We start from the raw sequence: 53,272 nt of genomic DNA on the forward strand, positions 1-53,272 counted from the left end.
GCCGCAGCGGGACGCGCCCGCTGCGGCCTTCGGGTTTACCCCGGCGCCATCCAGTCCAGTGGTGATGCTGCGAGAAATGCCTGCACTGTGCTGTACAGCGCGTCCGACTGCGCAGCGCTCCCATCCAGCCGGAACTCACCCAGCACGTGCAGGGTGCCGGCGCCGTCGTCATCGTTGCGATGCCCGGCAAGCAGCACCGGCACACGCGCCAGTCGCGCAAGCCGCAACGGTGCGGTGTGACGATGGCCCGGCAGCGCGGAACGTACCATCAGCAGCGGATCCAGCAGCGCGATGATCGTGGCGCCACGTCGCAGCTGCCGCCAGCCCTGGCCGGGCATGGACGATGATCCGATGTCCAGGCGATGGCCCTGGCCCTGCAGTGCCGCCAGGATTCGATGCTCGGCCGACCCTGGAGCGTGCGGGCTGCGGATGAAATAGTGCGCAGGCGCACCGGGTCGATCCAGTACTGCTGCGATGGCCAGCTCCACATCACCGGTGGGCAGCAGGCAGACGACACGGCGCCGGCCCGCGCCGGACGCCCAAAGTGCCTGAGGGTCCTTCCAGGCGATCAGGCGCGCATGCCGCTTCACCGCGTGGAAGGGGAGTGTGCGCAGGTGGCGCAGGCGCATTCGTCGCAGCCACGCGTGCGCCAGCACGATGCTGCCCAGCCTGCTCGCCGTGCCGGCGGGCAGGCCGAGCCGTTGCAGGGCGCTACAGGCGCTCTGGTAGCGACGGGGCTGCAGGCTGGGCCCCAGCGCAGCAGAAATGCGACAGGCGACGCGCCGTTGTTGCGACGGTGACAGCAGGCGCGCGGCGAAGCCGCCCAGGCGCAGGCTGGCCTGATCGAGTGCATGCCGGCTGAGCAGCCGCAGCAGCCACCAGCGTTCGCCCATGCGTCGTGCCCACATCGCGGTCTCTCCGTGTCCTGGGGTTCGGGACGGACAGGGTCGCGGCGGGTGGGACGGGCAGAAACCGGACAAGTACGAATTGTGAGGGGCGTGAAGATTTGGGCGGAATACGACACATCAAGCGTCGAATTTGGACATCGTCCTACATCGATAGGGGGGGCGCGACTGCATGCTGAGCGTCCCCGATCTGTCTGCGAGCCTCCAACGCCGCCTCCTGCCATGCCGTCGTCCCCTACCACCGTCGCAGCGTCCCCGTACCGCCTGCACGCCCGTGCTGGCGCGGGTCCGGCTGATGGCGGCGAGCTGCAGGCACTGCGACGCTACCCGCGGCGGCTGATGCTGGCGTGCGGGGCGGTACTCAGCCTGCTTTCGATCAGCGTGCTGATCACCCTCATCGTGGTCCAGGTGAACGCCTACGAAGCCCGGCGCATCGCCGATTTCCGGCGTGCTCACAATGCATTGCAGATCCAGCTGGCGCGGCAGGATGCCAGCTACGCCCGCCTGGCCAACATGGCCGAGTACGCCTGGGGCCACGACGCGCGATTGGGCCAGGCCAGTTCCGATGCGATGTACCAGGCGTATCTGCAGGGCGGCCAGCGGCTGCTGGTGGTGGCCGACGACAGCAGCCGGCCGCAGATGGCGCTGGGCCTGCAGACACTGCAGTGGCAGCCGCAGGAGCTGAAGCGTTACCTGCAGCTGAGTGCCGCCCTCTCGTTGATCCAGCGCCTGACCCGCACCTCCGATGAAGGCGAGCCGGTGGGGGCTTCGTACTTCTTCGACCCCAGCGGACAGTACCTGTCGCTGGACAACGGCCTGACCGAGCGCAGCCTGGCGGACGCGCTGGGCATGCGCTCGCGCGAGGAGATCTTCGAGCACCTGCGGGCTCCTGCGCAGCTGCTGGCCCCCGCCTCGCTGCATGACCAGGTGCCGCTGCTGGAGAGCCTGGCACGCAGCGACGCACCGCAGCGCACCTTCGGCCGCCATCCGATCACCGGCCAAGCCTCGCTGGTGTCAGTGTTCCAGGCCAGCGCCGGAGATGCACCCATTGCCACGTTCGTCGCGTACGAGCCCTTGGCCCGCTTGCAGGACCTGCTTCGCCGCAACAGCCAGGGCCACCTGATGTTGCTGGACCGTGACGGCCTGCGCGTGCTCTCCAGCCACGAGGATGCACGTGATGTCAGCGGCGCCGACGCCGACTGGGTTCTGCTCGGCAATGCCACCCGCGCACGCTTCCACAACGGGCGCTTCACCCTGGCGCTGGCGGTGAATGGCACGCCCTGGACGCTGGTGGAAACCTACCGCTGGCGCGACATCCTGCGCGGCATAGCGCCGATGTTGCTGTCGGGCGTCGCCTCGCTGATCGCCGCGCTGGCCGTGCTGTGGATCTTCCTGCTGTGGCTGCACAAGCGCATGTACATGCCGGCGCTGCGCCAGGTCAAGGCGATCTACGCGCGCGACCAGCGCCTGCGCCTGCTGCTGGACTATGTTCCAGTCGGGGTTGCCCTGCTGGATGCCCGCAGTGGTGAGGTACAGGACCTCAACAGTCCCCTGCAGCGGATGGACCGCGCCAGCGGTGGCCGCTTGATTCCACAGCTGCGCGCCGCGGTCGAACAGGCTGATCTGGCCGATGGCCCGGTCATCCTCGGCGGCGAGCTGCCGCTGGCCAGCGATCCGCAGCAGCGACTGTTCCACCGTACTCACGTCCACTGCGGCGGGCAAGCGTGGCCGGGAGGCGTGCTGCTGATGGTGGAAGACATCAGCGACGACATGCGCGCCCTGCTGGCCGAGCAGGAACTGACCGCTGCCGCAGAATCGTGCAGCCGCGCCAAATCGCATTTCGTGGCGGCGATGAGCCATGAGATCCGCACGCCGCTGCACGGTATCATCGGCCACCTGGAACTGCTGGCGCGCGCGCCCCTGCCCGCAGAGTCGATGGAACGGGTGCTGCGCCTGCGCCAGTCCGCCGATTCACTCATGGACATCATCACCGACGTGCTGGACCTGTCGCGCATCGAGTCCGGCCAGTGGACACTGACGCCCGAACGCTTCTCGCCTGCGGCGATGCTTGAACGGGTGGCGCTGCTGTTCGCACCGATGGCCAATGCCAAGGGCCTGCAGCTCGATTGCGTGGTGGGTGCCAACGTGCCGGAAGGCGCGGTGGCGCCGATGGCGGCGATCGAGCGGGTGTTGCGCAACCTGGCCAGCAACGCGTTGAAGTTCACTGCGTCCGGGCGCGTGCAGCTGGGCGTAACCTGCCGTCGCGAGGACGCGCTGGCGTGGCTGCGCTTCGAGGCGACCGACTCCGGCATCGGCCTGAGCCAGGCCGAGTGCGATCGGCTGTTCAAGCCGTTCGTGCAGGCCGACACCACCATCCTGTCGCGGTTTGGTGGTTCGGGCCTGGGGTTGGCACTGTGCCAGCAGCTCTGCGAGCGCATGGGCGGCCGCATATGGGTGGAAAGCACCCCCGGGGTCGGCAGCCGTTTCGTGTTCGAAACCCCGCTGGCGACCTCGGTCACACAGGCGGCGGCGGTGCCCCTGGCGGGCCGGGTGGTGGGCCTGCTGGCTGCGGCCGGCCCGTGGCGCGCGGAACTTGAACGGCGCATCCGCGGTTGGGGAGCCCAGGTCGTCACTCCGCAGCTGCTGGCGACGGCGCCGTGGCTGGATATTCCCGAAGGGGCGGTGGTGGTGATGTTTGAGCCTGCTCCAAGCGAGTGGGAGGGCGTGCAGCGCTCGGGCCGTGCGTGGGTCCGGGTCTGCCGTGAAGGCCCGCTGCGTCCGCAGTGGCAAGGGGAGGGGCAGGTGGTGTCCTGCTATGCCAGCGAATCGCTGTATCAGGCTCTGGTTCAAAGCGAGCCAGAACCGCCAGTGAATGTCGCAATCGGATAAATTGCATGGGCACCCACGTCAGGATCAATGTCATGGCAGGTTCCGGAACCGCGCCCACCGCAGGAAGCTCGGCTGCCGCAGCGCGCCTGGACGACCTGCGCCGCCTGCGCAAGCGCCTCCTCATCGGCGGCGGCGCCCTGATCACCGTGCTGGTGTTGCTGGCGGCCATCGTCAGCTCCATCGCCGACGTGGAAGAGTTCCATGGCCGCGAACGCCAGTCGTTCATGGAAGCCCGTGCCGCGCTGGACTACTTCCTGTTCCAGCGTGACCGCGCGTATGCCACGGTGGTCAACGGCAACGACGTGCTCTGGCGCGACCAGCGGGCGGTCCTGCAGCACGCCGGCGGACCGTTGGCCGAGCGCTTCCAGGCGCAGGACCAGAAACTCCTGGTGCGGGCCGAAGGCCGCACGGCGGTGCCGTGGCTGGTGCTCGGGCTGCACGACAACCCGCTGCCGGCGGATGAGCTCAGTGCCTATCTGGGCATGATCGAGGTCTACTCCGCCTACACCGCCGATTCGATCACCTCGCAGGAGGCTCCCGGCGCGGTGATGGTCTACGCCTACGAGCCACAGGGACGGTTGCTGGCTGTGTCCAACGTGCGTGATGAGGCGCAGCTGCTGCAGACGCTTGGGGTGGCGACGCGGCAACAGGCCTTCGCACGGCTGCTGCGCGACGAGCCCGACGTACGGCGGTTGGCAGCGCGCCCCGGCCCGATCCGCTCGGCGTCGCGTGAAGGACGCCTGCGCTCACATTTCGCCGTGAATCCGTTCAATGGCCAGGCATCCCTGGTGGGAACCGTGACCATGGCCGAAGGCACCACCCCGTATTTCAGGCGGGTCGTGTTCGAGTCCATCGATACCATCCGTGCACGCCTGGAAGCGCGCGAGGAGGGCCGCTACCTGGTGGCCACCGGCGATCATCGCGTGGTGCTCAGCAGTGGTGGGCTCACCGCTGACGAGCAGGCGCTGGCACTGGCTGCCGTCGCCAGCGGGCTGGGCACCAAGCCGGTGCGCGACTATGCGAACGGCCGTTTCATCCTGGCCTGCGCGCTGCCCGGCGTGGACTGGACGCTCAGCCACGTCTATGACTGGTCCGACATCTGGCAGGCGCAGGGCAACTATCTGCTGGTACGCTGGATCAGCGCGCTGTTGATCATCGTCCTGCTGTGGTGGTTGCTGCGCCGCATCGACCGGCGGGTGTTTGCGCCGGCGCTGGCCGATGCGTCGCGTGTCTACGAAAGCGAGGCCCTCAGCCGCGCCATCATCGGTACTGCACCGATTGGGCTGGCGCTGCTTGCCCGCGACAATGGCCGCCCACTGCTTGAGAACGAAACCGCGCGGCAACTGGTGCGGGCCGTTGAGGAGGAGGATGCCGAGGAAGGTGAAGTGCCGCCGTTGTACGCGCGCCTGGCCGAAGCCGGGCGGGGCGTGCAGGGTGACGAATCATTGGACCTGCACTGGTCGGCCGAAGAAGGCAATGCCACCCAGCTGCAGATCAGCCTGGCGCTGGCCAGGTACCACGATCAGGCGGTGTGGGTGTGTGCACTGCGCGACGTCACCGCGCAGGTCGAGCTGGAAGAAAACCTGCGCCGCGCGCGAGAGGACTCCGAGACCGCGCGGCAGTCCGCCGAAGCCGCCACCCGGGCCAAGTCGGCCTTCGTGGCCACCATGAGCCACGAGATCCGCACGCCGCTCAACGGCGTGCTGGGCCATCTGGAGCTGCTCGGCCGGTCGCCGCTGCAGCCGAGCCAGCGCGAGCGCCTGGACCGCATCCGGTTCTCCGCAGACGCGCTGATGCGGATCATCAGCGACGTGCTGGATTTCTCCAAGATCGAGGCCGGGCAGCTGGATGTCGAGCTGGCCCCGTTCCCGCTGCGGCCGCTGATCGAGAGCGTGGCCCTGCTGTACGCACCCGATGCGCTGCGCAAGGGTGTGCGCCTGCACTTCGCGGTTGAAGCACCGGCCGGCCAGGACTGCATCGGCGATGTGCACCGGCTGCGCCAGATACTCAACAACCTGGTCAGCAACGCGGTGAAGTTCACCGCCTCCGGCCGCATCCTGCTGCGTGCGGAACTGCTGGTCGACGGCAGCGCATCGCAGCTCCGGGTGCAGGTGGTGGATTCCGGCATCGGCATGACCGCCGAACAGGCCGAGCAGTTGTTCCAGCCTTTCCAGCAGGCCGACGCCAGCGTCTCGCGCCGCTACGGCGGAAGTGGCCTGGGCCTGGCCCTGTGCCAGCAGTTGGCGCACGCCATGGGCGGCCAGGTGTCGGTGCAGAGCACGGTGGGGGTGGGCAGCAGTTTCACCCTGTGGCTGCCAGTGCGCACGCAGGCAGCGACGACGGCGCGGCCGCAGCCACTGCGTGGGCGTCGCATCACCGTACTGTCGTCGTCACCGGAATGGCGCGGCGAGTTCGAGCGCCTGCTGGCGCAGTGGGGTGCGGCTGTCACCGTGCTGGATCATCCGCAGGCCGAAGCCGCTGGCGATGTGCTGCTGGTCGTCGGCGATCACCGCCCGTGGGACCGCGAGGAGGAACGGCAGCTGGCCGCCGCCCATCGCCATGCCGTGCTGGCCTACGCACAGGGGCCGTTGAATCCCGAACTGCGCGGCGGCTATACCGAAGTCACCTGCTATGCCAGCGATGCGCTGTTGGCGGCGATCGGGGCCGACGAAGGCGCCGCGCCTGCGCCACAGGCGAACCCGGTGCCAGCGGTGAACGCACGTGGACGGGTGCTGCTGGTGGAAGACAATGCAGTGAACCGGGAACTGATCCAGCAGCAGCTGGAGGAGCTGGGCTTTGCCGTCGATGCCGCCGAGGACGGCCAGGCGGCCTTGGCGTTGTGGCAGGACGGCGTTTACCTGGCGGTGCTGACCGACATCAACATGCCGGTGATGGACGGCTACGCGCTGGCGCGTGAACTGCGCAGCCGTGGCCACTCGCTTCCGATCCTGGCCATCACCGCCACCGCGCTGGCCAGCGAGCGTGAGCGCTGCCTGGCGGCCGGCATCGACGATCTGCTGCTGAAACCCTTGAACCTGGACCGCCTGGAAGCCGGGCTGACCCGGGTGCGTGTGGATGCAACGCCCGCCATGGACGCGGCTCCGCCGACAGCAACCGTGTCGCCCGCGATCCGCCGCATCTTCGTTGAAACCGGCGACAAGGACCTGCAGGCGATTGCACAGGCCCGTGCAGACGGCGACGCGCAGCGCCTGCTGGAACGCGTGCATGCCTTCAAGGGCGCACTGCAGATGCTGGGCGAGAAGACGCTGGCCGAGCAGTGCGGCGTCATCGAACGTACGTTGCGTGACGGCGAGACGGTCGATGCCGAAGCACTGGATGCCCTGCAGCAGGCGTTGCAGGTGCGCCTGGACCAGTACCGGCAGACGCTGGAGGCGGCCCCGTGATCCCCGCAGCGCGCCAGACTGCCTCAGCTGCCGAGCAGGTTCAGGCCCAGGTCAACGGCAAACTTGTGCAGTTCGGCGTCATTGGTGGCGTTGAGCTTGCGCATGGCATTCATTTTCTGCGTGCTGACGGTCTGCTTCCTGCGGTCCAGCCGGGCAGCGATCTCGGCAACGGTCAGCCCATTGACGAACAGGGCGACGACTTCCTTCTCGCGCGGCGACAGTTCGGTCACGCGCCGGGCCTCCTTGCGCTGCAGCAGCTCGGCCACGCTGGGCGAAAAGTAGCGGCGGTGGGCATACACGGCCATCACCGCGGCCTGCACGTGATGCAGGTCGTCGCCCTTGCTGAGGATGCCGGACACGCCCAGCACGTCCAGCCGGTTGAGCAGGCTGGGCTGGTCCAGGCCGGTCATCACCACAATGCGCAGCTGTGCGAAATGCTGCTGCAGGTACGCCAGCAGCTCCAGGCCATCGCCATACGCACCGCCCGGCATCGCGTAGTCGGTCACCACCACATCGCAGTTCTCCCGTTCCAGCAGTGCCACCAGCGCCGTGGAGTCTTCCACCGCACCGATGCAGTGGATGGCCGGCGCCTGGTCCAGCGCGCTCTGCACGCCCAGTCGTATGACCGGATGATCGTCGGCGAGCGCAACACGGATGGCGAGCTGGATCATGAGGGGAACTGTCCGGTCGTAAACGGGATGGCTGGCAGCGCAGCAGGAAACACGAACCGCTTCAAGGAGAACGCACCATGAGTATCCGCATCGTTATTGCCGATGACCATCCTGTCATCCTTGCTGGCGTACGCGAAGCATTGGACAGGGTAGCCGACATCAAGGTTGTAGCGAGCGTAGAGGATTCTACGGCATTGGTCGAGGTGATGGACCGCTTTCCCGTGGATGTAGCGGTCACCGACTTCTCGATGCCCGGGGGCCAGTACGGCGACGGCGTCGCCCTGGTCGGCTTCCTGCGCCGCCGCTTCGCCGCCGTCCCGCTGGTGGTGCTTACCGCCGTCGGCGGCCGGCAGGTCCTGAGCAGCATACGCAGGGCAGGGGTGAACTGCATCGTGGCCAAGACCGACCCCATCGACGAATTGGCCGAGGCGATCCGCTGCGCCAAGCAGGGTGTGCGCTACCTCTCTCGCGACGTGCGCCACCAGCTGGGCGATGATGATGCGCCGCCGGCGGTGCTGACCAAGCGCGAGGCCGAAGTGGTGCGGTTGATCGCCGAAGGCAAGTCGCAGAAGGAAATCGCCGCACAGCTGCAGCGCAGCCGCCAGACCATCAGCACGCAGAAGCACTCGGCCATGGTCAAGTTGAAGCTTGATCGCACGGCAGACATCTTCGAGTACGCCGTGAGCGAAGGCATGGTTTCTGCATCACAGGGTGCACGGCTGGCCCGCGGAACCGGCAGCAAAGAAGATGACTGACGCCGTGCAAATCAGACGTCGTCCGATAGAACTGGCCGCTGCGCTGGATAGGGTGATGGGGACCCCTCACTCTCATTCCGGAGCCGCCGTGTCGCGTCTGCTCGATGTTCGCATCGCCGCATTGATGTCCAGCTTCTCCCGCTTGTCGCCGCAAGGGCAGAAGCGATTCCTGGATCTTCTGAATGTGTATCTGTATGCCTCGCCCGCACAGCGCAGGCAGCTGCGCAGCACATGGCCGGACGTGGTGATCGAACCCTGTGGCTGCCATGAGGACACGCCCGCAGCCCAGGTGCGTACTGGCACCCGCTAGCCGCATGCACTTCGGCCTGGTCACTGCCAACGGATTTCGGCCCAGCGGCGCAGGTCGCTCTCGTACACGCCAGACAGGCAGCACCCGGTGAGGTTCCAGCCCTTCCTTGCACCATGTGAAATCGACGTGAAAATCGTACACGTCAGACAGATGTCATGGCGCCTCGCAGGCATCGTTGGGGCACCACGCTACTGCCGCAGGCTTGGGCAGTGGCGTGGTTTCCCTCAACTGAAACCGCGAGAGACCATGATTTCACGCAAGCTCCTGTGTGCCGCCACCCTGCTGTGCCTGGCCCCGCTGGCCGCCAGCGCCGCCGAAGCCCACCTGACCCCGAAGTCCAACGGCGACAGCGGCGCCATGCCGTCGGGCTACAGCAAGCTGTTCTTCGAAATTTCCGACAGCGACTTTGCCGCAGAGCTGAAGCTGCCAGCCAACCCGCGCGATGGTGACCAGGTTGCGCTGACGTCCATGGCAGGACGCCGCGTCGCAATGCTGGACGCCGCAGGCACCAGCGCGGCCGATCTGGTGTACATCCCGGTGCAGCGCCTGAGCAACCTCGTGTTGGCGAAGAGTGACAGCCTTGGGCGTTGGTATGTCGGACGCGGCCTGGATGACGACCGCATTGTATTGAGGGACGGTCCGCATGCCCAGGCACCGGCTACCGAGAAGACGTTCATCGACCTGCACGTCACCCGCACCGTGTCGAGCGTAAGCCTGCCGCCGCAGGCGCCGGCGCGTGCCGTGCTGGGCCTGGTGAACTACACCCAGAATGACGTGACCATCCAAGGCCCGGAAGTGGCTGGTGGCGTGCAGACCTGCGGTGTAGCCCAGAGCTGTGGTTTTGTCTTCGATGGCGCTGATGGCCAGTGGCACGCGCGTCGTGGCCGCGCCCATTTCCAGCCGACCACCGCGCAGCTGCCGAAGATGCAGCAGCGCTGGACCGATATCGTGCTCTCCGGCCCGGCCGAAGACGTGACCACCCCGCGCAACATGACGCTGCCGGTCGAGGCCGTGGATGGCGACATCATCCAGATCACCGATCTGTCCAACTCGCGCTACTACAGCGTCAACGGCCACCCGATCAACAAGGCGACGTACCGCTATAACGCCAGCGAAGGCCGCTGGGGCTACAGCGTCTACTGATCTGCGCACACGGCGCTGGGTTCCTTGGACCCGCGCCGTCTTCCCTCCGCTTGCCGAGAGAGTTTTTCCATGAAGCCTTCCCTGTTGGCGCTGTGCGCCATCACTGCGTGTGCGCTGCCGTCGGTGGCCACCGCTGAAACCGAAGCCGGCTACTACGCTTCCGTCCGCGTCATCGACGCCCACCACCAGGCCCGCAGCATGGACGCCAGCGCCCGCCCGGGCATCGGCCAGTTCGTTGCCGGCGACCAGAAGCAGAGCTTCACCACCGGTTCGCTGGCCTTCGGCCGTGCCTATGGCAATGGCTGGCGCACCGAGGGCGAGTACATGGCCCGCCGCAACGACACTTACACCAGCGGCTCCAGCATCTTTGCCACCAGCTTCAACCACCATGAGGTGCGTTCGCAGCGGCTGATGCTCAACGCCTACCGCGATGTCACCTTCAACGAGGCCTGGTCGGCGTACGGCAGTGCCGGCCTGGGCCTGTCGCGGATCGAGTCCGGCGGCTGGCAGGGCAACGAAGGCCGCCAGTACGCCAAGGCCACCCGCACCGGCCTGGCCTGGTCGCTGGGTGCAGGTGTTTCGTTTGCCGCCAGCGATGCACTCACTGTGGACCTGGGCTATCGCTATGCGGACCTGGGCAGCACCGAAAGTGGCTGGAACACCTTCGGCAATGCGCGCGGCCTGCAGGACGAAAAGATGCAGCTGGACCTGGTGTCGCGCGAGGTGACGCTGGGCCTGCGCTACGCGTTCTGAACCGATTTCGTCGCGGCACGGCCAGTCAGCACTTCTCGTCGTGGTCCTATGCCTTGCCAGTCGCGACGTCTCTAGCATTTCCCCTCGAAGGGAATGCCCTTCGCTCAGGCCGGGCGCAACGCGGCTTGAAGGCAAACAACCAAAACCCATCAGGAAACTCAACATCGTGAACAAGCTTGCAATTGCTCTGACCGCCGCGCTCTCGCTGGGCGCTGCCGCCTCGGCCTCGGCGGCTGATGGCACCATTACCTTCAATGGCAAAGTCGTCGCTGCTACCTGCAAGGTGGAAATCGGCGACGGCGGCTCGTCGGCCACCATTGCGCTGCCGGACATCAGTACGGGCGCTGCCGATGGTCCCGATGCGGGCCGGCGCACCTTCAGGATCAGGCTGTCGGCTGACACCGCTACTGGCGCGGCCTGCGACAAGGACACGGCAAAGCTCTACGTCTACAAGAGCACCGTCAACGCAAGTGGTCACCTTGCGAATCAGCACACCGCTACCGCGGACGACCCGGCGTCCAACGTCTCGCTGAAGCTGTCGCGAATCGTATCCGGCGTCGAAACGGACCTCAATCTGCAGACTGCCGAGCTGACCGCGAGCAAGGATTCGGCTGCATTCGATTACGAGTTCGCCACCCGCTATCAGAGAACCGGTGCAGCAGGTACCACCACCGCAGGTAGCTTCACCTCGCAGCTGATGTTCGACGTCGAGAACTACTGATCTGATTCGCAGAAGGGTTGGGGCAGGGCCGTGGGCTTGAAATCCCACGACCCTGCCAACCGGGTCCAGGAGATAGTGATATGACCACATTCTTCCGCAATGCCGTTCGCTGCGCTGCAGTCGTGCCGCTGCTTGCCGCTTCGCTGCTGGCTCAGGCCAACGTGGTAGTGGAAGGGACGCGTGTCATCTACACGGCCGATATGAAAGAAGCGTCCGTTCGGATTCAGAATGCCGGTCAGGTCCCGAGCCTGGTACAGGTCTGGGTGGATGAGGTCGGTGTGAAGGCCGACCCCAGCACCACGCGTGCCCCGTTCGTCGCATTGCCTCCATTGCTGCGTGTGGACTCCGGAAAGAGCCAGGTGCTGCGGCTGCGCAAGATCGGCGGTGAGCTGCCGCAGGATCGCGAGTCCGTGTTCTGGCTCAACATCCTCGACGTTCCGGCTGCCGAGAAGCGTGGGCCGGGCTCTGCACAGCTGCAGATTTCAGTGCGGAACCGAATCAAGCTCTTCTACCGCCCGCAATCGCTGGCCAAGCAACCGGTAGGCGGCACCGTCGAGAAGTTGGAATGGGCGGTTGTGCCGCACGAAGGCGGCTGGGCCTTGCAGGTACGCAACCCCAGTGCCTACCACGTCAGCCTGATTCGTGCCGAAGTCATCAATGGCAAGGACAGCGTGGAAGCACAGGGCATCGCCATGATGGCTCCGTTGACCACGCAGTACTTCGCCTTGCCGCGCCATCCCGGCGCATCCTCCGGCAGCGTGAAATTCAGGTTCGCCAGCGAGCATGGAGCGCTGATCGAGCACACCGCTCCGCTGCGCGCCCCCTGATCCGTCAACTCCTATTCCCATACTTTTGAGTGGCGCCTGTCCGGCGAGGGACGGGACAGGTGTCCTCTCGCCCAAGGAAGTCCGACATGAAGCGTCATCATCGGCAAAATCTCATGCGGCGCCGACCGTTGGTCGCCGCTGTCGTGGCGGCGCTGTTGCCGATGCCTGTGCTGGCCGCCCCGAAGGTTGAGTTCAATGCGGACATGCTGTTCGGCAATGCGAGCGGCATTGATCTGGAGCGCTTCGAGCGTGGCAGCCTGCTGCCGGGTACGTACAACGCCGACATCCTGCTCAATGGCGAACTGCTTGGGCGAATGGATCTGACGGCACGGCTTGCGGAAGACGATGGCGTGCGCATCTGTCTGTCCCCGGCGATATTTGAGATGCTCAGCCTGAACGAGGCGCGCTTGGCCGCAGCGCGCAATGAATCCGAAGAAGGCGCTTCCAGACCTTTGCCGCTACCGACCGAGGAGGCCTGCCGGCCACTGTCGGACTATGTGCCTGGTGCGTCTGAGGCGTTCGATTCAGGCGAGCAGCGTCTAGATATTTCGGTCCCCCAGATCTACCTGCTGCGCACACCGCGTGGGTGGGTTGACCCCGCACTGTGGGAAAGCGGGATTAATGCCGCCACTCTTGGATACAGCATCAGCCACGAACGGCAGCGCTATGGCGATCGGCAGTCCAACCATACCGGCATGACCGTCGACGCCGGCTTGAACGTGGGTGAATGGCGCCTGCGCCACAGTGGCTATCTGAGGCACGCCGGCGCCGCCGGCACCGACTACACCGCCGGCCGCAGCTATCTGCAGCGCAACCTGCCTTCGCTGGGGGCGCAGTTGACCGTAGGCGAGTCTTCAACCAGCGGCGATATGCTGCAGGGCGTGAACTACCGTGGTGTGAACATCACCACTGATGCGCGGATGCTGCCGGATGGTGCCAACAACTTCGCGCCGGTGGTGCGTGGCGTGGCACAGACCAATGCACGAGTGACCATTCGGCAGCGTGGGTTTGTGATTCACGAGACCAGCGTCGCGCCAGGCCCGTTCGAGATTGACGATCTGCAGATCTACGGCGCCAGTGGCGACATCGAGGTGGAAGTCACCGAGGCCGACGGTCGTGTCGAGCGCTTTGTCGTGCCGTTCACCGCCATGCCGCAGCTGCTGCGTCCTGGCCAGCAGCGCTACAGCATCACGGCCGGCGAACTGCGTGACGATCAGTTCGTGCAGAAGCCTCGCTTCATCGAGGCGACGCTGCGCAAGGGATTGAGCAATCAGTTCACCGGCTACGGCGCTGCTACCGCAGCATCGGGCTACCGGGGCATGGTGCTGGGTGGCGCGTGGTCGACGCCCGTCGGTGCGTTCTCTGGCGACATCACCTTCAGCGATGCGCGTATTCCCAGTGTCGTCGGCGGCGTCGAGCGGCGCCGCGGCCAGTCCTATCGATTGGCGTACAACAAGGCGTTGTTTGACGACAATACCAACGTCACCATGGCGGCCTACCGCTACTCCACCAGCGACTTCCTGACCCTGGCCGACACCATGCGCCTTCGTGGCAAATTGGACCAGGCATCGGGCTATGACATCGTGGGGCGTCAACGCAGTCGGCTGGACCTGACGGTCAATCAGCGCCTGCAGGAAGGCAGGGGGCAGTTGACGTTCACCGGCAGCACCAGTGACTACTGGGACCAGAACCGCCGCCAGACCAGCTTCTCATTTGCCTATGGCAGCCGTATCGGCCGCGCGAGCTATTCGATCAGCGCGCGGCGTACATTGGAGACCTCCTTGTTCTCCGGTGGCGCGGCGAAAACCACCAACAGTGTGTATGTCAGTGTGAGTGTGCCGTTGGGGGTGCCATCGAGTGCGCCGCGCCTGGATGTGAACGCAAGCCGCGATAGCGCTGGCCGCAGCGCCCTGGGTATGGGTATTGCTGGGTCCATTGGTGATGGTTGGCGGGGCAACTACAACGCCTCGCTCAGCCGTGATGGTGACCGCACCAGCTATGGGGCCAGTGCCAACTACCAGCTGCCCGTGGCCTATCTGAACGGATCCTACAATCGTTCTGCCCAGAGCAGCCGGTTGTCGCTGGGCGCCAGTGGCGGCCTTGTCATACACAGCGGCGGGCTCACCTTGGGGCAACGGTTGGGTGAAACCGTTGGCCTGCTGCATGTGCCTGGCGCCGCCGGCGCGAAGGTTGACAATGCGACAGGCGTGAAGACCGATTCGCGCGGTTATGCGGTCATTCCCTACATGAGTCCATTCCGGCGGAACGAGGTGCGGGTGGACCCCAGCGAGCTGTCGCTGGATGTCGAGCTGAGTGCTGGCGCCGTGTCTGCCATCCCGAACGCGGGCGCAGTGGTGAAGATGGTGTTGCCGACGGCCGTGGGCCGCAATGCACTGATCGAAGCGCGGCTGCCCGATGGCACTGCGCTGCCGTTTGGCACTGATGTGCTCAATGAGCACGGTGACGTGGTAGGCGTGGTCGGGCAGGGCAGCCGGCTCTGGGTGCGTGGTCTGGACCAGAAAGGCGAGCTCTTCATCATGGTGGGGCCGGACCAAGCCACCCAATGCCGCATCGCATACGACCTCGGCGTGGCGCAGACGGGTGAAATGCTGATCGAACCGTGCATCCAGAATACCCCGGAACTCCTTGTTGAACGAGGCACGCGAACTTCTCACGACAGCACACAGGAACTGTAGAGATGCTAACGAACTGGCTATCCCGTCGATATTCCCTGGCCGCGCTGGCTTTCCCGTGCATGCTGGTGCTCTCTGGTGCGGCCAACGCAGCCTGCAATGATTACAGTGGCGACTACTCGTTTTCAATCGGCAGCAGAATCACACTTGTAGCGAACGCGGTCGACGTCGGCGAGGCACTAAGCCCATGGCTGTCATCCAATCAGGTGACCACGACAGTTTGCGGCTACGGAGGGTCCTTATCCCAGGTGAATGCATTCAATGCGAGCTCGCCGGAAGTCGGCACCTTTGTTGAAGGTGGCAGCACATACAGCGTATTTGCAACCGGAGTCACTGGCATCGGAGTTGCCATCAGCGTTCGTCCGTCAATCCTGTACGAGACCACTTCATGGCCAATCAGGGCGGGCGTTGAACTGCGGCGGATTGTTGCATCTCCGCCATGGGGCGAGGGTCTGGATGTAATCCAGGACATACGTGTGCGCTTCATCAAAACAGGCAACGCGCCGGTTCAGACTGTGGCCTTGGAGAAGCTAAAGCTGCTCGATATGGAGCATCATCAGAGGACATATCGATGGTCACAGAGCCAATACCTGGGAGATGTCACGATCGAGGTTCAGCACCGGCCGCTGTGCCATGTCATGCCCAAGACGGTACCCCTTGGATTTGTCGCGCTTGCTGCGTTTCCCAATCGGTGGTCATTCGGACCGACGCGTCGGTTCACAGTTGACCTGAACTGTGAGGTGGGCGCGGGTCGGGTCAACTATTATGTGGAAGCCACGGGAGCGACGGCTGAAGTCGATTCGGGTCGCGGGGTCGTGGATGTGCAGGGAACGGCGAAGGGCGTGGGTGTACAGTTGCTGCAGCCGGGTGGGGACAACATCATTCTGGGACGCAGCTATCCATTCGGTTCCAGTGGCGCGGACGGAGCGCGTAGCGAAACATTTGGTGCGCGCTTCATTCGCACAGCGGCCGATGCGGCGGACATTGAGCCGGGCGATGCAAGCGCAACGGTGCGCTTCCGGATCGATTACCCATGAGCAGCCAGGACGCTTCATTGGAGGTGAGAGGGGGGGCTGCGCGCGCGTCGGGGCGTCCACGCTTGCGTCGACGCTTGTTTGCAGCAGGGGCGTCGGTTTGCCTTGCGCTGCTGCAGGTGGGATCAGCGTGGGGGCAAGTGGCAATTCCAACCACGCGTGTGGTGTTTCCCGCTGCGCAGAAGAGTGTTTCGGTCCCGATCCACAATCTGGGCGGATTTCCAGTGCTTGTTCAGTCCTGGATTTCCGATGGCGACCCGGACCAGTCTCCAGAAGCCTCCACCGCTCCATTCGTCCTGGCACCGCCCATGGTGAGGCTTGAACCTGGACAGTCCAAGTACATCCGGGTACAGCAGCTGGCGGCACAGGCGCCGAGTGATGAGGTGGAACACCTCTACTGGCTCAACGTTCTCGCACTTGCCCCCAAACAACACCACGCTGATCAAGGCCAGCTCGAACTGAGTGTGCGCAGTCGCTACAAGCTGCTGTTTCGCCCGGCGGGGTTGTCAAGCCGGCCGGTGAATCAGGCGGTAAGTGTGACATGGAGCGTCGACCGCGTGGATGGCGCGCGCGTCCTGGTAGCTCGCAACGCATCGGCCTACGTCCTCAACCTGGGCAGCGTGGATATCGTGTCAGGTAGAAACAGGAGCGCACTGGATAATCCACACGTCCTGCCGCATTCGACGTCCTCCATTGTGCTGCCCGATGACGTTGATGCATCGGGCGCCATCCTGGAGTTCACATGGATCGACGACGAGGGCCGCCTACACCCAGCGCGCCACCTGTTACCCTGAGTCGGCTTCCCGCCTGGATCGAGCGCACGGTCCGTCAAAAATTATGGCTTGTGTTGGGTGGGCGTGCCAATACGTATGTGCGTCCGCCCAGTTCCGCTGCGATTCTAGCGCGCCTATCGACTTCCGCAAGGAGACGCACGGCGGGTTCATCCGCGAGCGTTACCATGAAGGTGGTGCATCGTATGTCGTGTACGAGACCGGCGTGGTGGGTCGCGGCATGGCGCTTCTGGCTGAGTATAAGGGCGGTCGCCGCGCCCGCCGGTCCGCGATGGACTACGATGAAGTCGTCCTGCACGCAGGTGACAGCGGCATCGGGCCGGTGGGGCGCGATTGATGATCAATTACATGCGCACCGGCAGCATTGCCTGCGGCAGCAGCACCATCAATCGGGAGATGGTGTTCGAGTCGCGCCTGACGAAGGGCGCGCGGGGTTATTGCAGCAAAAGCTCTTGGTGGGCGCAACGACCCTGAAGGTCAAGAATCGTCCCTGCTGCCCATGCGCACGCGGGAGATCAACATGGGGGGGGGGCGTGCCGGTGACCGCCTTCAAGGGAGTACGGCAGTCTTCAGCAGACCCCGGAAGCATCGAAGGCGCCCTTCGTTCTTGACCGTCCCCTGCTGCGATTGGATCCCGGGGCATCGCATGCATTGCGGATAAGGGGCATCGCCGCGCAGCTTCCGGCGAGCGAACAGGAGCAGCTCTACTGGGTGAACGTGGTGGATGTGCCCGCACGCGAGGCCAAGGCGGATGACAATGTGGTGCAGGTGGCTATCCGCTTCCGCATGAAGCTGCTGTACCGCCCGCAGGGGCTCGGGACGCCACTGAACCCCGACGGCCAGGTGGGCATGGCAGCAGGCGTGGGCGGCCTGGCGCTGCGCAACACGGGGCGCCACTACTTCAACCTCGCCAGCATGACGCTGCTCTCCGCATCCGGCGAGCGCAGCGTGGATGCCTTCTATCTGGCGCCCGGCGAAGCCCGCACGCTGGCATTACCCGAAGGGTTTGCCGGCCCGCTGACCGAGGTTCGCTACGAATGGGTGGACGACGACGGCGTGTTGCACGCGGAGCAGCGTTTGCTCTGAGTGCCGGCATCGCGGCACCCAACGCGTCTTCTGACCTCAACACCGCCCACCGGGCGGTGTTTTTGTTTCCGGGATCGCTATCGGAAGGACGCATTCCATGTGGCGTTGAAGAGCCTCCAACTGCGTGATTGGCCGGGCTGGGCGTTCCTTTCTGGAGCGAGTCCTACGCTGCCTGTCGGGTGCGCGGTATGCCGATGAGCCCTTATCGCCCGGCGCTTTCAGCCTGAACGGCCCTCGCTTCGCCCAAGTCCGGGCTTCGCTTTGGTACTTGTCCTATGCCTGCCAATCCCTGTCGCTTCTAGCATCTCTTCTCGAAGGCAGATGCCCTTCGCTCAAGCCCCAGCACAGTGCGGCTTGAACACACAAACCCAATACCAAACACAGGAAATTCATCATCATGAACAAGCTTGCACTTGCACTGTCCGCCGCCCTTTCGCTGGGCGCGGTTGCCTCGGCTTCGGCGGCCGATGCCACCATCAACTTCAAGGGCGACATCAAGGCGTTGCCGTGCGCCATCAGCGTTGGCGCCGGTGGTACCAGCGTCGCCATGCCGACGATCACCCCGGATCAGATCACCAGTGGCGCCAGCCGTAACGTCGACTTCGACCTCAAGATGGGCACCGATGCGGGAAAGTGCCCGGCCAATACTTACACGCTGGCCTTCAAGGACAGCGCGCTGACCGACGGCATGCTGAGCAACAGCGCCACCACCGGTGCGGCAAAGAACGTGGCGCTGACGATTGTGAAAGATGGCTCCGAATTGGATCTGTCGACTGACGTGATCAATCACACGCTGGCCGCCGAGGGAGTCGTCACCATTCCGCTGCAGGCCCGCTTGGACCGGGCCGGCGTGGGCACCGTCGAGGCAGGCACTTATTCCGGCGATCTGCTGATCAACGTCACTTATTGAACGCGTGAGCGGGCCCTTCAGCACCTTGACGGGTTGAAGGGCCTGCCGGCCCTCTTTGGAGTACGAACCATGTTGAGCCATTCCCGCACCCGATTGATGGCGCCCGTGCTGGCGGCGCTTGCGGCAATCTGTGCACCCGCGCATGCGGCGGTCGTGCCCAACGCAACGCATTTCCACTTCTCTGCAAAGGAGCAGGAGTTGACCGTCCGCCTCTCCAATCAGGGCGGTTCGCCCGCGCTGATCCAGGCGTGGATCGACGACGGTGATGCCGACAGCACGCCGGAGACGGCAGCGGCGGTGCCGTTCGTCATCCGTCCGCCGGTAGCGCGCGTCAACGCTGGCGCCGAAAAGGTCCTGCGTATTGTGGCCGCAGGCGCGCCAGCCGCCAGCGACCGCGAGACGATGTACTTCTTCAATCTCCTGGATGTGCCCGCCACCACGCAGGGCGCCGATGCCGTACTGAACCTGATCGTGCGTTCACGCTTCAGCCTGACCTATCGCCCCGAGGGGCTGACGGCGGCCGGTGCCTTCAAGGCCGCCGAGCAGTTGCGCTGGTCGCTGGCCCGGGATGGACAGGGCTGGACGTTGCACGCGGAGAACCCGACGCCGTACTACGTGCATCTGGGTGGCATCGGCGACAAGGAGCGCATTGCCGCGAGCCGCGTCGCACCGTTTTCCTCCGCCACTTACCGCCTCAGCCATGCCCAGCAGGCTGCGCTCGGTACCCAGGTGACCTACCAGTTCCGCAACGAGCAGGGTGGTTTCCATACGCTGACCGTGCCGCTGCAGCGGCCCTGATTTTGCCCCGCTAATCCCCAGACCCGCTCGCCGCCAGGCTCCCTTCACGGGGGCCCTGGTTCCCCTTTGCCCAACGCCAGGACTTCGCCATGAACCGCTTCCCGACGACAACGCTGCTGCGCCAGCATCGCCTTGCCGCGGCCGTGCTCGTCGCGCTGCTGCCCGCAGCCGCGATGGCGGCGCCGACGGTGGCGTTCAACCCGAGCCTGCTGCACGGCAATATCGATGTCAGCCGCTTCGAGCGCGATGGCAACCTGCCGGGCATCTACAACGTGGACGTGCAGGTGAACGGTCGCAGCGTGGGCAAGCAGGAAGTGGAGGTGCGCGAGACCGATGGCGAGGAGCGCCTGTGCCTGCCAGCGCCGTTGTTCGACCTGCTGGGACTGGATATCAAGAAGCTGGAAGCGATGCGGGACAAGGGCGAGCAGGCCGATCTGTTGCCGTTGCCGACGGCCTCGACCTGCGAGGACCTGGGCCGCTTCATTCCCTCGGCCCAGGCGAGCCTGAATGCTGACGAGCAGATTCTGGAGATCAGCATGCCGCAGGCCTTCCTGGCCTCGCGTTCCAGCGGCTGGGTGGACCCTTCGCAGTGGGACAACGGCATCAACGCTTTCCTGCTGAATTACAGTGTGAATCACACCCGCTCCCAGTTTGGCGGGGAAAGCGCCAGCCGCACCAGTGGCAGCCTTGATGCCGGCCTGAACCTGGGCGCCTGGCGCTTTCGCCACAGCGGCTACTTTTCGCAGGTCAACGGTGACGCGCCGATGTACTCGGCCGGCACCAGCTATGCCCAGCGCGAAATCCGCCGCTGGAACGCGCAGTTGACTCTGGGCGAGGCCAGCACCGATGGCGACCTGTTCAACTCGGTCGGCTACCTGGGGGCCAACCTGCGGACCGACCCGCGCATGCTGCCGGAGACGGCCAACAACTATGCCCCGGTGGTGCGTGGCGTGGCGCAGACCAACGCGCGCGTGACCATCCGCCAGGCGGGCCACGTAGTGTTCGAAACCACCGTGGCACCGGGCCCCTTCGAGATCGACGACCTGCGCAACACCTCGCGCGGTGGTGATCTGGAAGTGGAAGTGACCGAGGCGGATGGCCGCGTCGAGTCGTTTGTGGTGCCGTATGCCGCCGTGCCGGGGCTGCTGCGCCAGGGGCAGCAGCGCAGCAGCGTGACCGTGGGCCAGCTGCGCAACGAGCAGACCGATGCGCCGATGTTCGCGCAGGCGACCGTGCGCCGCGGCGTCGGCAGCGCGGTCACCGCTTATGGCGGCGCGCTGGTAGCCGACGGCTATGCAGCGCTGCTGCTGGGGGCGGCGGTGAACACCCGCCTGGGTGCGTTCTCCGGCGACGTCACCTTCGCCGATACACGGCTGCCGGGCGAGGTGGCCGGCTTCGGCACGCGCATGCAGGGGCAATCCTATCGGCTGGCCTACAGCCGCAGTTTCAGTGCGGCCACCAGCTTTACCCTGGCGGCCTACCGGTACTCGACGGACGGCTACCTGGACTTTTCCGACGCAGCGCGCCTGCAGCGCGCACTGGCGGACGGTGAGAGTGGCGCCGGCCTTTCGCGCCAGCGCAGCCGGCTCGACCTGACCGTGAACCATCGCCTGCCCAAGGGATCGTTGTACCTGCAGGGCAGTTCAATCGACTACTGGACGGACAACCGTCGCAGCACCAACTTTTCGCTGGGCTATGCCGGCCAACTGGGGCGCGCGACGTTCAACATCAGTGCGCGTCGTTCGCTGGAATCCTCGCTGTCGGGTGGCCCGAAGAAGGCCAGCAACAGCGCGAACCTGAGCGTACACGTGCCGCTGGGGCGTGCGCCTGCCGCGCCGCGCCTGAGTGCTTCGGCCAATGGCATCGGCCGCGACACCGGGTACAACGCCAATCTGAGCGGACAGTTCGGTGCGGACCAGCAGGGGTCCTACAACCTGTCTTACGGCCAGTCGAGCCAGCAGCGGGACTTCGGTGCCAGCGTGAACTACCTGGGTCCCAAGGCAAGCGTGGGGGCGTCGTGGAACAGCAGCGACAGCGGGCACCAGCTCGGCTTGTCGGCCACCGGCAGTGTGGTGGTCCACGGTGGCGGTGCGACCTTCTCGCAGCGAACTGGCGATACCGTCGGCCTGCTGCATGTGCCGGGGGCCGCGAAGGCGATGGTGGGCAACCGCCAGGGTATCCGCACCGACAAGAACGGCTATGCGGTGGTTCCCTACCTGAGCGCGTACCGCCAGAACGAGGTCTCGGTGGATTCAAAGGGACTGTCGATGGACGTGGAACTGAAAGCCGGCTCGGTGTCGGCGGTTCCGACCGCTGGCGCGGTAGTGAAGATGATGATTCCGACGGCGGTTGGCCGCAGTGCGTTGATCGAAGCCCGGGACAGCCATGGCAAGGCCTTGCCGTTCGGCCTGGATGTCTTCGACGAGCAGGGCGTGGCGGTAGGCATCGTGGGCCAGGGCAGCCGTCTGTGGGTCCGCGGCATCAATGACAAGGGCGTGCTGCGGGTTGATACCGGCAGTGGTCCGCTGGACAGCTGCACGATTGCCTATGACCTGACCACGGCCGGCGATGAGCCGATTCACATGAGCAGCTGCCAGCGTGAAACCCGACTGGCGGACGAGTCCGGTTTGGGCACGGGCGTAGGTGCCCCCAACTGATCAAGACAGAGGTGAACAATGAACATGACGACGAAACCGGGAAGCCACGCGCGCCTACTGCTGGCGATGATCCTGGCTGGCGGTGCCCTGGCGGCCGGCGAAGCCAGGGCAGGGTGCAGCGCGGGCGACGACACCTGGGTGCCGATGAGTAATGTGTACTTCGATGATGGGTTCAAGGCCGGTGACGAGGTCAAAGGCTCTACCGGAAACACAATCCACTACAAGGTGAACTGTGATCCGTCAGAGCGGGTGGATATTACCCTCCTCTCGAGGGCGCCCTACTACGGTGAGGTCGAAGGTGTACCCACATTCAGTACGTCTGATCGGGATATCGGCCTGCAGATCGAATATCGTCATCCGACAGTTTCCGGGGGAATGTCCGACTGGAAGCGACTGGATGATATGGGAGGCGTGGCAGCCGGCGTAGCCATCCCCAACGCGGCAGACGGGACCTGGCATTTCCCGGTGCAGTACGATTTTCGCTACGTTGCAATCAATGATTTTACGGGCAACGGAACTGTGAATGGTCAAGCTCTGGCAATGGCCAACAGCCGTTCCCACTCCGGACTTTCGCTGCCCGAACCCGATGTGGAGGGATTCGGGGTGACGCGCCGCCTGTATTCCTATTGCAATTTCTCGAGTACGCCGCCGAGCACCGTGACGGTACCGACCACGGCGCCAGGCACCCTCGCGCGCGAGGGCGACACCGGGCGTGCTTCAGAATTCTCATTTGGCTGGTATTGCGTTGATGGGAATGATGGGGACTATGCCGGTGGTGGCGATTTCAGGTTCAAGTATACGAAGGCATCATCCGGCAAAACGGGGCATATCCAGAGTACCGGGACGGCCAAGGGGGCGGATCTGCTGGTCAGCATGACCGACCCTGGTACCAAGGAAGAAAAGCCGATCGAGCATGAAGTCTGGTACAGCAAGGGAAAGCCACTGCCCTACACGGGCCGGCGTGATCTTCAGGTACGATTTGTCCGCAATGGCGAAGCCACGTTGGTCCCCGGCGATGTGCAGGGGACGTTGACGATCGAGGTACTCAAATATTGAACCGCTTGGCCCAGAAACTGCTGTTGCTTGTGCTTGCCGCTGGCACAGCGCCGCCGGCGGCGGCCGACCTGCGGGTGGACGCCACGCGGGTGGTGCATGTGACAGGCGCTGACGCGCCCTCCATCCGCCTGCGCAACCAGGGGGATCGGCCCTCGCTGGTCCAGACCTGGGTAGGCGAGAGTCCAGGCGACGTTCCGCTGGAAGAGCAGCGCCAACCGTTCGTCGTCACGCCACCCGTGTTCAAGCTGGAGGCTGGCAAGCGGCGCGACATCACCATACGCCCCGCCGACACGCGTGCGCTGCCGACCGATCGCGAATCGATGTTCTGGCTGAACGTGCTGGATGTGATGGGCAGCAAGGCGGATGGCACCACCCAACCGCTGGACGTGGCCGTGCACTGGAAGCTGAAACTGTTCCATCGTCCCCAAGGTTTGCCCGGCAGCCCACGCGATGCGGCCGATGGCCTGCACTGGCAGGTGGAACATTCCGCTGCCGGAGCGATAACCCTGCGTGCGCGCAATTCCGGCCCGTATCACGTCAGCCTGGCGGGTGTGCAGCTGGGCGGCGCAGCGGTGGCGGTGACGCCCGATACGTCCACCATCGCCCCGTTCGCGGAATGGGAAAGTTCGCTTCATTCGGGGGCAACTCCGGTGGGCAACCGGCTTGAGTACCGTTGGATCGACGACGAAGGGCTGGAACACGTGGCAACCAAGGACCTGCCTGCCGGCGGCAGCTGACGTGTTGCGGCGCAGCCGTCGGACACTCAGAACGGTACGACCTGGATGGTGAGGGTGCTGCTGGCACTGCCGGCCCGCAATGCGTCGGCATTGCGGATGAAGCGCACCTGCATGCTCTGGCTGCCGGCGCTGGGCAACCCGCCGGCGCCGGGCGCCAGGATATTGGCATACCAGCGGTCAAAGAGGATGGGGTCCTGGCTGCCGTCCGCACGCTGCAGGGTGACCAGCATATCGACACCGCGTGCGGTACCGCTGGCGGTCAGGTGCCCGGGCACGCCGCTGACGGCGGCAGCCGACAGGAAGCGGAAGTCGCCCCGCCCACTGTGGCCCTGGTTGCCTGCGCGGCAGCGCCAGGCGAACGAGAAATTCGCCGGAGGCCCCACGTCGCCCAGTTCGCGCAGCATGCCCAGATGCGCGCTGGGAACGGTGAGCGTGGACGGGGGCGCAGAACTGAACACGCAGCTGGCATGCTCGCGCGGGCGCCGCCGCACGCCCTCCACCGACAACTGCTGTAGCGATAGCCCATAGCTCATGTCACGGACGGCCAACGGTTCCAGGTCGCCCATCAGGATGTCTTCGCCGGCGAAGTCCCGCAGTGCCACGAAGCGGTAGTCCACTTCGATGGGCAACGAGGCGGTGGGGTCACCCTTGACGTAGTTCGCGTAGGCGGTGACGACCGTGCCGGCAGAACCTACGGCCTGCCACTCGGAATACTCCGGCTCACCCGATCCGGAAACGGCCCGGATGTAACGGAACTCGACCTGCACGCCGATGCCGTCGTGATCGGTGCTGAAGATGGCTCGGCCATCGGTGAAGCCCACCATCTTGCCCTGTGCACGCACGTAAACGCGGGCACTGGCTGTTGGGTCGCAGTCCACGTAGTAGTTCACCACCGCACGGGTCCAGCCGACCACAATGTCGTTCTCGGCGTACGAGTCGTAGTAGCCTGGCGCGGCGGACATCCATTTCGCCGGGCCAGCACTGCAGGCATGAACAGCCGGGCAGGCGACGGCGAGCACGCCCAGCAGCAGCCATGCCAGCCAGCGGCCGGTTGAACGATATCCTGCCTGCACCTGCTCGCCCACGCGATGATCTCCTGCGCTGCCAAGCCGGACGGTAGCGCAAAGGACACACGACGACCAGCCGGGCAGGGGCGCATCCCGTTGTCGCCATAGACGCGGTGATGGTTGCGGCGGCTGTGGCTGAAGCTGGGAGGCCAGAGAAGACAAGACTGTCGCGTCGGGACCGGTAGTCCACGCCAAGGCCCGGAACACGGGGAATGGCCGGTATGCGACAATGCCGCCCGCTGCATGAATGTCTCCGTCTGTGCACCGCAGCGCTTGCTGATGGCAAGCCGGTTGTGCGCATGATGGGTTGCCACCGAAAAAGGGTGGCCGGGGCCTGGAAACCCCGTTGAGGATGTGCTGTTAACGCTTGCCAGCCGGCGTCGCCTTGTGCGGCGCCGGCTGGCATTCCGTCTGCGCGTTATGGCGGGGCGGTGCGTGGAGGTGCGCGCAAGCGCACCTGCCCGGGTATAGCACAGCCTCGCGGGTTTCCAGCCACGTACCGTCCCGCCGCCTTTGTTAAGGGCGGTGGCACCGTAGCCTTGTACGGAGACCTGCCATGAATGCATCGGATGTTCCCCCTCTGCGCGCCCAGCATGCCCTGGCCAACGCCGATGGGGGCGAGGAAGCGAGCGCGACGCCGGATCCCAACAACCTGATCGCGTTGCTGCACCAGATTGGTCGTGGCGTTGCCGCCGACGGTCAGCCCTGGCCCGAGCGCCATCAATTGCCCGGCCGCTGCCTGGCCCTGGCCGACAGCGACGGCGCATTGGCTGGCCTGCGCATCGTCAACGAGATCCTGCTGGCCGCCGAGCGCGCGCGCCAGAACGGTGGCCCGGAACACTACGTGGGCGATCGCGTGATGGAAGGGCTGAAGCTGGCCGCGCTGGCGCTGACCAACCACGCCATCTATCGCCTGCACCCCGATTAGAGCCACGCCATGCGTGGACGCTACCGCTGGTGCCTCATCGGCCGCCACGCGGCAACCGCGCCCGCACCCCACGCCACCCACGCGCCCAGCCCCATGTAGACCAGCGCCTGCAGGCTGGCCGCAAGCACGAACGGTTCGGCGCGCTGGGTCATCGGCAGGCCCACGCCACCCAGCACCAGCAGGCCGGCCAGCAGCCATGCTGCCGAGCCCATCGACGAACGTTCCGGGGCGACACGGGGCACCATTGCGCACGCGGCCGCCACGCAGAACGGCAACAGCAGCGGCATGGCCTGCCAGGTCACGCCCACGGCCAGGCTGGCAACGGCGATGACACCCCAGCAGATTCGCTCGCGCGCAGCCGGATGGCTGGCGCGTGCCAGCGACTTACCCAGGGCATGGATTGCAACCGCGATCGCACTGCCCAGCAACAACCCCGCAGCGACGTCGCTCCAATAGTGAACCCCCAACCAGACCCGGGCCATTCCGGCGATTACCCCGGCCATCAGCGCGATGCCCAGCACTGCCGCAGTCTTGAACTTGCCCGTGATGTTCTGGCGTGCCAACAACCACAGCGCGGCCAGCACGAAAAAGCAGGTAGCGCTGGTGGTGTGCCCGCTGGGCAGGGAAGGGCCGGCGGCACCGGCCAGGCTGAGCGTGGCATCGAAGCTGAAGGGGCGTGGCACGGGAATGACGACTTTGATGCTCTGCACGGCCAGCGTGACCACCATCAGCGCCATCAACATCAGGCGGGATGCCTGCGCGCCGAACGCCACCCACAACACAGGCATCGCCAGCAGATAGAACCAGAATTCGCCCAGGGCGTTACCCACCACCGCCAGCCCGCGCACCGGCCACTGCTGGGTACGTTGCACGCGATCCAGCTCCGCCTGTCGGAAGGCAGAGGCGGGCCCGAAGCGCGCGACGGGACGTACTTCGCTCTCGGCTACTGCGTGCAGGCGCTGATAGGCGTGCTCCAGCTGCTGCGGGAAGCGCGTGCGCAGCTGGCGGGCTTCGTCGCGGGTGACCCAGCGCGCCTGGATGAGCTCGCGCCCGAGATGCGGGGCGTCCAGGACATCTATTGCAGCCCCCTGCACCTGTATGGGCTGGGTCGCGCGGCAGGCGAACACATGGACACCGGCGTCGTCTTCCAGCAGGTCGGTGGTGGCGACCTGCAGGCCGGTTTCTTCCCACGTTTCGCGCAGGGCTGTCTGCGGCGGGAGCTCACCGTGCAATGCGGTACCACCAGGAAGCTGCCAGCGCGAGGTGACATCCTGCACCAGCAGCATGCGCTCGCCTGAACGCATGACGCAGACCGATGCAGCGCTGGCCAGCTGGGGCACGAGCAGGAGTGTTGCGAGCAGCACACTTCGCAATGAGGCGGCGAAGGAAGGGAGGGCTGGAAGGGGCATGGCACCGCCGCGTGAGGAGGAGGGTCACGTCGATGGTGGAGCCCCGCTGGGAAGGACACTATCGGATTCGTACGAATCCGATAGTGTGCTTCAGCGGATCCGCGTCGTGCCTGACCGGGCGCCGATGTCCCGGCACCTCGCGGGCGTCATGCCAGCGAACGGGGCTGAGGGCGTGCATGCAGGTAGTTGTCCAACCGGTCCAGCAGGAACCAGTTGGAAGGGTCGTGTGTGATGAAGTCGCTGGCAGATTGCAGGACTGCCTGCACGGCATCGGGCGTGGTCAGGCTCCCGGCGCGATGCAGCAGTTCCAGATGCCCGGTGCCGTGCCGGCTGATCCAGCTGGCCGCCAGCAGCACCGGGCAACCGGCCTTGGCGGCCAGTTGCAGCGGCGCCAACGCCAGGCGTGCGTCGCGCCCGAGGAAGCGACAGCGCACCGGGTCGCCGAAGCGCTGTGGGCCAATCGCAGCGGGAAGATCAATGAAGGCGACGGCGGTACCGCCCCGGCGGAGATGGCGGAACAGCGCCGTGGCCAGGCCTGGCTCGCCCGGATGCACCACGTCCACCCGATGCCCGAAGGCTTCCAGGCTCTTCAACGCCTGGAACATGGCGTCGCCCTCCCGGCACAGGGCGGGCACAAGCACGTGCGCAGGCTGTGGATGGGCCTCGATGACCCGCGCGACGGCCAGGCGATATTCCCCGGTGTGCAACAGCGCAATCAGGCCGCCGCTGCCCGCCATCTCTTGCCAATAGTGGTGCGGGTCGTTCCATTGCATGTCATGGATCCGACGGCGCCATTGCGCCGGTCGCCTGATTTCGTAACGACGGAAGCGGACGTCGCGCAGCAGTTCGATGGCAACGTGCAGCGCCGCCTGCTCGATGGCGTCGGCGTGGTCCAGACCCAAGGCCTGGAGATGACAGAGCGCAGCTGCATACCGTGATTGGCGCAACGGCCACGCGATTGCCTGCGAGCTCATCGCAGCGCGCATGAGTGGCGCATCCCATCGACCGGGCAAGGGCGCGGCGGCCATCACCAATAGATGGCGCAGCAGTTGGCCGCTGATGTGGCCCATGGCCTGGCGGGCGATCCAAGCCTGGCTCATGCAGGCACGACGCGGGCCTGCGGCGCAGCCATCGACCGAAGTTGGCCTTCCTGCATGCGATAGCGCTGATCGCAGGCGGCGACCAGTTCTGCATCATGGCTGGCGATCAGGCAGGTGACCGGCAACGACTTAAGCGTTTGGATGACGGCGTCGCGCGCGTCGCGGTCCAGATGCGCCGTCGGTTCATCTAGGATCAGCAGGTCTGGCTGCATGTACAGCGCGCGAGCGATCAGCAGGCGCTGGCGCTGGCCGCTGGACAGCTCAACCCCGGCAAACCCCAGCTGCGTGTTGTAGCCGGCGGGCAGGGCCAGGGCTGCCTGATGCAGGTCAGCCTGCTCCAGCGCCTGCTGCAGGCGGCGTTCGTCGCGCACGGGGCAGTCGGCGTAGATGTTGTCCACCAGGCTGGCCGGCATCACTTCATCACGATCGCCGACCAGTGCGATGCGCCGGCGGTACTGGTCCAGGCCGAAGCGCTGCAACGGCACGCCATTGACCCGGACCGCGCCCTCGTCCAGTGCGTGAAAGCCGGCCGCCACCTTCAGCAGGGTGCTCTTGCCGCAGCCGGAAGGGCCGGTGACAACGGTCTTGCTGCCCATGGCCACCTCCAGATGAAGGTCACGGAAGGTCGGGTTGTCGAAGCTGCCATAGCGGTGCGTGGCACCACAGATCGCGAGACTGCGCACCGGCTCGTCGCCGGCCGCTGCGCTGGAGCGGTAGCCGGCGTCGCAGGGCAGTTCGGGAAGTTCATCGGTGATGTCGGTGGTCCGTGCCAGTTCCACCTGCGCCAGGCGCAGGCCGGCATAGCGTTCCATCATGCGCTGGGTGCAGCCCATGAACATGTCCTTGTACAGGACGAATGAGAACAGGTCGCCGATGGTATTGTCGCCACGCAGCACGGCCAGCGCGCCCAGCGCACTGATCACCAGCGTATTGGCATGCGAGATGGCTTCGTGCGCCGTGCCGGTCATGGCCTGGATGCGGTCCACGCGCGCCCGTGTGCGCTGTACATCGGCCTGCTGGTTGGCCCATTCGGCCAGCCGCACGCCTTCCTGCCCGCGCAGCTTCACCGTCTCCATCGCAGTAACGGCCCGCAGCAGCGTGTGGTTGCGCGCGGTCTCTGCATCGATGGATTGCCGCTGTGCCTTGGCCATCGCTGGCAGGCTGATGGCGCGGATGGCGAAGAACAACAGGCTGAGGCCCACCGCTACTCCTGCCAGTTTCATGTTGATCAGCGCGATCAGTACCAGGAAGACGACCGCGAACAGAGCGTCGATGGTGATATCGACCCAACCCTGGGTGTACGCCACATGCGCCAGATCGGTGGCTTCCAGCCGACGCAGGATGTCAACCGGGCGCCGGCGCTCGAAGTATCGCGTTGGCAGGCGCAGCACGCGCGACATCAGGCCAGCCGATAGATCGGTGTTGATCGAGGCCCGAAGCCGCTCATTCACCAGTGTGCGCAGCCAGGAGGCAGCAACGCTGATGGCGAAGATCAGGCCGAAGACATACAGCAGCAGGTAGAGCAGTTCCTGGTCGTCCTTGACCACCACTTCGTCGATCACCAGCGAGAACAGCTTGGGCGATGCGATGGCCACCAGCTGTGCAAGCACCGCCAGCACCGCCAGTGTGGCAAGGTGATTGAGCAGGCGTGGATTGCTGGCCAGCACGCTGCGCACGGAAAGGGGCGAGGCGGTGCCTGCCTCGCCTTCGTGCGTGAAGGTCGCGGTTGGAATCAGTTCCAGTGCGGCACCGCTGAACAATGGCATGGCCTCGGCCCAACGGAACTGCCGGCGTCCGACGGCCGGATCGATGATGGAAAGACCGCGTTGGCTGACTGCTTCGACCACGACAAAGTGGTGCTGGTCCCAGAACAGGATGGCGGGCAGGCGCAGTTCGCCGATTTCCTGCAGCGAGAGCTGGAGAGGTCGCCCGGCAAAACCAAGTTCTTCGCCGATGCGCAATGCCTGGAACAGCGACAGGCCATCGCGTGAGACGCGGTAGCGTTGCCGAAGCTGCTGCAGGCCGACCTGCTTGCCATGGTGTTGGGCGACCATGGACAGGCAGGCGAGGCCACATTCGGCTACTTCGCCCTGCAGTACCGGGGTTATCCGACGGCGGCCGAGCAGGGAACGGAGAAGGGAGGTGAAGGGCTTGCGCATCACGGGTGCTCGTTGTTCAGCAGGACGTCGCCGCTGTTGCGGGTCCATCCCCTGAGGACGGGAAGAAACAGCCACTCAAGCAGGTTCACCTCCTGCAGGCGCACCGAACCCTGCAGATCCATGCCGTCCTTCAGCCATTCCGGACGGATACGCACGCTTGCCGGCGACATGTCCAGTGCTACGTCGGCGAGAAACGCTGGGGCGTCCTTCTGATCGGGCAGGCCTGGAATGGAGAGCGTGCCCGAGGTCAGGCGCAGGACCTTTCCCGGCACCAGCCCATGACGCTCATACGGGAATGCATCGATGCGCACGTTGACGGTGTCCCCGACCTGGACGAGCCCTGCCGTTCGCTGGGGAAGACTCAGCCGCGCCATGGGTTGGCGCGCGTCGGCATCGGTCCGTATCAGCGCCAGCGGAGCCCCGGGGACCAGGTTGTCTCCGACGGCCGGCGACACCATGTCGACAACGCCGGCGACCGGGGCAAACACCGTGTAGCCGCGCTCGCGGCGCTGGGCATGGATGCGCTCCTGAAGGTCGTTGCCGCGCAACATCAGGCTGTTGAGGCGCGTGGTCAGTTCCTCTTCGGTGCGTTTGCGTTCGTGCTGCAGTTGGGTACGGCGCTGGCGCGCGGCCAGGATGGAGGCCTGCATGTTGGCGTGTTCGGCGCGCAACTGCTGCTGCCGGGCCTGGGCGTCTTCAAGTTCGAGCTGGGTGACAAAGCGTTGCTCGGCCAACGCCTGGTAACGCTTCCGCGCACTGTCGGCCAAGCGTTGTCGGGCCGTAGTGGCTTCCAGCGCGGCATTGAGCGCGCGCAGTTCTTGGTCCACCTGCTGGACCTGCTCATCGATGCTGCGCAGGCGGAGCGTGTGAAGCGCCTGCGCCTGCCTGGTTTCGTGCTGCACGCTGGAATGCACTTCGTGCAGGCTCTGCAGGCCGAGTGTGCCGGCACTGAGACCGTGTTCGGAGACAGCGTCGAGTTCTGGAATAGTGACGCTCGCCAGCGGCTGGCCTGCTTCGACTTTCTCCCCAGGCGCAACCCGCAGCGCCTGTAATACGCCGGCACGTTCGACAGTTACCCGGGTGATGTTGCCCAGTGCGATGTATCCACGTACTTCTTCGGTGCGCGCGTAACGCCCCTTCAACAGCACCACAAGCACGAGTGCGGAAACCACCGCCAAGGCCCACGACAGTGCGATGCAGGATATTCCGGTGCGTGGAAGAACCTGGCCCAGTTTCTCGATCATCAACAGCTACCCACAGCAGAGCGAGGCGGAGGGCCGCCTCGCGGGTTCACGCATGGCTCAGTGGATCAGCACCACTTCCACGGGCGCCATTCCCACTTGATCAGCGCGATCGCACCGTAGAGCGACAGGCCGGCGCCGATAATGACAAGACCGCCACCACCGCCACGAATGGACTGGGCCTGGCTTTCAGACAGGGTCTGCATCGTTTCTCTCCTAGCGTTGAAGCGTCGTCGAAGCTGACGACGCACGAATGATGTAGGCCGTGTGAAGGCGTTGATATCGGACACGTTCTAGAGCGAACGAGGGCGGGCGCAGATCGCGTGACGGAACGAAACAGAGCCGAGCATGGGCTCGGCTCTACAGGAGTTCCATGCCTGCTCAGAAATCCATGGTTGCCGAGAGCAGCACCGTCCTCGGTGCGCCCAGCGCCAGGCTCGACAGCAACGGCATGCCCCAGTATGCCTTGTTGGTCACGTTGTTCACGCTGGCTCTCAGCGCAAGCGGTCGACCCGCCACAGCGGTGCTGTAGCGCGCGCCCACGTCAAACAACGTCCGTCCCGGCACCGACAGGCGGTTGTCGGCACTGATGTACTGCTTCGACATCGCCGTGGCATTACCTGTCAGAGTCAGGCCTTCCAGCGCGGGCACATCCCACTCCACGCCCAGCTTGGCCTGACGCTGCGCAACCGCTGTGGCCATGCGGCCTTCATTCACGCCGCCAGCCGTGCGGGTCAGTTTCGGCTGCACATAGGCCACGCCACCGAGCAGGCGCACGCCGTCCAGTGGTGCTCCGAAGAAGCCCCATTCCACGCCCCGGTTCCACTGTTCGCCGCCAAACGAGAAGATATTCGTGACCGGGTCGGTGTAGCTGCTGGGCCGCTTGATTTCATACAGGCTGAAAGTGTGCGCGAAGCGGCCCAGGTCCAGCTTCAGGCCCAGCTCCTTCTGCTTGGTGCGGAACGGTGCGAACACTTCACCGGCATTGGCAGCGGTCATCGGCGCGGTGGCGCCCTGGCTGAGGCCTTCGATGTAGTTGGTGTAGAGGGAGATCGTGTCGGTCGCCTTCACCAGCAGCGCCGCTGCCGGGGTAGTGGCGCTCTCGTCGTAGCGTGAGGTGCGTGCACCCGTGGCCACGTTGAAGGTCTCGCTGACCACCTGCTGGCGGCGCACGCCCAGCGTCAGCTGCACACGTTCATCGGCAAAGGACAAGGTGTCGGCGAAGCCGATGCTGTCCAGCCGCAGTTCGGTATGCGAGATGTGCGGCGCTACGAACGGCGCGGCCGGGCCCCACACCGGGTTGTACAGGTTGGTGGTCCAGTCCCAGCCCGGCACGCTGCGGCGGCCGTAGTCGTTCTGGGTGTGCTGATAGTGGGTCACGTTGGCGGCCCATTGGTGGCCCACGCTGCCGGTACGGAAGCTGCCGCGCAGGCCGGCGTCACCGGATTGCTTCTTGATGTCGAACGCGAGCTGGCCGATCACGGTGGTGAAGTCACCCGCCGGGTTGAGGATCTGCGCGCTGATCGAGCCGTTGTAGCGGTAGTCGGTCCTGCTGGTGCCGTACGCGAGGTAGGCCATCAGGCTATCGTTGATGTCCAGTTCGCCGCGCAGCATCGCGCCCTTGTCCTGGCTGTCCACGTAGGCCCAGTCCGGGTTGATCAGCGTATCGCCACGCGGCGGCCGCGGAATGGCCACACCCGGCGCCAGGCCGACGCCACGTGCCGGGCCGTCAACACGGTCATCGGCGCTGTACAGATCGGCCGACAGCCGCATACGTTCGCCGCGCCAGTCCAGTGCCAGCGAACCGAGCTGTACCTTCTTGCTCTGCTTGCCGACTGCGCCGTCACCATCACGGTAGGCACCGTTGAAGCGGATGCCGAACTGCCTGTCGGCGCCCAGGCGACGGCCCATATCCAGGTGGGTGCCGAACTGCGCGTCGGAGGCGAAGTTGGCACTGACCCGCAGCAGCGGTTGATCGCCGGCACGCTTCGGGACCAGGTTGACGCTGCCACCGACCGAGCCGCCCGGCGGCATGCCGTTGAGCAGCGCGGACGGGCCTTTCAGCACCTCGATGCGTTCGAACATTTCCGGCGAGGTACGGTAGTACGGCGCCATGCCGCTGAGGCCGTTGAAGGTGGTGTCGCTGGTGTTGGAGGCGAAGCCGCGGATCGCGTAGTTCTCGCTCCATGCGCCGGTGACGCCGTTGCTGAAGACGGTGGGGTCGGTGGCGGCGATGACGTCGGTCAGGTCCTTGGCCTGGCGGTCGCGGATGAAGGACTCGGTATAGCTGACCGTACTGAACGGCGTGTCCATGAAATCCTTGTCGCCGAGCAGGCCGACGCGGCTGCCGGCAGCCACTTGCCCGCCCGCATAGTCTGCGGTGACCCGGCGCTGTTCCTGCACCTGCACCGAGGGCAGTGTGGACGGCGCGGTGTCGGCCAGCGCGGCGCACGATGCCATCAGGCCAAGCGCGAGCGCCGATGCGCGGTAGCGCCGCGCCAGGCCGTGTGGGAGTGGCTGGCTGCAGGACGCGGCGGCAGCTCGGTTCTGCGGGGAAGAGGAGGGGTACGTGGTCATGCCAGGGTCCTGTGAATCTTGGGCGCGAGCGCGCCTGGCGCGCTGCCATCGGCAAGCACGGGAAGAGCGCGCAGCGCAGGGTTGTCGGCTGGGTGGGGACCTGGCGGGAAGTGAGCCTGGGGCTCGGTTCGGGCGGCGCCATGAGTGCGAACCAGACGCATTCCGAATTAGTTGATTAAATTAAACTAAATAGACCGAAGCGGACAAGAGGGTCCCTTTGCTGGCACCCTCGGCAGGGTATGAACACGCACCGTATGAGCCCGCACCCCGATCCAACGGCGCCGACCCGTGGCCGCCCGCCCACCATCACCCCCGAGCGCCTGGCCGACATCGGCATCCGCCTGGGCCTGCCCAACCTGACCATGGCCAACGTGGCCGCCGAACTGGCGGTGACCCAGGCCGCGCTGTACAAGCGCGTGGCCAACCTGGAGGCGCTGAAGCGCCTGGTGGCCGAGGCGGTGTTCCAGCGCTGGCAGATTCCGCGCGCCTCGGCCGATGCGGCGGGCGGCCTGCAGGGCTATCTGATGGTGTTCGTGGAATCGTTGTGCGAGGTGGTGAAGGCGCACCCCGGGCTGCCGCCGTACCTGCTGCGGCGCACGGTGGCGACCGCGCCGATGCTGGAGAAGATCGCCTCCCACCAGGCGCACGTGGCCGAAGTCTTCGGCCTGCCGATGGACAAGGCACGCTGGCTGCTGGCCACAATCGCGTTCTACTGCATCGCCGGCGCCGACACCATCTACGCGATTGCGGATGACGAAGAGGGCCAGGTGATCACCGAGTTCAAGCAGGGCATGCGGGCGCTGGTGATTGGGTCGTTGCAGATGCTGGATGCGGACGGCGCGCTGTAACGTCGAGCCAGGCCGGACAGCCCTCCGGATGGGCACTTCATGCGCCCAGGGAGGACATCTGGAATTTGTCCTATGCATGGCCCAGAGCCGTACGTCTAGGCTGGGGGCTGGACCCTTCCATCATCTTCCGGAGCCCTCAATGCATGCCCCTTCCCGCGCGCCGTTGCCCCAGCGAGCGCTGCTGTGGCTGAAGAAGGAGGCCTTGCCGCTGCTGATGCTGCTGAGCCTGTTCCTGGCTGCACGCGACACCTTGGCCAATCACTACGTGGTGCCAACCGGTTCAATGCAGCCGACCCTGCAGCCGGGTGATCGTGTGGTTGTCGACATGCGGGCGCACGGCCTGCGCCTGCCTTTCACCGGGCTGAAGCTGATGGGCGACAACGTGCCGCAACGCGGGGAGGTGGTGGTGTTCGCTTCCCCGGCCGATGGCGTGCGCATGATCAAGCGCGTGGTCGCAGTAGCCGGGGACCGCGTGCGCTTGCAGGAGGGACGATTGACCATCAATGGCCAGCCTTTGCAGATGACTGCCATGACTGACGTGGAACGGTTCGGCAAGCGGCAGGCCCGACTGGATCTAACGCATGGCGGAGGCCCGGACATTGCCGATCTGCGGGTACCTGCCGGCAAGGTGCTGGTGCTGGGCGATCACCGTGGCAACAGCCTGGACGGCCGCTTCTTCGGCTGGGTCGATGCGGACCGGATCTACGGCCGCGCCGTGGCGGTGTACTTTCGCCGCGGTGAAGGCGTGGTCTGGCAGCGCCTGTAGTTGGGCCCGGTGAAGTGTCCGGGTGCGATGAGCGCTAGCCCTCGGGGGAATTGCCGTGATCCCATCCACGCATGGCGTGGATCTACAATGCGGCCATGCCAGCTACGCCCACCCTCGATGACCTTCGCCGCTATGCAGTGGCGCGCACCCTGTTCAGGCCGACCACGCTGCTGACCGCGATCCGGCGGTTGGGCTTCGTGCAGGCCGACCCGATCCGGGCACCGGCACGCGCGCAGGACCTGACCCTGCGGCACCGTGTGAAGGACTACCGCTCAGGCGATCTTGAGCGGCGCTACAGCCGCTTGCCGGTGGAAGAGGACTGCCTGGTGAACTACGGCTTCCTGCCGCGCGAGCATCTGGCGCTGATGCACCCACGCGCGGCCAAGCGCGAGTGGGACGCCGAGACCCATCGCCGCGCTGCCGAGGTGCTGGCGTTCGTGCGCGAGCGCGGCAGTGTGCACCCCCGCGAGGTTGACCAGGCGTTTGCGCATGGCCGGGTGACCAACTACTGGGGCGGCACCAGCAATGCCAGCACGCACCTGCTGGACGGCATGCACTACCGCGGCCTGCTGCGCGTACAGCGGCGCGACAGTGGCACCCGCATCTATGCAGTGGCCGCGCATGCCGAGCCAGATGCCAGCGAACAAGCGCAGGTCGAGCGCGCGGCCGCGCTGATCGACCTGGTGGTGCGCAAGTACGCGCCGCTGCCATCGGCCAGCCTGACCTATCTGGTGCGCCTGCTGGGCTATGGTGCACCGCATCTGGCCGAGCAGACCCGCAAGGCACTGGCGCTGGCCAAGCAGCAGCTGGCCAGCTGCACGCTGGAGGGCACCACCTGGTACTGGCCGGCGGACGAGAATCCGCGTTCGCGCCGCTATGCACCGGACGAACAGGTGCGCCTGCTGGCGCCGTTCGACCCGGTGGTGTGGGACCGCCGTCGCTTCGAGCTGCTGTGGGGATGGGTGTACAAGTTCGAGGCCTACACGCCTGCACCGAAGCGCCAGTATGGCTACTACGCACTGCCGGTGTTGTGGCACGACCAGGTGGTGGGCTGGGCCAATCTCAGCGTGCGCGAGGGTGAGTTGGTGTCGAACGTGGGTTATGCCGGCAAGTCGCTGGCCCGCGACAAGGTGTTTCGTGGCGCGCTTGAAGACGAACTGCAGCGCATGGCGGAGTTCCTGTAGCGCCAAGCGGCGCATGGGCGCCTATCGCTCCTGTCAGCCGCCAACCTTGGTTGGCGCTGGCTTCCACCGGTATCCACCAAGGTGGGCATCTACCGGTCAAGCGGCGTCCTTGCGCTCCGCATCCTCCATGCCGGGGCTGACGCGGCGGCCGATGTCCTTCAACCGTGCCAGCTGATCCACCATCGACGGTGCATCATCCAGGCTGCCGACGAACGTCCACAGGTAGGTCATCACCGCGTACACATGGCCCGGGGTAACTCCGTCGGTGGTGGCAAGGCGGCCGATGGTCAGCGCGAACAATGCCGCAGCAGCCAGCCCGATCACCACATAGGCGCCGGCTTCGCGATCGGACAGCAGGATGCGCAGGCGCGACAGCGTGGTGTAGTGGCGGCGCAGTACCGAGGGGCTGACCCGGTCGACCAGGCGGATCTCGTGTTCCAGGCGGTTGTTCAGCCGGCCATGCAATTGCTCGTTGCGGCGTGCGAACGACGGCAGTACCAGCAGGGCCCCGAGCAGGGTGACCAGGCCAGCGGCACCGACCATCGGTTCGATCGCCAGCAGCATGGCCACCGCACCGAACATGGATGCCAGCGCGGTGGCGATGATCGGGACGTGCTTTTCAAAGAAGTCGACGAACTCGCGGGCCAGCACCACGCGTGCCGCCGAGGTGGACGTGGCCTGGCCCAGGCGGCGCTGTGCCTGCACCACGCTCACTGCCAGATCGGCATAGATGCGGGTGAAGGTGCGGGTATCGACCGCTCGACGGGCGGCGCCGACCAACCAGAACAACAGCACCACGCCGGCATAGGAAACGGCATGGCCGATGTTGCCGCTGATGATCGCGTCCACCGCGAAGCCGGCGAACAACGGATAGGCCAGCAGCAGGGTGTTCTCCAGCGCCACCAGCGAAAACGTGCCGGTGAGCTGCCAGGGATAGGTGCGCAGGATCGCCTTCAGAGTGGCGGCCGCATTCTGCTGCCCGATGCTGCCGGCGGCTGCCGCTGGATCGTTGGGGTGTTTCATGGGATGCCTGGGTGGGTCGGGGACAGGGCAGGGGACGGATGCCTGCCATCTCCCGGGTTGCGCCCAGTATCTGCGGCCCTTTGGAGCGGGCATGGAGGATCGATGGAGATTGCGTGGAGAAACCGGCGCCGTTCAGCGAAGCGAATGCCCATCAAAGGTGGGCCGCTACCAGGGCAGCGTCTGCCGCGTCCTCAACGACGCGCATGCACCGGCCAACGGAGCTCGAACGCGCTGCCGCCGCGTTCGGTCGGGCGGCACTGCGCCGTTCCGTGATGGGCCACGGCAATCGCCCGCACCACGGCCAGGCCTAGGCCGGAGCCTCCGCTCTGTCGCGATCGCGAGACATCGGTGCGCTGGAACGCCTCGAAGATGCTGTCGCGAAGCTCGTCGGGCACGCCGGGGCCGCCGTCTTCCACTGTCACGGTGCAATGGCCTTCGGCCAGCGTGACACGAACCCGCAGTGGGCAGGGGACGGCATGGCGTCGTGCGTTTTCCAGCAGCGCCAGCACCGCCTGGCGGATGCGGGCCGGATCGCAGTCCGCCAGTGACGGCCGTGCCTCCAGGGTCACCGAAAACCCGCTTTCCGCCAGTGCGTTGGACATTGCTTCCACCACCGCGGCCACCTGCACGCTGACGTCGCTGCGCTGCAGGCGCAGATCGAGGTGACCGCTCTCGGCCAGGCTGACCACGCGCAGGTCTTCGATGATGCGGGTGAGTCCTTCGAGCTGGGTGAGCATGCTGTTGAACTGCTCGGGGCCCGGCTCGAACACACCCTCGGCAATACCCTGCAGGCGGCCGCGCAGGATGGTCATCGGCGTGCGCAGTTCGTGCGCGATCGCCGCGTTCCAGAACACACGGTTCTCGGACATCCGGCTGAGCCGTTCGGCCATCGAGTTGAAATCACTGACCAGCGTGGCCGCTTCGGCCATCGTGGTGTTGCCGCCACGTGCACGCGCTTCCAGATCCCCGCTGGCCACCCGGCGCAGGCTCTCGGCCACCGAGTTCAACGGGGTGATGATGCGCCGGGTCAGGCGCGAGGCGACCAGCGTGGCGAAGATGACCACCACGGTGGCGGTCAATCCGATCCACAGCCATTCCAGCCCGGACGGCATGATCGTTTCCGGCGCGTCGTACCAGCGCGGATAGAACACCTCCAGCAGGTAATAGAACAGATAGAAGCCACTGATCGAGAGCACCGTCGAACACAACGAGGCGACCGTGATGGAGAGGGTGATCTGGCGGCCGATGCTCTTGCCTTTGGGATTCATCGATCAGTCCAGGAAACGGTAGCCGACGCCACGGATGGTGGCGGGAATGCCGATCACGCCCACCTCTTCAAGCTTGCGCCGCAGCTTGCTGACGTGGCTGTCGACGGTACGTTCCTGCGCATCACCTTCGGGCAGGCAGGCATGCAGCAGGTCCGCGCGCGCATGCACCTGGCGCGGCGCGCGCGCCATATGCACCAGCAGCCGGAACTCGGTGAGGGTGACGCTCAGTGCGTGCACCTGCTCGCCGGTGCGCACCGTCACCTCGTGGCTGCGCAGATCGATCTCGAACGGCCCCTGGCGGATCAACCCGTTGGATTCTTCGGCGGCGGTGGGGGCACTGCGGCGCAGCACGGCCTGGATGCGTGCAACGATCTCAGCGGGATTGAATGGTTTGGCCACGTAGTCGTCGGCACCCACGCGCAGGCCGGTCAGCCTGTCCACGTCCTGGTCGAGCGCGGTGAGCATGATCACTGGCGTGTTGCCGCGCCGCCGCAGCTCGCTTAATACCTGCCAGCCATCGAGCCTGGGCATCTGCACGTCCAGCAGCACCAGGTCCGGGCGCAGCTGGCGATGGCTGGCGAGCGCCGCCTCGCCGTCGGCGGCGCGTGCGCTGCGCAGGCCGGAACGGGCCAGGTAGGCACCGAGGATATCGGCGATTTCGCCTTCATCTTCGGCAATCAGGACCAGGGGCGCGGGTCGGCTACGGAGTTCATGTCTCATTGCGTGCTGCGGGTTCGAGGGCAGGGCGGGAAGGGGCTGGGTCATCGGCGGCGCTCCATGGCCTGTGCTTCCTCGTTGGCTGCCCAGGCCAGTGTGGCCAGCACCAGCGTGCGCTGCAGGCTGGGTTCCACCGCAGCCGCGCCGCGCAGCTGCTGCTGCATCAGGGTGGACACCGCCGAGGGTAGCTTGCTCCAGCGCGAGGCCATGGGGGTGGCGTCCACCCGGGCCTGCAGCCGTGCAGCCATGCGCGCGATGGTGTGCAGGCGCACTGCCAGCAGGGCGGCCACCACGGTGGTGGCAAGGGCAAGCAGCAGATGCAGGTTTACGTTGGCGGCCGGGTGCGTTGCCGCCCAGACCGCCAGGCCGATCAAGGCCAGCGATGCGAGGGACCCGGTGCGGCGGGTGCGGCCGGGCCCATCACTGCCGAACCCCACCAGTGCGGCGGCCCCGAAGCCGGCCAGCAGTGGCAGGCCCGGATACGGCGCGACCCACATCCACGTGCTGGTCGATGCCAGCACCAGTGCTATCAACCATGGCGAAGGCGCACACCATGCCAGGTAGGCACGGCGCACATCGATGGGTGGCAGGTCCAGGTAGGAAAGGGACACGGCAAACAGGCAGTCGGCGAGGCCGACGAGGCTAGCGACCGTTGATGGAGATTCGGTCGAGATTGTGTCGAGATTGCGTGGACGCGGAGCTATCGCGTTCAGGCGTGGCGCTGGTGCCTGAACGGCCGCGGCGCCTCCATGCAATCTCCACGGTGGCTCCAAGAAACGTCCATCAGTGTCTTCCAGACTGCGGCTCCGGCGGTCGCATTGGGTGACTGCCCGCAACCGGGCGTTTCGATGAGCAACCGCAGGACCTGGATGATTGCTGCCGCCGTGGCCACGCTGGCCGCCGGTGCTGGATGGTGGACGTTTGCAGGCGGCGATGATGCCGCGCTGATCACCGCGCCGGCAAGGGTGGCGGATCTGGAGAAGACCGTACAGGCGGTCGGCCGGGTCCATCCGAAGGAGCTGGTGGCGGTGGGCGCGCAGGTGTCCGGCCAGGTCAAGCGCCTGCATGTGGTGCTGGGCCAGCGCGTGCGGGCCGGCGATCTGATCGCCGAGGTCGATTCACAACCGCAGCGGATCGCGCTGCGAAGCGCCGAGGCGGCCACCAATACGCTGCGTGCCCAGCATGCGGCCAGCCTGGCGCGCTATGCGCAGGCCAGTCGTGCTTACCAGCGCCAGTCGCAGCTGGTGGCATCGCGCCTGGTGTCGCAGGAAGGCTTCGAAGCCGCGCGCGTGGCACGCGATGCGGCGCGTTCGGAGGTGGCCTCGTTGCAGGCGCAGATCGACCAGGCTGTGACCCAGGTCGAAACTGCACGGATCAATCTGGGCTATACCCGCATCGTCTCGCCCAGCGACGGCTACATCGTGGCCATCGTCACCAAGGCCGGGCAGACGTTGAACTCGATGCAGACCACGCCAACCATCGTGATGCTGGCGCAGATGGATACGATGACCGTGCGTGCCGAGATCGCCGAGGCGGATGTGGAACTGGTCGCACCCGGCCAGCCGTTGTGGTTCTCGACGCTGGGGCCGAGCGGGCGCCGTTATGAATCCCATCTGCAGCAGCTGGAGCCAGCGCCGACCTCGATTGCCGAGGCCGCTTCCGGCAATGCGGGCGGCTCTGCGCAGACGCCGAAAGCGGTGTACTACGCCGGGCTGTTCGATGTAACCAATCCTGGCCTGAAGCTGAAGCCTTCGATGACGGTGAAAGTGACCCTGCAGCTGGCGCGGGTCGCCAACGCGCTGCAGGTGCCATTGACGGCACTGGCCGAGCCGGATGACAAGGATGGCAACCGCGGCACCGTGCGCGTGGTCGATGCCAAGGGCCGCGCTGTGGAACGTGCGGTGACGACCGGCCTGCGCACCGCCACCGCCGTGCAGATCCTGTCTGGCCTGAAAGCGGGCGAAAACGTGGTGGTTGGCCAGGCGCCCAGCGGTGGCGACGCCGAACCCGCCAGCCTGCTGGGGATGTGAGCATGGCCCATGCACTGCTGGAACTGGAGGGCGTATCGCGCGCCTATCGCTCGGCCGCCGGCGAGGTGGTGGTGCTGAAGGAGGTCTCGCTGCGCATCAACGCCGGCGAGTTCATCGCCATCATTGGCCCCTCGGGTTCGGGCAAGTCCACGCTGATGAACATCCTGGGCTGCCTGGACCGGCCGACCGAGGGCAGCTATCGCGTGAACGGCGAGGCCACCGAACAGATGGCGCCAGACGCGCTGGCACGCCTGCGCCGTGAGCATTTCGGCTTCATCTTCCAGCGCTACAACCTGATGGAGAACCTGAGTGCCACCGAGAACGTAGCGCTGCCGGCAGTCTATGCGGGCGTGGACGCACAGACGCGCACTGCGCGCGCACACACGCTGCTGGAAGCGCTGGGGCTGGGCGAACGCACCGGGAACCGGCCGGGTCAGCTGTCCGGTGGCCAGCAGCAGCGCGTGTCCATTGCCCGCTCGCTGATGAACGGCGGCGCGATCGTGCTGGCCGACGAGCCGACCGGTGCGCTCGATCACGCCAGTGGCCAGCAGGTGATGGCCGAGCTGAAGCGCCTGCACGCGCAGGGCCACACGGTGATCCTGGTGACGCATGATGCGGCGATCGCCGCCAACGCGGCGCGGGTGATCGAGATCGCCGACGGCCGGGTGGTGGCCGACCGCGCCGAGCCGGGATTGCTGGCTGCGGCCGCAGGATGCGGGACCGAACGCGGCGCGTCGCCGGTCGCCGAGCGCCGCGCACGCAGGGATGCGGTCCGCGAAGCGGCACGCATGGCGGCGCGTTCGATGCTGGCCCATCGCCTGCGCACGCTGTTGACCATGCTCGGCATCATCATCGGCGTGGCCGCGGTGGTGACCGTGGTTGCGCTGGGCAAGGGCGCACAAGCGCAGGTTGAATCCCAGATCAACGCGCTGGGCGCCAGCACCCTGGAGATCTTCCCGGGCGCAGATTTCGGTGACCCGCGCTCGGCGGAAGTCGAAACGCTGGTGGTGGCCGACGCGGACCATCTTGCGGCGTTGAGTTATGTGGACAGCGCCAGTCCGAACCTGACGGGATCGGTGGCGGCACTGCAGGGCAGCCGTCGTGCCAACACCCAGGTGCTGGGCGTAGGGGCCGACATGCCGCGCGTGCGGGGGCTGCGGCTGAAGGCCGGCCGCTTCTTCACCGACGCCGAAGTCGATGCGCACCGCGCAGTGGGCGTGGTCGACCAGAAGGCGGCGAAGGCGCTGTTCACTGGCAATCCCATCGGCAGCACGGTGCTGCTGGGTGGGATGCCGGTCGAGGTGATCGGCGCGGTCGGTCCCAATGCGTTCGCCGGTGGTGCAACCCCCACGGTCTACGTGCCGTACACCTCGGCGGCTTCCCGGCTGCTGGGCAGCCAACGCCTGGAGAGCATCACCGTGCGCGTACGCGACAACGTACCCACCAATGCCGCCGAAGCCTCGCTGGGCGCCGAGCTGGAGCGCCTGCATGGCCGTCGTGACTTCTTCATCTACAACGCCGACCAGATCCGCAAGGCGGTGATGAAGTCCAGCCAGACCCTGGCCGCGTTGGTTTCGGCGATCGCGGCGGTGGCGCTGGTGGTGGGCGGCGTAGGCGTGATGAACATCATGCTGGTGTCGGTGAAGGAGCGCGTGCGCGAGATTGGCGTGCGGCTGGCGGTGGGGGCGCGGCAGAACGACATCCTGCGCCAGTTCCTGATCGAGGCGGTGCTGATCTGCCTGTTCGGCGGTGTGCTGGGGGTGTTGCTCGCGTTCGCTGTGGGTGCGCTGTCGAGCCTGTTGTCGCTGGGCGTGCCGTTCCTGTTCTCGCCGGGGCCGGTGCTCGCCGCACTGGCGTGCTCTTCGGCCATCGGGCTGGGCTTTGGCTACTTTCCGGCACGCACTGCCGCGCAGCTGGACCCGATCCAGGCATTGGCGGCGGAGTAGGGGCGCACCCGGTGACATCGTAGCCGCCATCACGGCCGGCGTTGCGGTAGAACGGCAGCAGCCATAGGTGGCTGATGCCGGGTTCACGGTGACCAGCCTGCTGCGCGGCATGGCAGCGGTCGGTGAACCGGATGGCACCGCATCATTACGCGGCATCCACGGTCCTTGGATGCCTGGGCGCGCACACTGAACGCTCACCCGATGCGCCGAGGAGACTTCCCGCATGGCCCGTCGCAAGATGCTTCGCATTGCCACGTTCAACGTCAACGGCATCGGCACACGCCTGCCGCAGCTGTTGGACTGGCTGCACAGGGAATCGCCGGATGTGGTTGCCCTGCAGGAACTGAAGGCGACCGACGCCGCGTTTCCGGCTTCGGCATTGGAAGAGGCTGGCTACGGCGCGCTCTGGCAGGGCGAGGCGCGGTGGAACGGCGTGGCGCTGCTGGCACGAGGGACCACGCCGGTCGAGAGCCGCCGCCGATTGCCGGGCGAGCCCAAGGACACCCAGAGCCGCTACCTGGAGGCGGCGGCGCATGGCATTGTGGTGGGTGCACTCTACCTGCCCAACGGCAACCCGCAGCCCGGGCCCAGGTTCGACTACAAGCTACGCTGGATGGAGCGCCTGATCCGGCATGCGCGCAGCCTGGTCGAGCTGCCGCACCCTGCGCTGCTGCTGGGTGATTTCAATGTGATTCCCACCGACGCCGATGTCTATGACCCCAAAGCCTGGCGCCGCGACGCGCTGCTCCAGCCGGAGGTACGCGAGGCCTTCGAACGACTGCTGGCGCAGGGCTGGACCGATGCGGTGCGGAAGGTGCACGGCGACGCCACGATCTACACCTTCTGGGATTATTTCCGCCAGCATGCCGAGCGCGACCGTGGGTTACGCATCGATCATCTGCTGTTGAACCCCGTACTGGCGGAGCGACTGAAGGACGCTGGCGTCGACCGCTGGGTACGCCTGCAGGAAAAGGCCAGCGACCACGCGCCGGCCTGGGTGACGGTAAGCGCGTGATCAACGCGCGGCTGGGTCCTCGCGTCGCTCGCGGCGTACCCGTGCGCGGGTGCGGTACAGGCGGCTGTCCGCTTTCTGGATGGTGTCGGCCACCGGTTCGCCAGGCGTGTTGATGGCCGCACCCATCGAGAACGCGCTGGGCGAGAGCGCGGCGTGGTCCTGGTACCAATGCTCCAGTTCGCTCAGCCGGCCGTCCGCAGGCGCGACCAGTACCACCATGAATTCGTCGCCGCCCAGTCGCACCACCGTCTCATCCCTGCCCAGCGGTGAGCGCAGGAACGTGGCGAACTCGACCAGGACGGCGTCGCCACGCCGGTGGCCCTGGGTGTCGTTGATGTGCTTGAAATGGTCCAGATCGAACATCACGCAGGCCCAGCGCTCGTCAATCAGTTCATCCAGCCGGTGCAGGTAGCGCCGGTTGTAGCACTGGGTGAGGGGATCCTTGAAGGACATTTCGCGCAGCTGCTGCTCCTGCATCCGCAGCGCGGTGACGTCCTGAGCATGTCCCAGCACGTAGGGCGGGCTGGCTTCGTTGTCGAGCACGTTGTGATACGCCCAGTAGTGGCGCGTTCCGTCCGCGGCGATCAGCTCGATCACACCAGCGTCGGTGTGGTTTGCCTGGATCCGAGCGAGGTAGGCATTGAAGCCCGCGCGTTTTTCCGGCGGCATCAGGTCACACAGGCTGCGCCCGATCATCTGGCTTTCCTCGAAACCCAGTGATTGCACGGCCGCCGGATTCACCGAGGTCAATGTTCCGTCCAGCGTGTGCGTGCAGATCAGGCCCAGGCTGTAGTGGAACAGTCGCCGATAGCGGGTTTCGCTCGCTTCCAGCGCATCGAGCGCGGCTCGCTCGTCCGTGATGTCCTGGATCGCCCCGACCAGGCGCGGATGCCCGTCGATCTGTTGCCGGCTGCCAACGACGCGCGTCCAGATCGAGCGACCGTCGGCCGTGGTCATCGGCAGCTGCACTTCCCAGGACGTGCCTTCGTCGATGCAACGCTGCACTGCTGCCCGGATGATGTTGCGGCTGTCTTCGCGATAGAACGACAGCGCGGTGTCGAGCGTCGGTTCAAAGTTGCCGCGCACGCCGTGCAACTGCTTGGTCTCGCGGGTCCAGCGCACTTCGTTGGTGACCAGGTCCATCTCCCAGCCGCCCACCCGGGCGGCGCGGTTGGTGCGCTCCAGGAAGTCCTCACTGCGTTTGAGCTCACGATGCAGCGCCTTGGCCTGGCCCACCTGCGCCATCAGCATGCTGCGCTGCTCCAGTACCTGGGTGGTGACCCGGGCAAGGTGCACCATCAGCTCGCGCTGGGACGGAGACAGCACGCCGGGCATCGGATCGAGCAGGCACAATGTGCCGATGCGTGCGCCGTGCGCGGAGCCCAGAGGGATGCCAGCGTAGTGACGGATGCGCGGCCCGCCCGTCACCAGTGGATTGGTGGAAAAACGCGGATCCTGGCGTGCATCGGCTATCTCGAGCAGCTCGTCCTGGCGTATGGCATGGGTGCAGAAGGAAATTTCGCGGGCCGTTTCACTGACGCCCTCAAGGCCGATGTTGGCCTTGAACCACTGACGGTCTTCGGCCACCACGCTGATCAGGCCCATGGTCATGCCGGTCGCGGCGCGGGCGGCGGCGACGATGGCATCGAACACCGGCTCCGGCGGCGTGTCCAGCAGGTGCAGTCGTTCGATTTCGAGCAGTCGTTCGGCTTCGTCCATGGTGCTTTTCAGGGCAGGGTGGCGAGGGCGGTTGCGGCGGCTGTCTGGCACTACGCTAGTGCTTGCCGCGTTATGTATCGCCATGACGGGGTGATGCCGACGTGACGCATCGCGATCAGGGTTTGCGGGGCCCGCGCGAGGGCCGCACTGAAACGTGACGGTGGTCGCGAACATGCCAGCGCCAGGGGAAGTCCACCGCGCGGGTGATGCCGATGCGGGGCCCGATCACCGGATCTGCCGGAGGCGGCACGCCATCGCTGGCGATGACAATGCCGTGGCTGCCTGTCACCAGATCGGCGCCGTCGAAGCTGCGGTCCAGCCCGAAGGCCTGCGAGAGCTTGCCGGGCCCGCTGGCCAGATCGTGGTCGCGGCGCGCAGCGGGGCGCAGTTCGCGCATGCGCTCCAGGCCCAGCAGCGGCTCGATGGCCCGCAGCAGCACCGCTACGCCTTCGCCCACTTCGCCGCAGACAACGTTGCTGCCCCAGTGCATGCCGTAAGTGAAGTAGACATAGAGGTGGCCGGCCTCACCGAACATGCTGGCCGTACGCGGCGTCTGACCGCGATAGGAGTGTGCGGCCGGATCGACACTGCCCGCGTAGGCTTCGACTTCAACAATGCGGCCGGCTCGGCCATCGTCACGGACCAGGAGCTTGTTGAGCAGCTCGGGCGCAACCTCGACGGGCGGGCGCCGGTAGAAGCTGCGGGGGAGGATCTGAAGCGAGGCAGGCAACCAATCCGGCACGGTAGAGGCAGGCTCGGGCAAACGGTGATGGCACTGTGGCACCAAACAGGTGAAACGGGCGCAGACGCAGTGTCATTCCTGCGCAGGCGGACCGGCCAGTGCCGCGCGGCGGGAGGCATAGATCTCGGGCGTCTGCGGCTTGATGAACAGTGCCACCAGTTCCGGATGCTCGCGCTTCACCGCCATTTCGATGCGGGTGATGCAGGCTTCGATCTGCGGGGTCCGCCGATCGTCCTCGAACTCGGCGCTGAGCATGGCCACCACCTGTTCCGGGCCCATCTGCATGGTGGTCACCCCGTTCGCGCGACGCAGATCCGGATCGGTTTCGGCCACCGCCATGATCCGCTCGGCTACTGCCGGATGTGCAGGCTCTCCGACCAGCAGGCCCTTGGTTTCACGGGCCAGGAGGAAGGCGGTTGCGGCCAGCACGCCGGCGATGCAAAGGGAGGCGACCCCATCAAGCACCGGCATGTCCAGCACCTGCGCGGCCACCAGCCCGATCAACGCGAAGCCCAGCCCGAGCAATGCAGCGCTGTCTTCCAGCAGTACGGTGAAGGTGGAAGGATCCTTGCTGCGGCGGAAGGCTTCGAAGTAGCCAAGCTTGCCTTTGGTACGCCGGAACTCGCGCAGCGCCACCCACCAGGAAGCACCCTCGAACAGGATGGAAATGCCCAGCACGCTGTAGCTCAACGCATGGTTGGTGGCCGGCTCCGGCCGGCGGATGTGCTGGATGCCCTCGTACGCCGAGACGCCGGCGCCAGCAGCGAACACCAGCAGGGCGACGATGAAGCTCCAGAAGTACAGCTCGCGGCCATAGCCGAAGGGATGCACCGGGTCCGGCGCCTTGCCGGCACGGCGCAGGCCGTACAGCAGCAGCAGTTCATTCAATGTGTCGACCAGCGAATGCACGCCTTCGCTGAGCATGGCCGAGCTGCCGGAGATGCCGGCAGCGACGAACTTGGCGATGGCAATGGCGAGGTTACCCGCGAGGGCGGCATAGATGACGAGACGGGAGCCGGTGGGGGCGGACATGGGCAGGCTGAACAGTGACGGCGCAGTTGAGTGTGGCTGGACCGCCGTCCGTGTGGTGTGCACGTGTGCCGGCCCGAAGTGGCTTTCGGCATTGTCCGATGTTGGCCGCGCGCGGCCCTGCCTAGCCTGAGCTCTTCCTCAAGAATGGAACGGGCGCGGTGCTCGACCTTGTTTTCCGCAACGCATCTGGTGAGCCGAGCCGCTATCGCAGGGCGGTCAACGCGTGCTCGTCCGATCCGGTTCGGCTGAGCCGTATGGCGCTTTGCGTTGCCGGCCTTGTTGCGTTGTGCGATGCCACATACTTCATGCTCGATGGCAAACCGTCGCGTTCCGCCGACAACCCGGCCGCTGCGGTCGAAATGCCTTCGGCGCCTGCACTGCCGGAGGACGGCTATCCACTGGCCATTCTTTCCCATGCGTCGGTGCGCCGGAGGCTTCGGCCAGAAAGCGCAGGAGCATCCGAGGCCAACGCGCGCGACCAGCCGCCGGCCGCGACCCTGGCTTCAGCGCAGTGGATTCTGCTTCCGGTGCTGGGCTTGCTGGCAGGCGTGGCCGCGATGATGACGCATGCGCCGGGAATCGGTCTCTGACCGCGCGACGCCCGGTGTCGCAGCGTTGCGGGGGCGATGTGGCAAGCGGCGATGAAGAAAGGGCGGGCTCAAGGCCCGCCCTTCTGCTGTCAACGGAAGCGATAGCCCAGCTGCAGCTCGGCACGGGAATCGTCCTGTCCCCAGACCCGCTGACCGACGAGCTGCGCGCCCAACGAGAGTTGGTTGCGCCGGTAGTCCAGGCCCAGTGCCAACTGATGGTCAAGGCCCTGCGCGCGCAGGCCGGGAAGGACGAACGACTGTCCAGCAGCGCCCAGCAGCTGCGCATGGCGCGCGTCGCTGTGCACCGCCATCGCCTTGGCCACTGACACGTCTGCGTGCACCCGCAGGTTCGGTCCCATGGAGTACGCCCACTGACTGCCCAGTTCCATGCGCAGGCCTCGGGTACGGCCCGGGGCCACCTGCAGGCCGAAACTGCCGGCGCTGGCCTCGCTGAAGGCGCTTTCGTCAAGTTGGAAAGCCATGCCCTTCAGGCGCGGCTGCCAATGCAGGTTGCCGCGCTTGAGTTGGTGGCTGAGCGTGGTCGCCAGCATGCTCCGATGCATCTGGCGCTGGCTGCGCGCCACCTCACGTACCTGTCCAAAGGCAAGACTGCGCTGGCCCTCCAGACCATGACGCTCATAGCCGAACTGGTGGCGCAATTGCAGCGTTCCCCACTGCTGGGCCATGCCAACGCCAGCGAACCGGGAGTGCCCACGTTGCTGCGCCCCCCCCAGTTCGCCCTTCAGGGCGGCGGTCATGATCTGCAGCGTGCGGCCGTTGCCCAGGCCCAACGCCACATGCGCTGCCGAACCGTCTCCGCGCACGCCGAAGTCGTTGCGGGCGCCACCGCCGAACGAAAGCACTCCTGGGCGGTCGGCTGGCAAGGCGGCCAGCTGCGACCACAGCGCGTCCGCGTTGCCGGTCATGCCCAGGCTGCGGCTGGCTACATCGGCGCCGGACAGCTGATGCAGGGCACGCTGGAACTCGCGCTGGTCTGCGACTTCCAGGCCATGGAACAGCGCGTCATTGCGGTATCCCGCTTCCAGCGCGGATGCGAGACCGGCCTGGTCGGCCGAGGCGAGTTCGCGATAATCGCGCCGCTGCATGACGACATCAATGCCGCCCTCGGCGTTCTGGTGGGCGCGTGCCGACCATGTGACCGTTGCGCTGCGCACATTTTCGGCGCCGCCCTCGGCGCCCGTCACCACGTCCTTGAGCGTCACGTTGGACGCATCGGTGCCACGCGTGAACCCGGTGTCTACGTCGACATCCTGCAGGGTGCCGCCGTCATGCAGGGCGAGCTGGCCTGCGCTGCCGTTGGCGTTGGTCCCGATCGTATAGCCGGAGATGCTGCGCTGCGCCTGCCACCCGATGTCAGGCGCGCCACGACCCGCGTCGGCTGCCGCCTGGGTGGGTGCGTCCGCATGCATGGCACTGCCGGCACCGTAGATGTTGACCACGCCATTGTTGATCAGGCGGCCGCCGCCGGCGCCCATCTGGAAAGCGAACGAATCGGCGCTGTGGATGTTGATGACACCCGTGCGGCGATTATTCAGGGTCGCGCTGCCGTCGGACTTCATGGCGATCAGCCCACGGCCGGCAGACTCGGTGGCGGTCCCCAGATTGATCACGCCGTCGTTGAGCAGCGTGGCACCCCGACGGCCGTCCATGGCGACGGTGCCGTCGGCGGTGACGGTCAGCGTGCCCTGGTTCAACAGCGTGGCGTGTGTGCCTTCCGCGGTCAGCAGGCTGCTGCGCGCGGCCGAGCCCTGGATGTGGCCGCCGCTGCGGTTGATCGCCTGGCTTGCAAAGCTGTCGGCGACCAGGCGCAGTACGCCTCCCTGACCCTGGTGGGTGATCGAACCCCGGTTGTCAAGCACAGTGATGGCATCACGGTCGTTGCCATACTGTGAGGTCACCGCGTCGATCAATGCGCTCCCTGCGGAGGTCCCTCGGGCCTGGATGGTGCCGCCGTTCTCGAATTCCGCGCGCCCACGCAGCTGCAGAACGGTACCGGTCACGTCCAGCACGGCGCCGCGATTGTTGTCGAAGTCGGCATCACCGGCCAGCGACCATTGGCCGCCATTGAGGGTCATGCGGCTGTGGTTGTCCAGCTCGGCTTCATGCGACAGCGTGACCTGCGCGCCATCGAATTCCGCAGTGCGGTGGTTCTCCAGGCTTGCCTCGCGATCCATCGACAGCGTGCCGGCGACCCGCAGCGTGCCATGATTGTCGAGGTCGGCGTCGCCTTCCAGGCGCAGGGTGGCCGGCTGCTGGATCTGCAGTGTGCCGTTGTTGCGGAGTTCGCCGTCGTCTGTGATATGGAGCGTGCCATTGCCGATCTGCAGCTGGCCATCGTTGCGGGTGTCGCCGGTGATGCGGGTGGTCAGCGGCTGGCTCCAACTGGCCTGTACGCCGGCGCCCAGCAGGACGCCGCCGCGACCGTAACTGCCACCTTCGGTGCCCGGCGCCGGCCCACCGGTGCCGCCGCCGCCGCCAGCGCCCGCCCCAGGTGCCGATGCACCGCCACCACCGCCACCTCCACCGCCAGCTGCGGCGGCGCCGAGGCCGAGAGCGGCCAGACCGCCCCACAGCCAGGCGCGGCTTGTCCCGCTCTCCGTGCAGGCGTGGGCATCATCATCCGTACACTCCGGGGCGTTGCCCGCCATCGCCGGAAGCGGTGCGAGCAGCGCCAGGGAAATCATCGCGGCCAATGGCCGTTGAACAGATGCGGCTTTCATGAAGGAATTTGGCTCCGATCACGCTTGTTAAGGAGGCGTGATCGTCCCGCTCAGTTCGTTGCCATGCCATAGGACACATACGATCCTCGGGCGTGGCAGCTGCCTTTCGCACGCTACGCATTGGCGCTGCGCAGGCTTCCTACCTGCGTGGGTTCAGATACAGCCGGGCCCCATCCGACTCGCGGAACCCCGACCAGCGCCCGCCTCCTGACGCGCGGAAGCGCCCGAATACGGTGTTGTTGGTATCGGTCAGCAACAGCTGGTTGCCCGACAGTACCCAGCGGTTGGCCGAGAAGAAGCCGTCCGGGCAGCCAGCAGGCACGTAGGCGCTGTAGCCACCGAACCACTCACTGTTCTTCAGCTCAATGGTGCAGGTGTTGCCGTTCTCCTGGCCCAGTGTCCAGCTGCCGAACAGATCGCTGTCGCGCACATCGCCGCCGCCACGGTGGCGGTCATGGCTCCAGTCGTCGTTGTCGTCGTGGAAACCGAAGCCCACGTCGATCTCTTTGCTTTCGCTGCGTGACTCGGACTGCGAGCTGCCACTGGTGGTGGCCTGGGTGGTCACCGAGCCACTGGTCCGGGTCTGGGTGCTGCTCGATTGGGTGGTCTGGTCGGTGCGGGTGGTCTGTTCGCCGAAGCCGGACGAGGCGTCCTGGGCAAGGGCGGGCAGGGCCAGGAAGTACAGCGCCGACAGGCAGCTACGGGCAAGCAGGGCAGCCATCGCAGGATCCTCGGAAGGGTGGATCGCGCGAGTATCGAACCGGTGGGGTGGGAGACGGTGTGAGGGCGCGCCCTGAGGCAAGCCAGCCAAGAACAGGTGCTGTCCGCTGAAGGGTCGTGCCGGCCGCTGGCCGGCTCCCCTTTGACGCCCAGATACCGAAGGGATGCCGGCCATCGGCCCAGCAGTAGCGGACATGCGTTGCGCGCGTGGACAGCGGGCCTCGCAGCAGGATCCGGCGCGCATCCAGTTCGGCGTCGGCGTACTCGCAGTGGCGCGCATGGCCCTTGGCCTCGCACAGTTCAAAGCCGA

At 66.1% G+C, this 53,272-nt stretch carries 43 protein-coding genes; 25 read left to right on the plus strand and 18 right to left on the minus strand.

Annotation, left to right across the window (positions count from 1 at the left end; all coding sequences use genetic code 11):
• Positions 1 to 35: 35 nt before the first annotated feature.
• Positions 36 to 908, minus strand: coding sequence for a hypothetical protein (locus tag ABGA94_RS07440; protein ID WP_375366881.1), 873 nt, complete (start codon positions 906 to 908; stop codon positions 36 to 38).
• Between the two features lie 219 nt (positions 909 to 1,127).
• On the opposite strand from ABGA94_RS07440, the gene ABGA94_RS07445 reads away from it, so the two are divergent.
• Together ABGA94_RS07445 and ABGA94_RS07450 are read left to right on the plus strand one after the other, a co-directional pair.
• On the plus strand, positions 1,128 to 3,794 hold the full coding sequence (locus ABGA94_RS07445) for an ATP-binding protein (protein WP_375366883.1): 2,667 nt from the start codon (positions 1,128 to 1,130) through the stop codon (positions 3,792 to 3,794).
• 32 nt (positions 3,795 to 3,826) lie between these two features.
• The gene (locus ABGA94_RS07450) at positions 3,827 to 7,198 is read left to right on the plus strand and encodes an ATP-binding protein (RefSeq protein WP_375366884.1); all 3,372 of its coding nucleotides are present in this window, start codon (positions 3,827 to 3,829) and stop codon (positions 7,196 to 7,198) included.
• 23 nt (positions 7,199 to 7,221) lie between these two features.
• Here ABGA94_RS07450 and ABGA94_RS07455 read toward each other — a convergent pair whose 3' ends face one another.
• The gene (locus ABGA94_RS07455; RefSeq protein ID WP_375366886.1) at positions 7,222 to 7,869 is read right to left on the minus strand and encodes a response regulator; all 648 of its coding nucleotides are present in this window, start codon (positions 7,867 to 7,869) and stop codon (positions 7,222 to 7,224) included.
• 77 nt (positions 7,870 to 7,946) lie between these two features.
• On the opposite strand from ABGA94_RS07455, the gene ABGA94_RS07460 reads away from it, so the two are divergent.
• The 15 genes from ABGA94_RS07460 to ABGA94_RS07530 all read left to right on the plus strand — a co-directional run bounded on the left by ABGA94_RS07460 (position 7,947) and on the right by ABGA94_RS07530 (position 24,140).
• Entirely contained in the window at positions 7,947 to 8,624 is a 678-nt protein-coding gene (locus tag ABGA94_RS07460) for a response regulator (protein WP_065186482.1), read from the plus strand.
• 88 nt (positions 8,625 to 8,712) lie between these two features.
• A complete protein-coding gene (locus tag ABGA94_RS07465) occupies positions 8,713 to 8,934 on the plus strand; it encodes a hypothetical protein (RefSeq protein WP_065177739.1) in 222 nt (73 codons plus the stop codon).
• Positions 8,935 to 9,180: 246 nt separating this feature from the next.
• Positions 9,181 to 10,077: a hypothetical protein gene (locus ABGA94_RS07470; protein ID WP_065196365.1), complete on the plus strand. Its 897-nt coding sequence runs from the start codon at positions 9,181 to 9,183 to the stop codon at positions 10,075 to 10,077.
• Positions 10,078 to 10,146: 69 nt separating this feature from the next.
• Entirely contained in the window at positions 10,147 to 10,830 is a 684-nt protein-coding gene (locus ABGA94_RS07475) for an outer membrane protein (RefSeq protein ID WP_065196364.1), read from the plus strand.
• 166 nt (positions 10,831 to 10,996) lie between these two features.
• A complete protein-coding gene (locus ABGA94_RS07480) occupies positions 10,997 to 11,551 on the plus strand; it encodes a fimbrial protein (RefSeq protein ID WP_375366888.1) in 555 nt (184 codons plus the stop codon).
• A gap of 80 nt (positions 11,552 to 11,631) precedes the next feature.
• Complete coding sequence (locus tag ABGA94_RS07485; protein WP_375366890.1) at positions 11,632 to 12,378, plus strand: molecular chaperone; 747 nt, start codon at positions 11,632 to 11,634, stop codon at positions 12,376 to 12,378.
• 86 nt (positions 12,379 to 12,464) lie between these two features.
• Positions 12,465 to 15,074 (plus strand): fimbria/pilus outer membrane usher protein, encoded by a 2,610-nt coding sequence (locus ABGA94_RS07490; protein ID WP_375366891.1) that lies wholly within the window; start codon positions 12,465 to 12,467, stop codon positions 15,072 to 15,074.
• A gap of 2 nt (positions 15,075 to 15,076) precedes the next feature.
• A complete protein-coding gene (locus ABGA94_RS07495; protein WP_111129297.1) occupies positions 15,077 to 16,108 on the plus strand; it encodes a fimbrial protein in 1,032 nt (343 codons plus the stop codon).
• A complete protein-coding gene (locus ABGA94_RS07500) occupies positions 16,105 to 16,899 on the plus strand; it encodes a molecular chaperone (RefSeq protein WP_111129295.1) in 795 nt (264 codons plus the stop codon). Before ABGA94_RS07495 ends, ABGA94_RS07500 begins: the two co-directional genes overlap by 4 nt.
• Before the next feature lie 624 nt (positions 16,900 to 17,523).
• Positions 17,524 to 17,982: a molecular chaperone gene (locus ABGA94_RS07505; RefSeq protein ID WP_375366893.1), complete on the plus strand. Its 459-nt coding sequence runs from the start codon at positions 17,524 to 17,526 to the stop codon at positions 17,980 to 17,982.
• 397 nt (positions 17,983 to 18,379) lie between these two features.
• Positions 18,380 to 18,892 carry a fimbrial protein gene (locus tag ABGA94_RS07510; protein WP_111129292.1) on the plus strand — a complete coding sequence of 171 codons (513 nt, stop codon included), beginning with the start codon at positions 18,380 to 18,382 and terminating at the stop codon, positions 18,890 to 18,892.
• A 96-nt stretch (positions 18,893 to 18,988) separates the two neighbouring features.
• Positions 18,989 to 19,690: a molecular chaperone gene (locus ABGA94_RS07515; RefSeq protein ID WP_258390383.1), complete on the plus strand. Its 702-nt coding sequence runs from the start codon at positions 18,989 to 18,991 to the stop codon at positions 19,688 to 19,690.
• Between the two features lie 89 nt (positions 19,691 to 19,779).
• The gene (locus tag ABGA94_RS07520) at positions 19,780 to 22,347 is read left to right on the plus strand and encodes a fimbria/pilus outer membrane usher protein (RefSeq protein ID WP_375366895.1); all 2,568 of its coding nucleotides are present in this window, start codon (positions 19,780 to 19,782) and stop codon (positions 22,345 to 22,347) included.
• Positions 22,348 to 22,365: 18 nt separating this feature from the next.
• A complete protein-coding gene (locus ABGA94_RS07525) occupies positions 22,366 to 23,403 on the plus strand; it encodes a fimbrial protein (RefSeq protein ID WP_146256603.1) in 1,038 nt (345 codons plus the stop codon).
• Positions 23,404 to 23,408: 5 nt separating this feature from the next.
• On the plus strand, positions 23,409 to 24,140 hold the full coding sequence (locus ABGA94_RS07530; protein ID WP_065196354.1) for a molecular chaperone: 732 nt from the start codon (positions 23,409 to 23,411) through the stop codon (positions 24,138 to 24,140).
• 26 nt (positions 24,141 to 24,166) lie between these two features.
• Here ABGA94_RS07530 and ABGA94_RS07535 read toward each other — a convergent pair whose 3' ends face one another.
• Complete coding sequence (locus ABGA94_RS07535) at positions 24,167 to 25,225, minus strand: hypothetical protein (protein WP_375366896.1); 1,059 nt, start codon at positions 25,223 to 25,225, stop codon at positions 24,167 to 24,169.
• Positions 25,226 to 25,763: 538 nt separating this feature from the next.
• Here ABGA94_RS07535 and ABGA94_RS07540 point away from each other — a divergent pair.
• Positions 25,764 to 26,135 (plus strand): hypothetical protein, encoded by a 372-nt coding sequence (locus ABGA94_RS07540; RefSeq protein ID WP_065186467.1) that lies wholly within the window; start codon positions 25,764 to 25,766, stop codon positions 26,133 to 26,135.
• A 20-nt stretch (positions 26,136 to 26,155) separates the two neighbouring features.
• Here ABGA94_RS07540 and ABGA94_RS07545 read toward each other — a convergent pair whose 3' ends face one another.
• The 6 genes from ABGA94_RS07545 to ABGA94_RS07570 form a co-directional block, all read right to left on the minus strand.
• Complete coding sequence (locus ABGA94_RS07545; protein WP_375366897.1) at positions 26,156 to 27,544, minus strand: phosphatase PAP2 family protein; 1,389 nt, start codon at positions 27,542 to 27,544, stop codon at positions 26,156 to 26,158.
• Positions 27,545 to 27,690: 146 nt separating this feature from the next.
• Positions 27,691 to 28,644 carry a hypothetical protein gene (locus ABGA94_RS07550; protein WP_375366899.1) on the minus strand — a complete coding sequence of 318 codons (954 nt, stop codon included), beginning with the start codon at positions 28,642 to 28,644 and terminating at the stop codon, positions 27,691 to 27,693.
• Positions 28,641 to 30,803, minus strand: coding sequence for a peptidase domain-containing ABC transporter (locus ABGA94_RS07555; protein ID WP_134955583.1), 2,163 nt, complete (start codon positions 30,801 to 30,803; stop codon positions 28,641 to 28,643). The genes ABGA94_RS07550 and ABGA94_RS07555 overlap by 4 nt, the downstream gene beginning before the upstream one ends.
• Positions 30,803 to 32,047: an HlyD family secretion protein gene (locus tag ABGA94_RS07560; protein WP_375366900.1), complete on the minus strand. Its 1,245-nt coding sequence runs from the start codon at positions 32,045 to 32,047 to the stop codon at positions 30,803 to 30,805. The genes ABGA94_RS07555 and ABGA94_RS07560 overlap by 1 nt, the downstream gene beginning before the upstream one ends.
• A 65-nt stretch (positions 32,048 to 32,112) precedes the next feature.
• A complete protein-coding gene (locus ABGA94_RS07565; RefSeq protein WP_155760274.1) occupies positions 32,113 to 32,250 on the minus strand; it encodes a hypothetical protein in 138 nt (45 codons plus the stop codon).
• A gap of 175 nt (positions 32,251 to 32,425) precedes the next feature.
• On the minus strand, positions 32,426 to 34,621 hold the full coding sequence (locus tag ABGA94_RS07570) for a TonB-dependent receptor (protein ID WP_375366902.1): 2,196 nt from the start codon (positions 34,619 to 34,621) through the stop codon (positions 32,426 to 32,428).
• Positions 34,622 to 34,875: 254 nt separating this feature from the next.
• Between ABGA94_RS07570 and ABGA94_RS07575 the strand changes: the two genes are divergently transcribed.
• The 3 genes from ABGA94_RS07575 (at position 34,876) to ABGA94_RS07585 (ending at position 37,419) form a co-directional block, all read left to right on the plus strand.
• Positions 34,876 to 35,469, plus strand: a complete 594-nt coding sequence (locus tag ABGA94_RS07575; protein WP_139727151.1) for a TetR/AcrR family transcriptional regulator — start codon at positions 34,876 to 34,878, stop codon at positions 35,467 to 35,469.
• A 139-nt stretch (positions 35,470 to 35,608) separates the two neighbouring features.
• Positions 35,609 to 36,235: a signal peptidase I gene (gene lepB, locus ABGA94_RS07580; protein WP_065186452.1), complete on the plus strand. Its 627-nt coding sequence runs from the start codon at positions 35,609 to 35,611 to the stop codon at positions 36,233 to 36,235.
• Positions 36,236 to 36,306: 71 nt separating this feature from the next.
• Positions 36,307 to 37,419 (plus strand): DNA glycosylase AlkZ-like family protein, encoded by a 1,113-nt coding sequence (locus ABGA94_RS07585; RefSeq protein ID WP_005416674.1) that lies wholly within the window; start codon positions 36,307 to 36,309, stop codon positions 37,417 to 37,419.
• A gap of 96 nt (positions 37,420 to 37,515) precedes the next feature.
• Here the strand turns inward: ABGA94_RS07585 and ABGA94_RS07590 are convergent, their stop codons facing one another.
• The 4 genes from ABGA94_RS07590 to ABGA94_RS07605 all read right to left on the minus strand — a co-directional run bounded on the left by ABGA94_RS07590 (position 37,516) and on the right by ABGA94_RS07605 (position 41,038).
• The gene (locus ABGA94_RS07590; RefSeq protein WP_065186450.1) at positions 37,516 to 38,442 is read right to left on the minus strand and encodes an ABC transporter six-transmembrane domain-containing protein; all 927 of its coding nucleotides are present in this window, start codon (positions 38,440 to 38,442) and stop codon (positions 37,516 to 37,518) included.
• Between the two features lie 191 nt (positions 38,443 to 38,633).
• On the minus strand, positions 38,634 to 39,710 hold the full coding sequence (locus ABGA94_RS07595; protein WP_375366904.1) for an ATP-binding protein: 1,077 nt from the start codon (positions 39,708 to 39,710) through the stop codon (positions 38,634 to 38,636).
• Between the two features lie 3 nt (positions 39,711 to 39,713).
• The gene (locus ABGA94_RS07600) at positions 39,714 to 40,430 is read right to left on the minus strand and encodes a response regulator (protein ID WP_375366905.1); all 717 of its coding nucleotides are present in this window, start codon (positions 40,428 to 40,430) and stop codon (positions 39,714 to 39,716) included.
• 41 nt (positions 40,431 to 40,471) lie between these two features.
• Positions 40,472 to 41,038 (minus strand): hypothetical protein, encoded by a 567-nt coding sequence (locus tag ABGA94_RS07605; protein ID WP_375366907.1) that lies wholly within the window; start codon positions 41,036 to 41,038, stop codon positions 40,472 to 40,474.
• Between the two features lie 237 nt (positions 41,039 to 41,275).
• Between ABGA94_RS07605 and ABGA94_RS07610 the strand changes: the two genes are divergently transcribed.
• The 3 genes from ABGA94_RS07610 (at position 41,276) to xth (ending at position 45,418) form a co-directional block, all read left to right on the plus strand.
• A complete protein-coding gene (locus tag ABGA94_RS07610; RefSeq protein ID WP_375366908.1) occupies positions 41,276 to 42,457 on the plus strand; it encodes an efflux RND transporter periplasmic adaptor subunit in 1,182 nt (393 codons plus the stop codon).
• Positions 42,458 to 42,459: 2 nt separating this feature from the next.
• Positions 42,460 to 44,403: a MacB family efflux pump subunit gene (locus ABGA94_RS07615; RefSeq protein ID WP_375366910.1), complete on the plus strand. Its 1,944-nt coding sequence runs from the start codon at positions 42,460 to 42,462 to the stop codon at positions 44,401 to 44,403.
• 223 nt (positions 44,404 to 44,626) lie between these two features.
• The gene (gene xth, locus ABGA94_RS07620; protein ID WP_005416667.1) at positions 44,627 to 45,418 is read left to right on the plus strand and encodes an exodeoxyribonuclease III; all 792 of its coding nucleotides are present in this window, start codon (positions 44,627 to 44,629) and stop codon (positions 45,416 to 45,418) included.
• Here xth and ABGA94_RS07625 read toward each other — a convergent pair whose 3' ends face one another.
• The 3 genes from ABGA94_RS07625 to ABGA94_RS07635 form a co-directional block, all read right to left on the minus strand.
• The gene (locus ABGA94_RS07625; RefSeq protein WP_111128132.1) at positions 45,419 to 47,137 is read right to left on the minus strand and encodes a diguanylate cyclase; all 1,719 of its coding nucleotides are present in this window, start codon (positions 47,135 to 47,137) and stop codon (positions 45,419 to 45,421) included. It abuts the gene before it with no gap.
• Positions 47,138 to 47,252: 115 nt separating this feature from the next.
• Positions 47,253 to 47,879 (minus strand): DNA-3-methyladenine glycosylase, encoded by a 627-nt coding sequence (locus ABGA94_RS07630; RefSeq protein WP_329915419.1) that lies wholly within the window; start codon positions 47,877 to 47,879, stop codon positions 47,253 to 47,255.
• 72 nt (positions 47,880 to 47,951) lie between these two features.
• Positions 47,952 to 48,911 carry a cation diffusion facilitator family transporter gene (locus ABGA94_RS07635; protein ID WP_197598979.1) on the minus strand — a complete coding sequence of 320 codons (960 nt, stop codon included), beginning with the start codon at positions 48,909 to 48,911 and terminating at the stop codon, positions 47,952 to 47,954.
• A 158-nt stretch (positions 48,912 to 49,069) separates the two neighbouring features.
• Between ABGA94_RS07635 and ABGA94_RS07640 the strand changes: the two genes are divergently transcribed.
• Positions 49,070 to 49,501, plus strand: coding sequence for a hypothetical protein (locus ABGA94_RS07640; protein ID WP_146256554.1), 432 nt, complete (start codon positions 49,070 to 49,072; stop codon positions 49,499 to 49,501).
• Between the two features lie 89 nt (positions 49,502 to 49,590).
• Here ABGA94_RS07640 and ABGA94_RS07645 read toward each other — a convergent pair whose 3' ends face one another.
• The gene (locus ABGA94_RS07645; protein ID WP_375366914.1) at positions 49,591 to 52,242 is read right to left on the minus strand and encodes a hypothetical protein; all 2,652 of its coding nucleotides are present in this window, start codon (positions 52,240 to 52,242) and stop codon (positions 49,591 to 49,593) included.
• A 139-nt stretch (positions 52,243 to 52,381) separates the two neighbouring features.
• The gene (locus ABGA94_RS07650) at positions 52,382 to 52,963 is read right to left on the minus strand and encodes an AprI/Inh family metalloprotease inhibitor (protein ID WP_375366916.1); all 582 of its coding nucleotides are present in this window, start codon (positions 52,961 to 52,963) and stop codon (positions 52,382 to 52,384) included.
• Between the last annotated feature and the right edge of the window lie 309 nt (positions 52,964 to 53,272).

Source organism: Stenotrophomonas sp. 3diitr2024, assembly GCF_042136455.1.
GTDB classification, from domain to species: domain Bacteria; phylum Pseudomonadota; class Gammaproteobacteria; order Xanthomonadales; family Xanthomonadaceae; genus Stenotrophomonas; species Stenotrophomonas sepilia.

What these genes read in the sequence shown, in the direction of transcription:
- ABGA94_RS07440 (WP_375366881.1), bottom strand. Translation starts at nt 908, where the DNA reads ATGTGGGCACGACGCATGGGCGAACGCTGGTGGCTGCTGCGGCTGCTC.
- ABGA94_RS07445 (WP_375366883.1), top strand. Translation starts at nt 1,128, where the DNA reads ATGCCGTCGTCCCCTACCACCGTCGCAGCGTCCCCGTACCGCCTGCAC.
- ABGA94_RS07450 (WP_375366884.1), top strand. Translation starts at nt 3,827, where the DNA reads ATGGCAGGTTCCGGAACCGCGCCCACCGCAGGAAGCTCGGCTGCCGCA.
- ABGA94_RS07455 (WP_375366886.1), bottom strand. Translation starts at nt 7,869, where the DNA reads ATGATCCAGCTCGCCATCCGTGTTGCGCTCGCCGACGATCATCCGGTC.
- ABGA94_RS07460 (WP_065186482.1), top strand. Translation starts at nt 7,947, where the DNA reads ATGAGTATCCGCATCGTTATTGCCGATGACCATCCTGTCATCCTTGCT.
- ABGA94_RS07470 (WP_065196365.1), top strand. Translation starts at nt 9,181, where the DNA reads ATGATTTCACGCAAGCTCCTGTGTGCCGCCACCCTGCTGTGCCTGGCC.
- ABGA94_RS07475 (WP_065196364.1), top strand. Translation starts at nt 10,147, where the DNA reads ATGAAGCCTTCCCTGTTGGCGCTGTGCGCCATCACTGCGTGTGCGCTG.
- ABGA94_RS07485 (WP_375366890.1), top strand. Translation starts at nt 11,632, where the DNA reads ATGACCACATTCTTCCGCAATGCCGTTCGCTGCGCTGCAGTCGTGCCG.
- ABGA94_RS07490 (WP_375366891.1), top strand. Translation starts at nt 12,465, where the DNA reads ATGAAGCGTCATCATCGGCAAAATCTCATGCGGCGCCGACCGTTGGTC.
- ABGA94_RS07495 (WP_111129297.1), top strand. Translation starts at nt 15,077, where the DNA reads ATGCTAACGAACTGGCTATCCCGTCGATATTCCCTGGCCGCGCTGGCT.
- ABGA94_RS07500 (WP_111129295.1), top strand. Translation starts at nt 16,105, where the DNA reads ATGAGCAGCCAGGACGCTTCATTGGAGGTGAGAGGGGGGGCTGCGCGC.
- ABGA94_RS07510 (WP_111129292.1), top strand. Translation starts at nt 18,380, where the DNA reads ATGAACAAGCTTGCACTTGCACTGTCCGCCGCCCTTTCGCTGGGCGCG.
- ABGA94_RS07515 (WP_258390383.1), top strand. Translation starts at nt 18,989, where the DNA reads ATGGCGCCCGTGCTGGCGGCGCTTGCGGCAATCTGTGCACCCGCGCAT.
- ABGA94_RS07520 (WP_375366895.1), top strand. Translation starts at nt 19,780, where the DNA reads ATGAACCGCTTCCCGACGACAACGCTGCTGCGCCAGCATCGCCTTGCC.
- ABGA94_RS07525 (WP_146256603.1), top strand. Translation starts at nt 22,366, where the DNA reads ATGAACATGACGACGAAACCGGGAAGCCACGCGCGCCTACTGCTGGCG.
- ABGA94_RS07540 (WP_065186467.1), top strand. Translation starts at nt 25,764, where the DNA reads ATGAATGCATCGGATGTTCCCCCTCTGCGCGCCCAGCATGCCCTGGCC.
- ABGA94_RS07545 (WP_375366897.1), bottom strand. Translation starts at nt 27,544, where the DNA reads ATGCCCCTTCCAGCCCTCCCTTCCTTCGCCGCCTCATTGCGAAGTGTG.
- ABGA94_RS07550 (WP_375366899.1), bottom strand. Translation starts at nt 28,644, where the DNA reads ATGAGCCAGGCTTGGATCGCCCGCCAGGCCATGGGCCACATCAGCGGC.
- ABGA94_RS07555 (WP_134955583.1), bottom strand. Translation starts at nt 30,803, where the DNA reads ATGCGCAAGCCCTTCACCTCCCTTCTCCGTTCCCTGCTCGGCCGCCGT.
- ABGA94_RS07560 (WP_375366900.1), bottom strand. Translation starts at nt 32,047, where the DNA reads ATGATCGAGAAACTGGGCCAGGTTCTTCCACGCACCGGAATATCCTGC.
- ABGA94_RS07565 (WP_155760274.1), bottom strand. Translation starts at nt 32,250, where the DNA reads ATGCAGACCCTGTCTGAAAGCCAGGCCCAGTCCATTCGTGGCGGTGGT.
- ABGA94_RS07570 (WP_375366902.1), bottom strand. Translation starts at nt 34,621, where the DNA reads ATGACCACGTACCCCTCCTCTTCCCCGCAGAACCGAGCTGCCGCCGCG.
- ABGA94_RS07575 (WP_139727151.1), top strand. Translation starts at nt 34,876, where the DNA reads ATGAGCCCGCACCCCGATCCAACGGCGCCGACCCGTGGCCGCCCGCCC.
- lepB (WP_065186452.1), top strand. Translation starts at nt 35,609, where the DNA reads ATGCATGCCCCTTCCCGCGCGCCGTTGCCCCAGCGAGCGCTGCTGTGG.
- ABGA94_RS07585 (WP_005416674.1), top strand. Translation starts at nt 36,307, where the DNA reads ATGGCGTGGATCTACAATGCGGCCATGCCAGCTACGCCCACCCTCGAT.
- ABGA94_RS07590 (WP_065186450.1), bottom strand. Translation starts at nt 38,442, where the DNA reads ATGAAACACCCCAACGATCCAGCGGCAGCCGCCGGCAGCATCGGGCAG.
- ABGA94_RS07595 (WP_375366904.1), bottom strand. Translation starts at nt 39,710, where the DNA reads ATGAATCCCAAAGGCAAGAGCATCGGCCGCCAGATCACCCTCTCCATC.
- ABGA94_RS07600 (WP_375366905.1), bottom strand. Translation starts at nt 40,430, where the DNA reads ATGAGACATGAACTCCGTAGCCGACCCGCGCCCCTGGTCCTGATTGCC.
- ABGA94_RS07610 (WP_375366908.1), top strand. Translation starts at nt 41,276, where the DNA reads ATGAGCAACCGCAGGACCTGGATGATTGCTGCCGCCGTGGCCACGCTG.
- ABGA94_RS07615 (WP_375366910.1), top strand. Translation starts at nt 42,460, where the DNA reads ATGGCCCATGCACTGCTGGAACTGGAGGGCGTATCGCGCGCCTATCGC.
- xth (WP_005416667.1), top strand. Translation starts at nt 44,627, where the DNA reads ATGGCCCGTCGCAAGATGCTTCGCATTGCCACGTTCAACGTCAACGGC.
- ABGA94_RS07625 (WP_111128132.1), bottom strand. Translation starts at nt 47,137, where the DNA reads ATGGACGAAGCCGAACGACTGCTCGAAATCGAACGACTGCACCTGCTG.
- ABGA94_RS07635 (WP_197598979.1), bottom strand. Translation starts at nt 48,911, where the DNA reads ATGTCCGCCCCCACCGGCTCCCGTCTCGTCATCTATGCCGCCCTCGCG.
- ABGA94_RS07645 (WP_375366914.1), bottom strand. Translation starts at nt 52,242, where the DNA reads ATGAAAGCCGCATCTGTTCAACGGCCATTGGCCGCGATGATTTCCCTG.
- ABGA94_RS07650 (WP_375366916.1), bottom strand. Translation starts at nt 52,963, where the DNA reads ATGGCTGCCCTGCTTGCCCGTAGCTGCCTGTCGGCGCTGTACTTCCTG.